Source organism: Halomonas sp. S3-1-1, from assembly GCF_023757625.1.
Classification (GTDB): domain Bacteria; phylum Pseudomonadota; class Gammaproteobacteria; order Pseudomonadales; family Halomonadaceae; genus Vreelandella.
On the sequence record NZ_JALGBZ010000008.1, the window covers coordinates 1 to 55,199 of the forward strand.

Genomic DNA, 55,199 nt, shown 5'->3' on the forward strand with positions numbered 1-55,199 from the left:
CTGACGACCATGGCTTGCGTGAACCACCCGATCCCTTGCCGAACTCGGAAGTGAAACCGCAACGCGCCGATGGTAGTGTGGGGTCTCCCCATGCGAGAGTAGGTTATCGTCAGGCACCTATTCGAAAAAGCCCCGAGCACTCTGTGTTCGGGGCTTTTTTATGCGTGGAAAAAAAAGGGGAAAGGCCCGGCAGGCAGGGTGCCTGCCGCCCCACCCAAGCGACGCGGTGCGCCGCATCGCTGGCTGACGCTTGCTCCTACAGGACAATCGCGCTCCGATCGACTGCAGGAGCCCGATTCATCGGGCGATGGCGGCGACAGCCGCCCGGGGTTGGGTTTGCCATCTTGCCTGCCGTCCATTCAGGCGGCGCGGTGCGCCGCGTCGCTGGCTAAAGCCTGCTCCTACAAGAGCGGGTTGAAATGGCTATCACCAGTTAACGACAAATGCTTTCCAGCGCTTCCATCAGGCTATCCATTTCATCATCGGTGCCGATGGTGATGCGCAGGAAATTGCCCAGAATATCCGTGTTGAAGTGGCGTACCAGAATGCCGCGCTCGCGAAGGCCAGCGAAGAGCTGGGCGCCTTGAAAGTCGGGGTGCTGAGTCAGCACGAAGTTGGCTTTTGACGGCAGTACGTCGAAGCCAAGCGCTTCCAGGCGTTCGCGAGTACGCTCGCGAGTGGCAATCACATGGTTACGGCAGGCGTCGAAGTGCGCCTGATCCTTGAGCGCCTCGATGCCTAAAAGACTGGCCAGGCTATCCACCGGGAAGGAGTTGAAGGAGTCCTTGACGCGCTGCAACCCCTCGATCAGCTCCGGCGAGCCGATAGCGTAGCCCAGCCGCAGGCCGGCAAGGCTTCTTGATTTGGAAAACGTACCGGTGACCAGCAGGTTCGGATAGCGCCTGGTAAGCGCGACGGCGCTGTCGGCGCCGAAATCGACGTAAGCTTCATCGATCAGCACTACGCGATCCGGTACCCGCTCTAGAAGTGCTTCGATGCTTTCGAGCGAGTGGGCGTGGCCGGTGGGGGCATTAGGGTTGGCTAGAATCACGCCGCTACGCTCGGCGCTCGCGGTCAGGGCGTCGAGGTCGACTTCCCACTGAGCGTTGAGCGGGTGCTGGCGAAGTTCGATCCCGTACAGCTTCGCGTAGACCGGGTAAAAGCTATAGGTAATGGCCGGCGCATCGAGCGGCGCGCCGTGACAGAAAAAGGCCTGGAAGGCGAAGGCCAGCACCTCATCGGAGCCGTTGCCGACAAAGGTCTGCTCCAGATCGACGTCGAACGTATCGGCCAGAGTTTGTCTGAGCGCGCGCGAGGTCGGGTCCGGGTAGAGGCGCAAGTGGTCGGTGGCGTAATCGCGCAGCGCCTGACCCACGCCCGGGGCCGGCGGGTAAGGGTTTTCGTTGGTGTTGAGCTTGATCAGACGCTCGACGGGCTGTTCGCCGGGCACGTACGGGGTCAGCGACCGAACGGCGGGGCTCCAGAATTGGCTCATGAGGGACACCTGGTGGCTCTTGCAAGGAGCATTATGGTGGCCCGAGCCACGATCAAGCGCAAGATGCCTGCATGACTATTGCAGGCGGCTGTTTTATCTGGCGATTATTTGACACGATTGCAACGCATCGAGGGGTGGGCGTCGCACCTTGTAGCGGTTATGCTGTCATAAGCGCACGAAAGAAATGTATGTCCAACACGAGAAGGAGACACCCAATGCAATTTCGGAGTTTGCTAGCCGGTTCGGCTATGTTGGCACTACTGGCGGGCTGCGCATCGGGCCAGACCGACCAGCAAGGCCAGGATGCCCCCGCCATGAGCGCGTCTCAGGCCACCTACCAGGGAACGCTGCCGTGCCGTAACTGTGACGGCATCGACCTGAACGTGACCATGGAAGGCGAGGAGACTAGCGCCCCGCAGGAGCGGACGTTCGATCTGACGGCAAGCTATCGTAACCACCCCCAGACCCCGCCGGACGAAAATTACTCCGGTAACTGGGAAGTGCTGACCGGTACGCCGTCGGATGCCAACGCGACCGTCTATGAGCTGACGCCCAACGGCGATGGCCAGATCTACTACTTCCAGAAGATCAGCGAGCAAACCCTCGAGCTGATCGACCCGGAACGTCGTCGCTTCGAAAACGGCGAGATGTTGCAGCTGCAGCGCCGGTAAGCGCTTAGGCGATCAACATCACGGCGTACGCGCCGTGAGTGTGAAAGGCGGCCCTGAGCCGCCTTTCGTGTATTTGCCCGGCGCCGGCAAGCGGCTGCCGGGCGGCAAGCAAGACAGGAGCAGCGCGGCGTGGCCAAAGTCAAAAGCGCCTATGTGTGCACCGAGTGCGGAGCCGAATACCGCAAGTGGCAGGGGCAGTGCTCGAGCTGCCAAGAATGGAATACCCTGAGCGAAGTGCGCCTGGCGAGCGCCCGGCCCGGCGCCGGCGCGCCCGCTCAGGGGCGAAGCGGCTACGCCGGGGATCTTTCCCGCGACGTGGTCGATCTGAGCAAGGTCGATTTGAGCGAGGTGCCGCGGCTAAGCTCCACCTTTGCCGAGTTCGACCGCGTACTGGGCGGCGGGCTCGTGCCAGGCTCGGCGGTGCTGCTGGGCGGAAACCCGGGGGCGGGCAAGTCGACACTGCTTTTACAAACCGCCTGCAAGCTCGCCCAAACGCGGCGCATCATGTACGTCACCGGTGAGGAGTCGCTCTCCCAAGTCGCCATGCGCGCCCACCGCCTGCAGCTTCCCACCAGCGGGCTCAAGATGCTGGCCGAAACCAGCGTAGAGACGATTCTCGCCGTTGCCGAGCGTGAAAAGCCCGAAATACTGGTGATCGACTCGATTCAGACCATGCACCTCGAGGATATTAGCTCCGCTCCCGGCGGCGTCGCACAGGTGCGCGAATCCTCGGCGGCGCTGACCCGTTTTGCCAAGCAGAGTAATACGGTGCTGCTGCTGGTCGGCCACGTGACAAAAGATGGCACCCTGGCCGGCCCCAAGGTGCTCGAGCACATGATCGACGCCTCGCTGCTGCTCGAAGGCGGCGCCGACTCGCGCTTTAGAACCCTGCGCGGGCAAAAAAACCGCTTCGGCGCGGTTAACGAGCTCGGTGTATTTGCGATGCTCGAGCAGGGCATGAAAGAGGTCAAAAACCCCAGCGCGATCTTTCTCTCCCGCCAGGAGGAGCAGGCGCCGGGGAGCCTCGTGATGGTGGTGTGGGAGGGCACGCGGCCGATCCTGGTCGAGGTGCAGGCGCTGGTGGACGAGTCAGCGCTAGGTAATCCGCGCCGCGTGGCGGTGGGGGTCGATCAGAACCGGTTGGCGATGCTGCTCGCCGTGCTCAACCGCCACGGCGGGCTCTTCACCGGCGACCAGGACGTATTTTTGAACGTGGTTGGCGGGGTCAAGGTGCTGGAAACCAGCGCGGATCTCGCGGTACTGCTGGCGGTGGTGTCGAGCCTGCAAAATCGGGCGCTGCCGAAGGAGCTGGTGGTGTTCGGCGAGGTGGGGCTTTCCGGCGAGATTCGTCCGGTACCCAGCGGCCAGGAGCGCATCAGCGAGGCGGCCAAACACGGCTTTTTGCGCGCCATCGTGCCCCGCGCCAACGCGCCGAAGCAGCCGCCCAAGGGCATGGAGGTCATCGCCGTGGACAAGCTCAGCGACGCGCTCGAAGCGCTTTGACGTCAAAGCCTTTGGATCAGGCTGTGCTATTTTTTCAGTATCCGCCTTTTATCAGCGGCTTATAAAAACGAATGATGACGGAGCCTTTGGCGGGCGCCGATCAGTTTCAAGGAGAGATACGATGAGCACCATTCGACTCACTCAGTACAGCCACGGCGCCGGCTGCGGCTGCAAGATCGCCCCGGACGTGCTCGACAGCATTCTGGCCAAGGCGGGCCCGAGCGCCGGCCACAAGCAGCTCATCGTGGGCAACCAGGGCCGTGAAGACGCCGCCGTGTTCGATTTGGGCGACGGCCGCGGCATGATCTCGACCACCGACTTTTTCATGCCGATCGTCGATGACCCCTTCGATTTTGGCCGTATCGCCGCGACCAACGCGATCAGCGATATCTACGCCATGGGCGGCACGCCGGTCATGGCGCTGAGCATTCTTGGCTGGCCGGTCGACAAGCTCGCCCCGGAGATCGCCGGCGACGTGGTGGCCGGTGCCCAGGGCGTGTGCCGCGAACACGGCGTGGCGCTGGCCGGCGGGCACTCCATCGACTCCACCGAGCCCATTTTCGGCCTCGCTGTCAACGGGCTGATCGAGCTCGACCACCTCAAGCTCAATAGCGGCGCCAAACCCGGCGACCTGCTCTTTTTGACCAAGCCGCTGGGCGTGGGTCTTTTGACCACCGCCGAAAAGCGCGGCCTGCTGGAAGCGGGCCACCACGGCCTGGCCCGCGAAACCATGCTCAAATCCAACCGTATCGGCGTGGAGCTTGCCAAAGTGAAGGGGCTTAACGCCATGACCGACGTCACCGGGTTTGGCCTGGCCGGCCATCTCAGCGAGATCTGCAGTGCCAGCAACGTCATGGCGCAGATCGATTTTCGCCGCCTGCCGCGGCTTTCCGAGGCCGAAGCCTATCGCCGTCAGGGTGCGGTGCCCGGCGGAACGTTCAGAAATCACGAAGCACTGGGTGGGCAGCTCAAGCCGATGGACGAAGCCCACTGGCAGTGGCTGTGCGACCCGCAAACCTCCGGCGGGCTTCTGCTCAGCGTCGACCCGGCCTGGGAGGACGACGTGGAGCGCATTGGCCGCGAGCACGGGCTCGAGCTTCAGCCCTTCGGCACCATGAAGGCGCGGGAAGGCGACGCGCTGATCGATGTGGTCGGCTAAATGAGCAGCGATGTACCCGCCACGACCCATCTGATTCACACGGGCACGCCGCTAATCGACGTGCGTGCCCCGGTCGAGTTCGCCCAGGGGAGCCTTCCCGGGGCGGTCAACCTGCCGCTGATGGTTGACGAGGAGCGCCATCAGGTCGGTATCGCCTACAAGGAGCAGGGGCAACAAGCGGCGATCGCCCTTGGCGAGCGTTTAGTGAGCGGCGAGGTCAAGCGCACACGTATTGCGGCCTGGCGCGAGTATCTGTCACGCCACCCGAACGCGGCGATCTACTGCTTTCGCGGCGGCCTGCGCTCGCAGATCGCCAAGTCGTGGCTTGCCGAGGAGGGCGTCGATGTGCCCCGTATTACGGGGGGCTGGAAAGAGATGCGCCGCACACTTTGCGAGCATATCGACCAGGCCGCCGAGCAGCCCATGCTGGTGGTGGCGGGCTTGACCGGCTCCGCCAAGACGGTCTTGATCAACCGGCTCGCAAACGGTATCGACCTGGAAGCGTGTGCCAACCACAAGGGGTCGGCGTTTGGCCGTCAGGTTGAGGCGCCCACGACGCAGATCGATTTCGAACACGCCCTGGCGTCCCAACTGCTGGGCCGGCCCGGCAAACTGGTGATGGAAGACGAGTCGCGCCAGATCGGCAACGCCAACATCCCGCTCACCTTCTGGCACGCCATGGAAAAAGCGCCGCGCATCTGCGTCGAGATGCCGCTGGACTGGCGGCTGGATCAGCTTCGCCATGATTATATCGAAGCGCTGGAAGCGGCCTTCGTGGCCCGGTTCGGCTTCGAGCAAGGCCGCGCACGAATGAAGGAGCAGCTTTCCAACAGCCTGAAACGGCTGGCCAAGCGGCTGGGTAACGCCCGATTGCAGCGCCTTCAGCGCCTACAGGCGCTGGCGTTCGACGCCCACGACCGGGGCAACACCCAGGCCCACGAAGCCTGGCTCGGCCCGCTTCTGACCGAATACTACGACCCGCTCTACCGCTATCACCTGGAGCGGCGCCAGGACGCCCCAACAGAGCTTCACGTGGGCGACTGGGAGAGCTGTCTGGACGCCGCCCGGCAGTGGAGCGCCTAGGCGCGGGCCAGCCACTGCAGCATGACGCGATCGAGCAGCGGCGCCAGGTCGTGAAAGCGCTTGGGTGTCTCCAGCATGGCCGCTTCGCTTTGCAGGTAACGCTGGCCGGCGGCCGTGGCTGGTGCGGCGGGCGGGTACTCGAAAAGCTCGGTGGCGCTTTTGGCGGTGACCTCGAAGTGACACAAGAGCCCCACCACTCGCCCGGCGTCCCAGGCAAAGCCTTGAAGCGGCGCGGCGTCACTGCCGCCCAGCGGCAGTGCGGCATCCGGCAGGCTAAACACGTAGCGGTGCCACATGAACGCCTCGAAGCGCTCGGGAAGATCGAACGGGCTTTCCGGGGCGAGCGTTACGCCGTGCCAGCCGGTTTCCGGGTAGGTGCCCGGGGCGATCACCGCCTCCAGCGCTTCGGCGATCCACAGCGCCCCTAGGCCGATGCCGAGCACCGGGCGCTGGCCGTCCAGGTAGCGGTTCAGAAGTTTTTTCTCCGCTCTGGCCCAGGCGGGTGGCGTTTGAATCAGCTCCTCCGGGCCGTCCAGCACGATGAGCGCATCGCACTCGCCGGGGCGCGGGGTCAGCTCGCCGTCGAACAGGTGAAAAACCGTATAGCTGTGGCCCATACTGTCGAGCCAGTCGGTCAGGCGAGCGGGGCCGTGGTGCGGGCCGTGCTGTAGCAGATGAATATGCATGGTAATCTCCTCGCCGGCCGGTCGTCGCGTCATAGTCGCGTTTGCGAATGTGCGACGATAACGTATCGCCTTATCTTCACCAACACCGTTTTCACCGATATCGTTTTCATCCCTACCATTTTCACCGATATAAAGGCTCAGGAAATCAACATGGTGGCCAAACCCTCCGGATTTTATCAGCTTCTTCAAACGCTTCCGCTGACTGCCCAGCAGGCCTTCATGGCCGCGCTTTGCGAGCGCTTGATTCCCAACTATGCGCTGTACGAGCAAACCACCGGCCAGGGCGACAGCCACACGCTTAAAACCGTGCTTAGCCTGGTGTGGGAGCGCCTGCAGGTGCCGGGTGCCAGCATCGACTTCGCCCGTCAGGCCGAGAAGCTTGCCGAGTGCGAGCCGCCGGAAGACGACGACAGCTTCGGCGCGCGACGAGCGCTGGATGCGGTGGTCGCGGTGAACGCGCTGCTCGATACGCTACAGGGCGACGCGGGCGAGGCAGTGCTGGATGTCAGCCGCACCTCGCGGGCCGGCGTGCGCGCCTTCATCGAGCTGACCGAAGGCGAAGTGGATGCCCAGAAGCTTGCGCTGATCATCCGCGACCACCCGCTCATGGAGGACGAAAACGACTTTCAGGACGCGGTGCTCGAGGCAGTCAGCGCGCCGCTCGACAGGGCCGCGCTCAAGGAGCTGCGCGTGCTCGGGCGCAACGGCGGAGTAAGCAATTTGGGGCTGAGTCTGGAAGACGACGCCTGACACTTAAGCCAAACGCGCTTGAGTAAGGCAAAAAGCCCAGAGCGTTGCGGTGGCAAGGGCTCTGGGCAGGGGTGTGAGAAAAATGTGAGAGAGGCGTGAGGCGGATAGCGAAACCTGCGCTAAAGGCGCATTTCGATGCCGCGCTCGGCCATGTAGCGCTTGGCTTCGGGAATGGTGTATTCGCTGAAGTGGAAGATGCTCGCCGCCAGCACCGCGTCGGCGCCGCCTTCGAGCACGCCATCCACCAGGTGCTGCAGGTTGCCCACCCCGCCGGAGGCGATCACCGGCACGCTCACCGCCTCGGAAATGGCGTGGGTCACGCCCAAATCGAAGCCGCTTTTGGTGCCGTCGCGGTCCATGCTGGTTAAAAGCAGCTCGCCGGCGCCGAGTGCGACCATCTTCTTCGCCCACTCGACGGCGTCGAGCCCGGTGGGCTTGCGCCCGCCGTGGGTGAAGATTTCCCAGCGCGGCGTTTCGCCCTCGTTTGATACCTTCTTGGCGTCGATGGCGACCACGATGCACTGGCTGCCGAAGCGCTCGGCGGCCTCGAAAACGAACTCCGGGTTGGTCACCGCGGCGGTGTTGATCGACACCTTGTCGGCGCCGGCGTTGAGCATGGTGCGAATGTCGTCGCAGGTACGGATACCGCCGCCCACGGTGAGCGGGATGAACACCTCGCCAGCGATGCGCGAGACCATGTCGACGGTGGTGGCGCGCTCGTCAGAGCTTGCGGTGATGTCCAGAAAGGTGATCTCGTCGGCGCCCTGCTGGTTATAGCGCTTGGCGATCTCCACCGGGTCGCCGGCATCGCGGATGCCGACGAAATTCACGCCCTTGACGACGCGGCCGGCGTCGACGTCCAGACACGGAATGATACGCTTGGCCAGGCTCATGTTCGACCTCCGGTCAGTTCATCGCTCAGACGCTGGGCGTCGCGCACGTCAAGGCTCCCCTCGTAGATGGCGCGCCCGGTAATCGCCCCGAGAATGCCGCTATCGGCGACGTCGCACAGCGCCTTGATATCGTCGAGGTTGGTCACCCCGCCGGAGGCGATCACCGGAAGGCCGCCTTCGCGGGCAAGCTCGGCGGTCGCTTCGATGTTCACCCCCTGCATCATGCCATCTCTTGCGATGTCGGTGTAAACGATGCTGGAGACGCCGTCACCGGCGAAGCGCTTGGCAAGCTCGGTAGCCTTGATGGTGGAGACTTCCGCCCAGCCGTCGGTGGCCACGAACCCGTCCTTGGCGTCGAGTCCGACGATGATGTTGCCGGGAAAGGCGCGGCACATCTCGCCGACGAACTCGGGCTCCTTCACCGCTTTGGTGCCGATGATCACGTAGGAGACGCCGGCGCTCAAATAGTGCTCGATGGTGTCAGCGCTTCGAATGCCGCCGCCGATCTGAATCGGCAGGTTCGGGTAGGCGCGGGCGATGGCGGTGACCGCTTCACCGTTGACCGGCTTGCCCTCGAAGGCGCCGTTGAGATCCACCAGGTGTAGGCGGCGCGCGCCGGCCTCCACCCAGCGACCGGCCATGGCGACCGGGTCGTCGCCGTAGGAGGTCGAATCCTCCATGCGGCCCTGCTTCAAGCGTACGCACTGGCCGTCTTTGAGATCAATGGCGGGAATGACTAGCATGATGAATCCTCTCAGGGCGTCCAGGTAACGAAGTTTTCGAGCAGGCGAAGACCGGCCCGCGCGCTTTTTTCCGGGTGAAACTGCACGGCGAAGGTGGCGTCGCGCCCGATGGCCACGTGCGCCTTCACGCCGCCGTACTGGGTCGTACCGAGCACGTGGTCGTCTACCGTTGCGTTAACGTAGTAGCCGTGCACGAAGTAGAAACGCTCGCCGTCCTCGATGCCTTCCCACAGCGGGTGGTCGTGGTGCTGGGTGAGCCGGTTCCAGCCCATGTGGGGCACCTTCAAGCGCTGTTCCTGCTCATCGCGCATATCCAGCGGGAAACGATCGACGCTGCCCTGGAAAAAGCCCAAGCAGTCGACGCCGCCGTTCTCCTCGCTTTTCTCCATCAGCATCTGCTGACCCACGCAGATGCCGAGCAAGGGCTTTGCCTGGCGGGTCAGGATGTCATCGACCAAACCGCGTAGCTCGGTGCGCTCGAGCTCGCCGATGCAGTCGCGAATCGCGCCCTGGCCTGGCAGCACCACGCGGGTGGCGCCCAGAATACGGCGCGCATCGCGGGTGATGATGACGTTTTCGTGGGTTACGTGTTCAAGCGCCTTGGCCACGGAATGCAGATTGCCCATTCCATAATCGATAACGGCAATGGTCATGTTGCGCTCCTTACAGGGGTGGGCGGATAACGGTGGGCGAGGGCGTGTAGCGAGAAGCGCTCAGCATCAAAGCGTTCCCTTGGTCGAGGGCATTTTACCCGCCATGCGCGAATCCTCGGAAAGCGCCATGCGTAGCGCCCGGCCAAAGGCCTTGAAGATGGTTTCCGCCTGGTGGTGGGCGTTTTCGCCCTTGAGATTGTCGATGTGCAGCGTCACGCGGGCGTGATTGACGAAGCCGTGGAAGAACTCGCTGAATAGCTGCGTGTCCATCGACCCGATAGTGGCCTGCGTAAAGGTGGCGTTCATGAATAGCCCGGCGCGGCCGGAAAAGTCGATCACTACGCGCGAAAGCGCTTCATCGAGCGGAACGTAAGCGTGTCCGTAGCGCACGATGCCGCGCTTGTCGCCCACTGCCTTGTCGAACGCCTGGCCCAGCGTAATGCCCAAATCCTCGACCGTGTGGTGGTCATCGATGTGCAGGTCGCCTTTGACGTCCATGGTGATGTCGATCATGCCATGGCGCGCGACCTGATCCAGCATGTGATCAAGAAACGCCACCCCAGACTCGCCCTTCAAATGGCCTTCGCCGTCGAGGTCGATGGTAACGGTGATCTGCGTTTCGTTGGTGTCACGGCTGACCGTGGCAGTTCGCGCTGACATGTTGCATCTCCTGCGCTTGCGCGCATAGTGGGGCGGCGAGGCGTGAACGTCCACGCCCGACCTTGGACATAATAGCGAGCCAAACGACCATTATAGAGAATCGATGACCCCATCCGCTACAATGCGCGAAAGGTCGCCGGTTTCAGCGGGCAAGGGCGGCGCAAACGCAGCCAGGAGGATTGATCATGCCGGTGACGCTTTTGTATGTCGATCAGACCTGCTGGGAGGCGGACGCCGCCGTACGCCAGGACCTGGCGCGTATCTATGCCGATGCTCCCCTGGAGCGGATACGCACTCAGACGGTCGCGCCGTTCATCGAGCAGCACCTGGCCCAGCCGCCGCGTCAGTTCTTCGCCTGCGCCCGGTTCAACGGCCATCTGCTGGGCGCGGTGGCCATCTATGAGGCCGATGATCGCGCCTGGTGGCTTTCGGAGCTTTGCGTGAAAAGCTCGGCCAGGCGGCGTGGCGTCGGCTCCCGCCTTATGGCACTGTTGGGCGAGCAGGCTAAAGAGGATGGTCGCACGCTTCGCATCGATGCCGGCTCGCTGCCGCTGGCCGATCGTATCCTGTTGTCCAAAATCGGCTATCGGCCTTTTTCCACGCCACCGGCGGCCGGCAGCGGTGCCTCGAGTGGCAGCGGTATTCATGAGTATGTCGAGCTAGACCCACAAGGGAACGGGTGATGAAACAGTTATTGCGTATTTTGCTGGCCGCGGTCGGCATTCTGGCCATGGTGGCCGTCGCCGCCGTGGTGTATGTCACCACCTTTTTGGATCCCGAGGATTTCAAACCGCGCCTGGTCGAGGTGGTCAAGGAGCAAACCGGGCTCAATTTGGCGCTGGAAGGGCCGATCACCTGGTCGTTCTACCCGCGCATCGGCGTCAGCGTCTCCCAAGCGCGCGCTTGGCTTCCCGAGCAGCCCGTCGAGGAGACCTCCTTCGCCGCCGTGGATAGCGCCGAGGTCAGCGTCGCCTTTGCCCCGCTGTTGCGCGGTGAAATCGCCATCGATGGCCTGACACTGGACAGCGTACGCCTGAACCTCGAGCGAGATGCCAACGGGGAAGGCAACTGGCAGCCGCTCGTGGAGCGCTTGGCCGAGCAGAACAGTGAATCCGCCGAAACCGTGCTGGCGCCGGCCAGCGCCGGGCCCCACGTCGACGCGGGCAATCTCTCGGTGGTGCTCAACATCGCAAGCGTCGAGGTGCGAAACGCCGACATTCGCTATCGCGATGCGTCCAATCAGGCGCTTTGGCGGCTGCAGTCGCTCGATATCAACGGCAGCAACGTCAACCCGTCGCGCGCGTTTCCGCTCAAGGCGATGTTCACTCTGACCCGGCACAACCGGCTGGACGCCGAAGCGCTTGAGCGCGCCCCGGCCTTTACCAGCGAAATGAGCCTCGAGACCCGCGTGCTGCTGGGCCTCGACGACGAACGCGTTACCTTCGAGAATTTTCAGCTCTCTACCCGCTCGACCACCGCAAACGAAGAAGAGCCGCAGCAGCTCAGTCTGAAAGCCGCCGAAATGATCGCCTGGCTTGGCGAGCAGCGCTTTAGCGTTAGCGACGGGGTGATCGAAACCGGCCTGCGCCACCCGGAGAACTGGCAAGGGGGCCTGGCGATGGCGCTGGCGTTCGCCTTGGAAGGCGACTGGGGCGCGCAAACCGCGCAGCTTCGCGACGCCGAGCTCACCGGCCCGGATGGTTTGCGCCTGAGCGGCCATCTCAACGTCGAGCAGTTTTTGGACGCCCCGCAGTATCAGGGCCAGCTCAACGCCGCGCCCTTCACGCTGCGCCCCTGGCTTTCGCGCATGGGCGTGTCGCTTAACACTGCCAGCGAAGCCGCGCTGAGCGATGTCGCCATGACCAGCCCTATCGAGGGCAACCTCGAGCAGATCGCGCTGCCCCAGCTCTCTCTGGTGCTCGATAACAACACCTTTACCGGTGAATTGGCCGCAGCGCTGGACGGCAGCGCCCTGCGTTTCGATCTTGCCGGCGATCACCTCGATCTTGATTACTACCTGCCGGGGCCGGTCACCGCTCAGCAGGCGAGTCGCGGCCTCATTCGCCGCGCCTTCGCTCAGGAAGAGAACCCGCTGCTGCCTCAGGCGTGGCTCGCCGCGCTGGATTTGGAAGGCGACCTGGAGGTGGACCGGCTCGAGCTTGCCGGGCTTACCTTTGACGACACCCGGCTAGCGCTTCGCGGCGAGCAGGGCCTTCACCGGCTGACCGGGTTCGAGTCGCGCTTTTACGACGGCACGCTCGAAGCGACGGGCTCGATCGACGCCCGCGAGCCGGTACTCGCGTGGCAGTTCGCGCCCACGATCAGCGGCGTACAGGTCGCGCCCATGATCGAGGCGTTCAGCGAAGAGGAGTCACCGCTACGCGGGCGCTTCAATCTGCAGGGCGAGCTCACCACGCGCGGCAACACGCGCGACGTGCTGACCAGTAACCTCAACGGCGAGCTCGACGCGCGCCTCAACGACGGCGCCATCCTGCAAACCAACATTTCGCAGCAGGTGTGCGAGCTCGTCGCCAAACTCGAAGGCGAGGGCACGCTGCGCGACTGGCAGCCGGATACCCGCTTTGATCGCTTCGACGCCACCTTCAACGTGCGCAACGGCGTTGTGACCAGCGACGACCTGATGGTAACGCTGCCGGGCATCGACATGCAGGGCAGCGGCGAGCTGAACCTCACCAGCATGAACTTTTTGACTCATGCCAACGCTCGTCTGGTAGATACCGCCGACGCCGCCTGCAACGTCAACCCGCGCCTTCAGGCGCTGGCGCTGCCGGTACTGTGCGAAGGCCACCTTGATGACGACAAGTCCCAGTGGTGCCGGCTCGACCGAGACGCCTTCCAGGCTTCAGTCGTATCGCTCTTGCAAGACGAGGCCGGCGCGCAGATCGAAGAGCGCCTCGGTGAGACCCTCGACGGGCTCAACGACCGCCTCGGCGAAGAGAACGTGCGCGAGCTGCGCAACGGCATTCGTAACCTCTTCGACTAATTCCACTGTCCTTTTGGAGCGCCGGCCTCTGCGCCGGCGCTTTTTTTCCTGCACTACTCGCGGAGTGTTTTCACCCCATGGCCGAGACGCCGACGCCGTGTTTGACGGCTTTTGAGTTCCAACGCCGGCTGCTGGCCTGGTTCGACCAGTACGGCCGCCACGACCTGCCCTGGCAGTCGCCGCGCAGCGCCTACCGCGTGTGGGTTTCCGAGATCATGCTGCAGCAGACCCAGGTCACGACCGTCATTCCCTACTTCGAGCGCTTCATGGAGCGCTTTCCCACGCTAATCGCACTGGCAAACGCCGACCAGGACGAGGTGCTGCACCTCTGGACCGGACTTGGCTACTACGCCCGCGCCCGCAACCTGCACAAGGCCGCCCAAACCGCGCGTGACGAACACGAAGGCGAGCTGCCCGTCGAGAGCGTCGAGGCGCTTATGGCGCTGCCCGGTATCGGACGCTCGACCGCGGGCGCCATCATCGCCCAAAGCCAGGGCGCTCGCGCGCCCATTCTGGATGGCAACGTCAAACGCTCGCTCACAAGGCTTCACGCCGTGCCCGGCTGGCCCGGTAAGCCCGCCGTCGAGCGCGCGCTGTGGTCACTGGCCGACTACTTTACCCCCTTTGATCGCCTTGCCGACTACACCCAGGCGATCATGGACTTCGGCGCCACGCTCTGCACCCGCGCCCGGCCGGACTGCGTGATCTGCCCGTTCAACGACGTGTGCGCTGCCTATAAAGAGGGGGCGCCGCAGCGCTATCCCGAGTCCAAGCCGAAAAAGACCTTGCCCACCCGCGACACGCTGATGCTGGTGCTGCGCGACGAAGAGGGCCGCGTATGGCTCGAGCAGCGCCCGTCGACCGGGCTTTGGGGCGGGCTTTGGAGCTTGCCCCAGTTCGACGACCGCGCCGCGCTCAGCGATTGGCTCGAGGCCTTTACCGACAGCGCGATTATCGAGCCTGCGCTTCCCGGCTTTACCCACACCTTCAGCCACTTTCGTTTGGCGATCATCCCGCAGCCGGCGCGCTGCGCAGGAATCAGCGGCGTGCGCGAGAAGGGCGTCTGGTTCGACCCGATGGACCCGCCGGCGCTGGGCCTGGCCGCGCCGGTCAAATCGCTTTTGAAACAGCTCGCGCCGTTTTCGCTTGATCCCACCCCGGGGCCCTGACCCATACTCAGGGGCAACTCACCCATCAAGGAGCACCTTCATGAGCAACACCGTTTTCTGCCGCAAGTACCAGCAGGAACTCCCGGCACTCGCCTTTCCGCCGCTGCCCGGCAAGAAAGGCCAAGAGATTCAGGCCACGGTTTCCCAAAAGGCTTGGGAAGAGTGGCAGGCGCTTCAGACCCGCCTGATCAATGAAAAGCATCTCAACATGCTCGAGCCGGAATCGCGCCAATACCTGATGACGCAGATGGAGCGCTTTCTGGACAACGAAGACACCGACCAGGCCGAAGGCTACGTGCCGCCCAGCCAGCCCTAAAGGCCACTCCAGCGCCCGCCGGGCGGGCGTTTGCCGGCCTAGGCCGGGCAGGGCGAAAAGAGCGGGGTGTGCCCTAACCTCGTGAACGGAAAGAAAGTTTCACAAAGGTGTTGACGAAAAGCGGCGTTTTTAGTTTAATACGCACCGTTGGCAGCGGCCAGATAGCTCAGTTGGTAGAGCAGGGGATTGAAAATCCCCGTGTCGGCGGTTCGATTCCGTCTCTGGCCACCACACTGCTGGGGTATCGCCAAGTGGTAAGGCACCGGTTTTTGGTATCGGCATTCCCAGGTTCGAATCCTGGTACCCCAGCCATTGCCAACAAGATTTCTTGTTGACTGACTCGCTTCACGCAAGCCAGTCAAATGTTCAAGAAAACGTGAAGCGCCGACATAGCTCAGTTGGTAGAGCAACTGACTTGTAATCAGTAGGTCCCGGGTTCGACTCCTGGTGTCGGCACCATTAAAAATGGTTATAAAGCAAAGCGTTACAGAACATGACTAAGCCGTCCTTCGGGGCGGCTTTTTCGTATGTGTCCACAAAATGTCCAACGGTTGGACACTTTGTAAGCGCGCACTTCATTTGGCACACTCTAGCGCATTATTTGGCATATTCCGGCAATTGCGAAATGGGCTGATTTTGCGGAACGTTTGGCATAAAAATCTAGCTGCTTTCAATATGCCCTGTATTGCCTAGCTATTCTCAGGTCTTCTACCTCTCTCCCCACACCTTCATAGCCCGGGAATAAGGTCGACCCCTTAACACCAAATGCAGCACATAGTTCAAGCAAATGGGCAGCTTCACTAATCGGGAGGCTGTACCGGCCAAGACGCGATCTCCCTGTGTGCGAGACTCTATACATTTCCTCTATGTTCTCAAGGGATGCCCCCTCGATTCCATTTTGCTTGATTGCTTCTAACGAAGTGGCTGTGAAAACGCCGTCTTGCGCTGCTCGATTGACGCTCACAAACCCTTGAGCTTCTACATATTTGACAAGCTTCCATTTTTGATTGTTTATAGTACTCAATGACCAAATCACTAGCTCTTTAGGCCTTTTCATAGCACAGTCGCTTAGGTTAGCGCTATCGAGCTCACGTAGTGCTTGGGAGGCCGCAAAATAAGCGGCGACGTAAGAGCGCTTAGTCCAATCAAGAAGACAAGTAAGCACTCCATGGTGCTGAGCAGTTGCTAGTAAAGGGAAAGTATCGTGATGTGGCCAACCCTCAAATTGGTTGAAGAGCGTAACGTCCATGTGTCGTTCGCTTAACTTCGATCTTAGGGCTGGCGTATCTGCTGGCACAGATATTCCAGAAGCATCACATCCGTCTAAAAAAGTATCCAATATGGCTAGTTCGAAGTACACGTGTCTAGCTATCTGATCCTCTGATAGCTCATTACTTGGAAGGCTAGGGCTTTTTCTAAACACGGATGGGCTTAACTTGAATTTTTCACTACCGTGTCCGCGAAAAATTCTATACCGGCCCCAGCGACCCTCGTGCAAAGGAGACAAATACTCCATCAACTCCCTTGCACAGGTAAAATCTTCGGTTTCATACGACATTGTTGTTCCTTGGTGCAGCATCAAAAAGCCCGCCGGTTCCGTATTCACATCCCAACTAAAGATCAGCACCTCTTTGGCGTCTGAGCTTTTGCCACCTCCGACGGTTTAGCGTATCTCGGTGGTTTCGATGTGGTAGTCCGCGAATATCCGGGTGGTCGTTGAGGCTGATGATGGCCTTGCCCTTGAGCTTGGCCAGAATGCTCGCCATTTATTCGTACTGCTCTATGCCAAAGGGTACCCCATATTCTTTCGTCTGCCAGTAGGGTGAGTCCATATAGAAGAAGGTTCAGGCGATCGTAGAATTCTATGCAGGCCTATCGGCTAAGGTACCAATCTTGCACGCGTCGCGGTGTCCTCACCGGAGCTCTCTACTATGCGGCTAGAGGCGTGGAGGAGCTTAATAAACAGGACGTCGACTCCAGTAGATCGCAAGGAATTAAATGCCACATGGTGCAAAATAAAACGCCTAAAAACTTATAAAGCGTAGTGTCGGGCTTACGCTGAACAGCTTCGAAGAAGCAGAAAACCCTTCATCTGAATCATTGTGGATCAATAGTCCGGTGATGAAGAAAATAGTAAATTATCTTCGGCTTAGTTAATGTTATATGTGTGCAAAATAGGCATAAACCAAGGGAGCATACGATGAACAATGAGTTACTAATGGGTGGTGCATTACTGCTAGCGCTTTTGGGGTGGTCTTTATATGGGCTTTCCTCCTTGAAAAATCGGAAGAAGAATAAGCTCGCTGCCAGCTTGCAAAAGACGTTAGCTACCAAGGACGAAGAGGTATCAAGCCTAAGAGGCAGGGTCGAGCGTTTATCAAAGTATGAGGCGATTGAAGATGCTGAGGCAGCCGCCACCAGTTTGATACTTGATGCTAAAAAAGAAGCAGGCCGCTTATGGCAGGAATCTGAAAAAGAGAGTAAACGGCTTCTGGCAGAATCAAGAAGTGTTCGTGAGAAGGCTGATTTGGATGCGTTCAGCGCACGTAAGAAAGCAGATGAGGAATCAGATAAGCGTATTGCTGAAGCACGCGAAGAAGCCAAAGCAATACGGGAACGGGCTAAAAGTATTGAAGGGAGAGCTCAGGAAACGCTCGATAGCGCGCATGATCGTGCTGGGGAAATTATTGTAAACGCCCGCAAGCAGGCAGAAGAAACAGCAGGTAACGCACTTAAAGCAGTAGAAAATGCCAAGCTCTATGAGCGCACTGCGCAGGCTATGAAGAACGTTATCGAAGGTTATCACGACGACTACATTGTGCCCAATGCTAGCCTGCTTGATGATTTGGCCGAAGACTTTTCTCATAAGGAGGCAGGCCAGCGACTGAAGCAGATGCGTAAACAAAGCTCAGATATGGCTAAAAATGGCCGTGCTGGTGATTGCGATTATGTTGAACGTGTTCGTCGTGAGCATGCTATCCACTTTGCTGTCGATGCATTCAATGGAAAAGTAGACTCGATTCTTTCTAAAGTGAAACACGACAATTATGGAAAGCTACGTCAAGGCATAATGGATGCTTTCGCGCTCGTTAATCATAATGGTAAGCCTTTCAAAGACGCGCGTATTACCGACCTTTACTTGCAAGCCAGGCTGGAAGAGTTGAAATGGTCAGTAGCAGTGATGGAGCTACGACGCATTGAACTCGAGGAGCAGCGCGCTATTCGTGAGCAGATGCGCGAAGAAGAAAAAGCGCGAAGGGATTTCGAAAAGGCTATCAAGGAAGCTGAAAAAGAAGAACGGATGTTGGCTAAGGCAATGGCTGAGGCGCGTAAACAGCTTGATAATGCAAGCGAAGCTGAACGCGCTCGGTATGAAGCTCGTCTTGCTCAACTTGAAGAGCAACTAGAGGCTGCAGAGTCTAAAGAGCAGCGAGCTATCTCAATGGCTCAACAGACCAAGCGCGGCCATGTATATATTATTTCTAACGTTGGCTCATTTGGGGAAAACGTTTTCAAGATTGGTATGACGCGTCGATTAGAGCCGCTTGACCGTGTGCGTGAGTTAGGTGACGCAAGCGTGCCCTTTTCATTTGATGTGCATGCCATGATCTTCTCCGAGAATGCACCAACGCTGGAGCGAGAGCTTCATAGAAAGTTTGCCTCCTACCAGGTCAATCGTCTTAATGCCCGAAAGGAGTTTTTCAATGTGCCTCTTGCGCAGGTGCGCGAAGTAGTGGATGAGCAGCAAGCGGAGGTCCATTGGACCATGAAAGCCGAGGCTTGGGAGTATCGAGAGTCCTTGGCGGTTATTGAGAGTGAAAGTAAAGACAAGGAGGCGGCTGCCCAGTTGAGTGTGTCCACGGCATAGGTTTTCGTCTTTTATCAGTTGAGTAGTGGGGATAGTCTTTGATCATTTTCCCGCCTCAGCGGGTTTTAATATTCACGTGTGCGTTAACTTCACGATTGGAGCAGCCTTTCTCCAAACTTGTGTCGACTGAAGCTGGAAGCCACACCATAAAACCCTGCCGGTCACTCGGCAGGGCTTTTACGCTTTTGCTGGCTATGCGTCCGAGCTTGGCTAGATTTTAATATCGTAGTCGACGTACTTGTGCATCAACTCGTCGTAAGTGCCGTCTTCCTTGATTTCCCGAAGCGCCTGATTGAACTGCTCGGCCAAGGCTTCGTTGCGGCGGTTGAAAGCGGCGGCCACGCCGTGACCAAAGTAGCTCTTGGGTTCGCGGACCAGATCAGAGCTGGTCACGAACTCGCTACCGTCGCCGTTCACGTTGAGCGAGGAAAGCGCGAGAGGGTAGTACATGAACGCGGCATCCAGGCGGCCCGCCCTCATATCCACCGCGATGTCCTCTCCCGTGGTGTAGCGGGTCACGTCGACCAGGTCACCGTACGTATCGGTAATGTACTCATCGCGGATGGTTCCCCGTTGTACGCCCACCTTGAGCCCGTTCAGCGCGTCGCGGTCGTTGACGTCGATCTCGTGTCCTTCGGCGGTCACCCATACGCTGGGATTGCTGTAATACGGCTCGGAAAACAGAATGCGCTCCTGGCGCTCTTCCGTAATCGCCATGGACGACATCACTACGTCGTACTTACGCGCCATCAGGCCCGGGATGATGCCATCCCAGTTCTGCTCCACCCACTCGCACTCACGCTCGATACGTCGGCATACTTCGTTACCCAGATCGACTTCGAAGCCGGTGATGGTGCCGTCAGGCAGGCGGTATTGAAAAGGTTCGAACGGCACATCCACCGCTATCCGTAAAGGATCATCGGCGTACGTTGGCGCGCCAACGGTGAGCGATGCCAACAGGGCAACCATACAAACGGGTCTGCGTAACATGGGCCTATCCTCGTTATATTCGTTATGAGAGCTGGCTGAATAAGTTAACACGCTAATTTTTGAGTCGCCATGCTCGAAAAGGCAAGCCTCTTTTCAGGTGCCGCTAATCGCTCATCGATGAAGCCACACCCCGATACCGACAGTGCAGCTTATACACCGCCCGAGCCAGCGCCTCATCCGGCCCGCTGACCGAAACCTTTGGAGCTACCTGATCGATGGTCAGCGGCGCCACCGGCGGACTTTCGAGCCCCCATTCTTTGTGCCAGGCAGCAAGCTGTTTGGAAGAGCTGGCGTAGACAATAGGGCCAAGGCCGGCCCAGGCGTGGGCGGCAGCGCACATGGGGCAGTGCTCACCGGAGGTGAACACCGTGGCCGTGCGCCGCGTTTCAGCGTCCAGATGCTGCGCTGCCCAGCGGGCGAGCTCGAATTCCGGGTGCTGGGTGGCGTCAACGCTGTTGATTCGGTTTCGGGCTTCGCGCAGCACAACGCCCTGCGCATCGGCGAGCACCGAGCCGAAGGGCTCGTCGCCGGCCTCAAAGGCCTGCTCGGCGAGGGCGACGGCGCGCTGGAGTAACTGATGGCGCTGGGTGGTATTCATGAAAAGCTCCTGTTTGAACGGGCCATTAGGCCAAGCGTAGCACCTGCACGCCGCCTAGAGGCGAAGGTGTCGATTTCGACCCGCACGCCGAGATATTTCGACTATCTTTCATGTTCCACCGCGAGCCTGGTGTTGACCCTAAAGCCTTGCGGTGAAGGCTCCCAAAGCGCTTGGCCACACGTGGGCAAGGCCGGTGAGGAGCGGTTGGCGAACAGGACGTTTACCTCGATAGATCAAAAGGAATCGAAGACCTCATGACTCAGACACACACGCCCGAAATGCTTATCCAGCGTAGCGTCGAGCTGGCGCTGAACAACGTCGACGTAGGCGGAAAACCCTTTGCCTGCATCGTCGTGGATCGACAGTCCGGCGAGATCGTGCATGAAGCGACCAATCAGGTGTCGCAAAGCGGTGATCTCACCGCGCATGCCGAGATAACCGCCATCCGTGAGTTGGCCGCCAAGGGTCGAACCGATCTTAACGGGTGCGATGTCTATATTACCGCTTACCCGTGTCCCATGTGCCTTGGGGCGCTGTATTACGCGGCCCCGGAGCAGGTGTATTTTGCCGCCACGCGGGAGCAGGAAGGCGAGCATTACGAAGACGGCGGGCGCTACATGACGCTCGAAACGTTCTATGACGAGTTCGCCAAGCCCATTGCCCAACAGAATCTGTCTTTCACGCAGGTGAGCGTCAAGGACCCCACGGCGCCGTTTCGACTTTGGACTCATCGCCACAAGGGCTGAAAGCGTCAGTGGTCAGTCGCTTCTGGCCACTGTTGGTTGAAAGTGTTGCCCGGGTAACGAGGCGCTGTCCGGACGCTGTAACTAAGGAGAGGGCGGCTTGCGCCCTTTGCGTCGCCAAGTGGCGATGAGCGCTACAAGCAGGCAGGTCAGCGCCGGCGCCAGTACATCCAGTATCGAATCCAGGTGCCACCCTTTGTACACACCTTCGAACAGGCCCACCGGCTGGGTCTGGCCCCACTCCCAGCCGCGCGCAACGGCCAGCCGGTACTCGTGCTGAGCAATTTCGCGGCCCAGAAACACTGCCACGACTAGCGCCCCGGACACCCACAAGGTGACGCGAGGCAACAGCGCGAGCAGAAGCTGTATGCCGAGGCCGATCAGCACGTGTTCCAGGTGGCTCATGTTCATAAGACGACCGTTAACGGTTAGGCAGCCTTCAGGCATCAATGCGATCACGCAGTGAAAAGCATCGGGATGACATGAAGCGCCGGGATAAAGATGTTGAAAGCATCGCGTGCAATCGGTTCGCCTGATCCATGTGCCGGGCGGGCGCCGCGCGATACAAAAAAACCGGCTCCTGAAAGAGCCGGTTACTTGATGGAAGCGAACCTCAGGAGTTAAAGCGCTTCGATCTTGGCTTTCTGCTCTTGCAGCAGCGTTTTGGCCGACTGGAACTCGGCAAGCTTGGCGCGCTCTTTGTCGATGACCGCGGCCGGCGCCTTGGCGGTGAAGCCTTCGTTACCCAGCTTCTTCTCGACGCCGCCAATCAGCTTGTCCTGCTTCTCGATCTCTTTATTCAGGCGCGCAAGCTCCGCATCCTTGTCGATGAGATCCGCCATCGGCACCAGCACTTCCATATCGCCGACCAGTTGGGTGGCGGACAGCGGCGCCTCACTTGGATTTGCAAGCCAAGTCACGCTTTCGAGCTTGGCCAGTTTCGACAGGAACAGGCGGTTGTTGTCTAGGCGCTCGGCGTCTACTGGCTGGCCCTTGGTGAGCAGCACGTCCAGCGGCTTGCCCGGGGCGATGTTCATCTCGGCGCGGATGTTGCGCACGGCGATGATCACGCCTTTGAGCCACTCGATGTCGCGCCCGGCCTGCTCGTCGATGCGGCTCTCGTCCGCCTGCGGCCAGGCTTGGGTCATGATCGAGGCGTCACCGCCCGGATGACGGCCGGCCAAGGGCGCCACGCGCTGCCAGATCTCCTCGGAAATGTAGGGCATCATTGGATGCGCCAGGCGCAGGATGGTTTCGAGCACGCGCACCAGCGTACGGCGGGTGCCGCGTTTGGCCTCGAGCGTGGCACTTTCATCCCAGAGTACCGGTTTGGAAAGCTCCAGATACCAGTCGCAGTACTCGTTCCAGACGAACTCGTAAAGCGCTTGGGAGGCGTGGTCGAAACGATACTCGTCCATCGCTTTGGTGACCTGGGCCTCGGTCTTTTGCAGCTCGGAGATGATCCAGCGGTCCGCCAGCGAGAGCGTCACGGCTTCGTCACCGACGCCGCAGTCTTTGCCTTCGGCGTTCATCAGCACGTAGCGTGAGGCGTTCCACAGCTTGTTGCAGAAGTTGCGGTAGCCGTCCAGACGGTTCATGTCGAACTTGATGTCGCGCCCAGTAGTCGCCTGGGACAAAAACGTGAAGCGCAGCGCGTCGGTACCGTGGGGCTCGATGCCGTCCTTGAACTCGTCTTTCGTCGCCTTGGCGATCGCCTTGGCTTTTTGCGGTTGCATCATGTTGCCGGTGCGCTTTTCCAGCAGCGCGTTCAGGCTGATGCCGTCGATCAAATCGATCGGGTCGAGCACGTTGCCCTTGGATTTCGACATCTTCTGGCCCTGAGCGTCGCGCACCAGACCATGCACGTAGACGGTCTTGAAGGGCACTTCACCGGTGAACTTGAGCGTCATCATGATCATCCGGGCGACCCAGAAGAAGATGATATCGAAACCGGTCACCAGCACGCTGGTGGGGTGGAAGGTCTCGAGTTCCGGGGTCTTCTCCGGCCAGCCCAGCGTGCCGAAGGTCCAGAGGCCCGAGCTGAACCAGGTGTCCAGCACGTCCTCGTCCTGGGTCAGCGTGATATCGCCGCCCAGGCCGTGTTTCTCGCGAGCTTCCTCTTCGGTGCGCGCCACATAAACGTTGCCCTGCTCGTCGTACCAGGCGGGAATGCGGTGGCCCCACCAGAGCTGACGCGAGATGCACCAGTCCTGCAGGTCGCGCATCCAGGCGAAGTACATATTCTCGTAGTTCTTGGGCACGAACTGGATGTCGCCGTTCTCGACCGCCTCGATCGCGGGTTTGGCGAGCTGGTCGACGGCCACGAACCACTGGTCGGTCAGAAGCGGCTCGATGACATCGCCCGAGCGGTCGCCATAGGGCAGGGTGTTGTTGACGGCTTCGACCTCGACCAGCAGGCCGAGGGCGTCCATATCGGCGACGATCTGCTTGCGCGCCTCGAAACGATCCAGGCCTGCGTATTTGGCGGGCAGGGTGGCGTCTTCGTCCGGCTGGGGCTGGCCCTTGAGATCGAAGATCTCGGCGCGCTCCAGAATGGTCGCATCCTTGGAGAAGACGTTGATCAACAGATGGTTCTGGCGCTTGCCGACTTCGTAGTCGTTGAAGTCGTGGGCCGGCGTGATCTTGACGCAGCCCGAGCCTTTCTCCATGTCCGCGTGCTCGTCCGCGACGATCGGAATGCGCCGGCCCACTAGCGGAAGCTCGATGAACTGACCGATCAGCGACGCGTAGCGGGCGTCGTCCGGGTTCACCGCCACGCCGGTATCGCCTAAAAGCGTTTCCGGGCGGGTGGTAGCGACTACGATATAATCGTGGCCGTCGGCGGTTTGCACGCCGTCGGCCAGCGGGTAGCGGAAGTGCCAGAAGCTGCCCTGCTGCTCCTTATTCTCGACTTCCAGATCGGAGATCGCAGTGTGCAGCGTCGGGTCCCAGTTGACCAGGCGCTTGCCGCGATAGATGAGCTTCTCTTCATGCAGGCGCACGAAGACTTCCTGCACCGCCTTGTAGAAGCCGTCGTCCATAGTGAAGCGCTCGCGGGACCAATCGACGCTGGCGCCCATGCGGCGCAGCTGGCGGGTAATGTGACCGCCGGACTCCGCCTTCCACTCCCAGATCTTGTCGGTGAACGCCTCACGCCCAAGATCATGGCGCGTCTTACCCTCTTCCGCAGCGACCTTGCGCTCGACCAGCATCTGGGTCGCGATGCCCGCGTGGTCGGTGCCCACCTGCCAGAGCGTGTTGTTGCCCTGCATCCGCTTCCAGCGCGTCAGGGTGTCCATGATGGTGTCCTGGAACGCGTGGCCCATGTGCAGGCTGCCGGTCACGTTGGGTGGCGGAATCATGATGGAGAAAGGTGCGCCCTTACCCGATGGGGCAAAGCGGTTATCGGCTTCCCAGCGCTGGTACCAGCGGGTTTCGATCTGTTCGGGTTGGTAGGTCTTTTCCATGGAGCGACTCACAAACGATGCCTTCTCGAGCCACGCCCGAGGCAAGCATGAAATTCATAAAGGGAGCGAAAAATGGCGGCCAGTATAGCGCGATATGGGAGAGGGCGTCAGGCGTGGAGCTACCCGATCTTGTGTGGCACCACCTCATGGCCAAGCTCCTTGTAGCGCTGCCAGCAGGCGCGCTTGGCGATGAGCACCTGCTGGTGCTGGTTGATGATCTCCGCCACGCGGGTAAAGCGCTCGATACCCTCGGGAATATCCGAGTGAAGGTTCAAAAGCGCGGTCTCCTCGCGGGGGATGGGCAGCTCGCCAAAGCCGAGCGTGATGGGGACGCTCGCGGCCAGGTCGCTGCCTTCGATCGCGTGGGGCAGGTAGGCATCATCACGGAAGGTCCAGAGCGCCTCGTCGGCCTGTTCGGCGAGTGTCTGATCTTCGCAGTGCAGGTGCAGCCGGTAGCCCTTGCGGTGGATGGTGTCTGCCAGTTTGCAGGCAAAGGCGAGCCGCGCCTCCAGGGTGGTGTCCTGAAGAATGTAGAAGTCGATTCGCGCCATGGGGCTTCTGCCTTGCAAGGGTCGGTAGGAGTGAAGCGCCGCCGCGAGAGGCGGCGGCGGGAGAGGTTACACCAGTTGGGTCAGCCAGCCGTGCTTGTCGTCGCTGCGGCCATACTGAATGTCCAAAAGCGCCTTGCGGATGCGCATGGCCATCTCGGAGCCGCCGTCGCCCTGAACGCGGATGCGCTCGTGCTCGGTTACCAGCTCGCCCACCGGGGTGATGACCGCAGCGGTGCCGCAGGCGAACACCTCGGTGATCTCGCCGGACTCGGCGCCTTCGCGCCACTCGTCGATGCTGATGGGGCGCTCTTCCGGCGTCAGGCCCATGTCTTTAGCAAGCGTGAGTACCGAGTCGCGGGTCACGCCTTCTAGGATGGTGTCGGTCAGGCGCGGGGTGACCAGGCGGCCATCCTTGTAGACGAAGAACAGGTTCATGCCGCCAAGCTCTTCGAGCCACTTGCTCTCGGCGGCGTCCAGAAACGCGACCTGGCCGCAGCCGTGACTTTCAGCTTCCTTTTGCGCGGCAAGCGAGGCCGCGTAGTTGCCGCCGCACTTGGCAAAGCCGGTGCCGCCGGGAGCGGCGCGCTTGTAGGTAGACGACAGCCAGATCGACACCGGATTCACGCCGCCCTTGAAGTAGGAGGCCGCAGGCGATGCGATAACGTAGTAGTCGACCTCGTGGCTCGGGCGCACGCCAAGAAACGCCTCCGAGGCGATCATGAACGGGCGCAGGTACAGGCTGCACTCATCGGCGTCGCTTTGCGGCGTGGGCACCCAGGCGCTGTCCTGGGCGAGCAGCGCCTGAATCGAGCCGATGAAATCGTCGTTTGATAGCTCGGGCAGGGCCAGGCGGCGGGCACTACGGCGCATGCGCTCGGCGTTTTTCTCCGGGCGGAAGGTCCAGACCGAGCCATCTGCGTGGCGGTAGGCCTTGATGCCCTCGAAGATTTCCTGGCCGTAGTGCAGCACCGCGGCGGCCGGGTCCAGCGTTAGCGGACCGTAGGGGCGCACCTGGTGGCCGTGCCAGTCGGCGTCGACGGTCCAGCGGACGTGGGCCATATGGTCGGTAAAGTGGCGGCCGAACCCCGGGTTTTGAAGAATGCTTTCGCGAATATTCTCCGCCGTGGGCAGGTTGGACGGCAGGATTTCGAAACGATTGGCTGAACTGGCAGTGGGCACGGCGTGTAGTCTCCGCAAAATACCCCCGCAGGGGCTGACATTAAAAAGAGGGAAGGCGCCCGGGCTTGCGGGCGCCTTATGGCATTCAGGTTTAACGGTTGTGATCGCGAAAGGCAACCGTTAGGCGATCGAGCCGGGTTATTTCAGCCCGGTTTCGATCTGGGCATCGGTTTCGCGATCCAGCAGGTACTGGGTCAAAAGCCCGACCGGCCGACCGGTGGCGCCTTTCTGCTTGCCCGAGTGCCAGGCGGTGCCGGCGATATCCAGGTGCGCCCAGGGAAAGTGATCGGCAAAGCGCGAGAGAAAACACGCCGCGGTGATCGTCCCCGCCGGGCGCCCGCCGATGTTGGCCAGATCCGCGAAGTTGGAGTCGAGCTGCTCCTGGTACTCGTCCCAAAGCGGCAGATGCCAGGCGCGATCCCAAGCGCCTTCGCCGGCCTCCAATACGTCGAGGGCCAGGTCGTCGTCGTTGGATAAAAGCCCGGTGGCGTGGTGGCCCAAGGCAACGATGGCAGCCCCGGTGAGCGTGGCGATATCGATGACGCTGGCAGGCTGGAAGCGCTCGGCGTAGGTGAGCGCGTCGCACAGCACAAGGCGTCCTTCGGCGTCGGTGTTGAGCACTTCCACCGTCAGGCCCTTGAGCGTTTTGACGATGTCGCCGGGCTTGGTCGCCGCGCCGTCGGGCATGTTCTCGGCGGCGGCGATGATGAATACCGCGTTGATCTTCGGCTTGATCTCAAGCACCGCCTTGACGGTGCCGAACACGCCGGCCGCGCCGCCCATGTCGAACTTCATCTCGTCCATGCCCTCGCCGGGCTTGAGCGAAATGCCGCCGGTATCGAAGGTGATGCCCTTGCCAACCAGCACGTGCGGCGCCTCGTCGGCATCTTCGGCGCCCTGGTAGCGCATCACGATCAGCCGCGAGGGCTCAACGCTTCCCCGGCCGACGGAAAGCAGCGCGCCGGCGCCGAGCGCCTCTAGCGCCTCTTCGTCCAGAATCTCGACCGATAATGCGCCTTTGGAATCCCGCCCCAGGGTTTCGGCCTGCTCGGCCAGGTAGCGCGGTGTACAGACGTTGCCCGGCAGATTGCCCAGCGTGCGCGTGAAGTTGATGCCTTGGCCGATGGCCGTGCCGACCCGCGCGCCGTATTTGGCGCTTTCCACCTCGGCGCTGTCGGTGACGATCAGGTGAAGCGCGGTCAGCGTCGCTTTTGGTGCCGGCTGGGATTTGAACTGGTCGAAGCGATAAAGTGCGCGCTCGGCGGCTTCCAGCGTCTTGCGTGCCTTCCAGGCGGTGTCACGCTCGAGCACCACGTCGGTAAAGGCCACGCTTGCGTCATCGATGGGCAGCTTTACCAGCGCGGTCATGGCGGCGTCGAGCGCCTTGAGAAAGGCCGCTTCCTGGCATTTTTCGCGCGCGCCAAGGCCCACTAGCAAGAGCCGCTCGGCGCCCAGGCCCGGAGCGAAGGGAATTAGTTGAACGTTACCCAGAGCCGCATCGAAGTCGCCGCGTTCGAGGAGTTGACCGATCAGCCGCTCGCTCGCGTCGTCGAGTTTCGCCACACACGGCAGTAACTCGCTATCTTTATAGACGGGCAGCACCAGGCAGGCCGTCTCGGCTTTGGCGGGATTGGCCGTTTGAACGGAAAATTCCATGACGTCTCCAACAAGACAAGCATCGAGGGATTCGCGATAATACCGCGATCGTACGTCGCTATCGTACGCTGGATTAGTGTACCCAAGCCATGGGCTCATTGCATGGCAACCTTGCAGGACTGGCCGGAGAGCGCGTTGATTTTATTTCGGTACTTGACTCGTGAAGTGTTACTCACCATGTCGGCGGTCGCCGGCATTTTGCTGCTGGTCATCATGGGTAGCCGCTTTATTCGCTACTTCGCCGATGCCGCCGAAGGCGACTTCCCGGTCACCATTCTGGGCAGTTTGATGTTCTATCATCTGCCAGGCTTCATGGAGCTGATCCTGCCGCTGGCGTTCTTTCTCGGCATCCTGCTCGCCTACGGCCAGCTCTACATGAACAGCGAAATCACCGTGATGGTCGCCTGCGGCATGAGCCCCACGCGGCTTTTACGCGTGACGCTGTTGCCAGCGTCGATCGTGGCCATTCTGGTGGGGCTTTGCAGCCTATGGCTGACCCCGGCGGGTTCGCTTCTGACCGAGGCGACCATCGAAGAGCAGCAGAGCCGCCTCGACGTGTCTGTGCTGGCGCCGGGGCGCTTTCAATCCTTTGGTAGCGGGCGCACCGCCTATATCAGCGGCTTCAGCGATAACGGCAACCGTATGCAGGAAGTGCTGGTCCACGAGCAGGCCCAAGCCGAGGAGGGCACGCACAGCTACGTAACCCGGGCGCGCTCGGGGTATCAGGAAACCAGCGTCGACACCGGCAGCCGCTTTCTGGTGCTGGAAGAGGGCGAGCGCTACGGCGTCACTCCCGGCTTGCAGGCGGCGGAGCGGCTGGTGTTCGATCGCTACACGCTGCGCTTGGGCCTGAGTCGCGACCGCCAGGAGCTCGACTCGCTGGAGTTCGCCACGACGCCGGAGCTTTGGCGCGACCCCGCCCCCCGCGCCCAGGCGCAGTTTCAGTGGCGGGCCGGGCTTCCGCTAATGGTGTTCGTGCTGGCGCTTCTGGCCCAGCCGCTTTCTCAGGTCAATCCGCGCCAGGGGCGCTTTGCCAAGCTTTTACCCGCGGTCTTTTTGTACGTCGCCTATTTGAGCCTGCTGCTGGCCGCGGTGGACGCCATCGGCAGCCAAACGCTTGCCGCTGCGATCGGCGTGTGGCCCGTTCACGGGCTGTTCTTGCTTCTGGGGGGCCTTTTGATCTGGCGCTCGCAACGTAAAGGAATGCGCTAATGTTGAGTGCCTTGAACCCTTTCGATCGACTGGATCGCTACATTGCCCGCAACGTGTTGGGCGCCATCATCATCGTTCAGTTCGTGCTGCTCGGCCTCGATATCACGATCGCCTACATCGGGGATCTCGGCGACACCCAAGGCAACTACTCGGCGCTGGACGTATTGGTCTATCTGGGCATGCGCCTGCCCTGGCGGTTTTATCAGTACGCGCCGGTGGCAGTGCTCATCGGCGCGCTGATAGGGCTTGGCACCATGGCATCGAGCAACGAGCTAACCGTGATGCGCGCCGCTGGGCGCTCGCTGGGGCGCATTTTGTGGGGTGTGATGAAGCCGGTGCTGGTCGTGGTCGCGGTGGTGCTTTTGGTGGCCGAGTTCGTCAGCCCCCGCACCGAGCAGTTCGCCGACGCCTGGCGGCTGGAGCAGCGCCAGGGCGAGGGAACGCTGCTGCAAAGCCGCAGCGGCTGGCAGTTCGAAGGCGACAGCGTCTACCGCTTCGGCGCCATTCGTGCCGACGACGTGGTGCTCGATTTGACCCGCTACCGCTTTGAGGATCGCCGCCTGGTCGAGGCCACCCGTGCCGATCGCGCCAGCTGGGAGCAGGGCGCCTGGCAGCTCGAAGGCGTCAGTACCACGCGCATTTTCGAGGACCGTACCGAATCCGAGTATTTTGAACAAATGCCGTGGGAGACCGATCTGACCCCGACCCAGCTCGAACGCCTGTTGCGCGACATCGAAAGTCAGGCGCCCAGCGAGCTGTGGGCCTACGCCAATTTCCTGCAAAGCCAGGGCCAGAGCGCCGAGCAGCCGCTGCTTTACTTCTGGCAGAAGGTGCTGATGCCGCTCACCATGGGCTCGCTGGTGCTGATCGCCGCCTCCTTCGTGTTCGGCCCGCTGCGCACCGTTGCCGCCGGCACGCGGGTGTTCTATGGCGTCGTGACGGGGCTGGTGTTCAAGTATGTGCAGGACCTGCTGGCGCCGGCTTCGAGCATTTTCGGCTTCTCGCCGGTGTGGGCGGTGCTGGTGCCGACGCTCGTGTGCGCCGTGGTCGGACTCTTCTTCCTGCGCCGTAACGGCTAGGACCCAACAATCCGCAATGGTCGGGCCGCTTTGAAGCGGCCCGGCTTTTTTTGCAATTTTTTTGGCCCTGCCAGAGTTTCTAACTTCCTGTATTAACGCCACTAAAACCGGGCCCGTTAAAAACTGCTGCTAAAGAGCATTGGGTGGCACTTGATAACTCCTATGCGAATCATTTACATTCACTTCATGCTTTTGTTGAGGTGATGTCATGTACGTATGTATGTGCAAGGGAGTGACCGACCACCAGATTCGCCGGGAAGTCAGCGACGGTGCGCGCAGCTGGCGCGACGTGCGTGAAGCCACCGGCTGCGCCACCCAGTGCGGCAAGTGCGCCTGCCTTGGAAAATCGATTACCCGTGAAGCGCTTCAAATAGAGCGTGAACAGGCCGATATGGGTCTCGCTTACGCCGTATGACGCGAATCACTATTGTTTGATTTGCCTTTAGCAAATGTTTGATTTGCTTGAATTTTTATTTGCCTCGTCTATACTCTCATTCAACTGGGAGTACGCCCTTTATGCCGCTGCTCCTTTACTGACGTAACTGCTTGATTGATCGAAAAACCTTTGACGACAAAAAAGCGGTTCAGCTAAATAAAGGTGATACATGAAAGGCGATCCCAAGGTCATCCAGCATCTCAACATCGCGCTCGGCAACGAGCTCGTTGCGATCAATCAGTACTTCCTGCACGCCAAAATGTACAAGGACTGGGGCCTCAAGGCGCTGGCCAAATGGGAGTACGATGAGTCCATCGAAGAGATGCAGCACGCCGACAAGATCATCGAGCGCATCCTGTTCCTGGAAGGCCTGCCCAACCTGCAAGACCTTGGCAAGCTGCACATCGGTGAAAACGTCAAGGAAATGCTCGAGTGCGATCTCAAGATCGAGCACGACGGCCGCAACGACTACATCGAAGCGATCACCTACTGTGAAAGCGTGAAGGACTACGTGACCCGCGACATGCTGCGTGATCTGCTGGCCGATGAAGAAGAGCACATCGACCACATCGAAACCGAGCTTAGCCTGATCGATAAAGTCGGTATCCAGAACTACATGCAGCGCCAGATGCAAATGGCCGGCGAAAACGAATAATCCTTCGCCCGCCCAATAAAAAACCCCGAACCTGGTTCGGGGTTTTTTTATGCCTAGCGAATGGGTGAGATTCGTGCCCCGGTGGCGATGTCACCGGGGCGGGGGGTTAACGCTCGCCAGAGACGAACCCGGCAAAGCCGTGGCTCGATTCGGGCACCGGCTCGTCCACCGTGAAGGTGGCGCGGCTCAGACGGCGTACGCGTTTCATGAACAGCGCGATGCATACCAGCGTGCCGAGCGCTGCCACGACGTAGCTAATCTGCAGCGGCAGGCCAAAACCGATCGGCGCGAAGGCGAGATAGGTAAAGGTCGCCATGGTCATGAACACGGCAGGAATCGCCGTGATCAGGTAGGGCTTGCGCGACAGCACCAGGTACATGGTGCCCACCCACAGCGCGATGACCGCGGTGGTCTGGTTCGCCCAGGAGAAGTAGCGCCACAAGAGCGTGAAGTCCATGTGGGTCAGCGCGTAGGAGATTGCGAACAGTGGCAGGGCGATCATCAAGCGCTTGGCGATCGGTTTTTGTCCGATTTTCAGGTAGTCGGCGATGATCATGCGCGCGCTGCGAAACGCGGTGTCGCCAGAGGTGATCGGCAGTACGATGACGCCCAGAATGGCCAGCGTGCCGCCCACGGCGCCCAACATGACGGTAGAGACTTCGCTCACGACCGCGGCCGGACCGCCGGCTGCCAGCACATCGGACAGCGACTGGTCACCGTAGAACAGGCTCATGGCGGCGGCGGCCCAGATCATCGCAATCACGCCTTCGGTAATCATCATGCCGTAGAAGATGCGACGGCCGCTGATTTCGTTCTCCGTGGTGCGCGAGATGATCGGCGTTTGGGTGGCGTGAAAGCCAGAGAGCGCGCCGCAGGAGATGGTCAAAAACAGCAGCGGGAAGATCGGTGCGCCGTCAGGGTGCATGTTCTGGAAGGAAAGCTCCGGAATCGGCGCGCCGGTGACGACCAGTCCGATGCCGATACCGGCGGCGCTGAAAAGCAGCAGCGCGCCGAAGTAGGGGTAGATGCGCCCGATCACCTTGTCGATCGGTAACAGCGTGGCGATCAGGTAGTAGGCGAAGATCGCCATCGTAATGCCGACCAGCGACATCGATGTCATGTTCGCCAAAAGCGTCGCCGGCGAGGTCACGAATACCGTACCGACCAGCAGCAGCAGTAGTAGGGCAAAACCGTTGACCACGTGCTTCATCGCCTTGCCGAGGAACTTGCCCGCCAGCTGCGGCAGGTGCGCGCCGTGGTTACGAATCGAGATCATGCCGGTCAGGTAGTCGTGTACCGCACCGGCAAAGATGCAGCCGACCACGATCCAGACGAACGCCACGGGGCCGTATAGAGCGCCCAAAATCGGGCCGAAGATCGGGCCTACCCCGGCAATATTGAGTAGCTGAATGAGCGAGTTGCGCGTGGGGTTCATCGGCACGTAGTCGATGTTGTCGCGCATGCTAAAGGCCGGTGTCGGACGCTTTCGGTCGGCGACGAACACCCGATCGACGAACTTACCGTAGGTGAAATACCCGACTATTAGCAGCAGTATCGATGCGATGAAAGTGATCATTGGGGTTACCCGGTGGTGGTCGGTGGCGAGGGGCAGATCGCGCGGGCGCTCGACCCGCGTGTCCAAACCCGCTGAATGTATCTGGTCGTGCGTGGATACGCTCTACGACTTTAGTTTCCCTTCGGGCAAATTGACCCTTTGAGTGCCCACAAAAAAACGGGCAGCCGTTGGGCTGCCCGTTTCATGCGCGCTTAGTGAGTCGTTTGGGGTCAGGAAGCGGCCGATGTGGTGCCGCACAGCATACGCGCGCCGCCGCCGCCCAGGTGCGGCTCGTCTTCATAGGTGTCGCCGCCTTCATGGATGATCAGAGCGCGGTCGGTCATGTCGTCCATGCTCAGGCGCGGTGCGAGTACCGGCAGGTTGGCTTCGCCGTCTTCGTTCACCGTCAGTACCGGCAGATCGCCCAAGTGGCCGTCACCGTAAGGGCCCTGGTGGGTGTCGGTGCCTTCCGGGTCGTAGTGGCCGCCGGCGCTCTGGGCGGCGGTCATTTCACCATCATCGTTTTCGGCAGGTTCACAGCTTGAATTCTGGTGCAGGTGGAAGCCATAAACGCCAGGCTCGAGCCCGGTGATGGACGGGGTGAGCATGACGCCGCCGAACTCGGAGCTTTCGATGGTCACGGTACCCATGGCGTCCTGAACGCCTTCAGCGGTGACTTCGTGCATGTTCACTTCGAGCGCGGCGTCCGCGTCGTTGGTCTGTGCCTGGGCGGTCGTTGCCAGCAAAAGCGCGGCGGCGATACCGGTCAAAGGGGTCGCTAAACGCATGTCGTTTCTCTCCTTTCCTGTTCCGTGGAAGCCCCCGAAGGGGGTTCATAAAAGGTAGCTTCTTAAGCGTGCGAACGCCAACGACGAGCGCTAGTGACAACCGCTGGCGAAGCCGCGACAATGGCGCCACTTTTTTCGCGGGGAAGGCCATGGCGGCGCTACGCATTCTTTATCAGGACGAGCATCTGGTGGCCGTGCACAAGCCCGCCGGGCTTTTAGTGCACCGCTCCAAGCTCGCCCGGGGCGAAACCACCTTCCTGCTACAGACGCTGCGCGACCAGCTGGGCCAGCGGGTTTACCCGGTTCACCGGCTGGACCGGCCGACCTCCGGCGTGATGGTCATGGCGCTCTCTTCCGAGGCCGCCAGCAAGCTAAGCCTGGCGTTCAACGAGCGCGAGGTCGAAAAGCGCTATCTGGCAGTCGTGCGCGGCAAGGCGCCTTTTGAGGAGATGCTCGACTACCCGCTGCGCGAAGAGGACGGCAGCCGCCCGAAAGCCGAAATGCCCGCTCTCAAGGCGCGCACCGATATTCAGCGCCTCGATAGCGTGGAGCTTCCGGTGCAGGTGGACCGCTATCCGGTGGCGCGCTACTCGCTGGTACAGGCCAAGCCGCTCACCGGGCGGCGCCACCAGATTCGCCGGCACCTGTCGCGCCGGGGCTATCCCATCATTGGCGATGCCAAGCATGGCAAGAGTGTGCACAACCGGTTTTTCGCCGATGAACTCGGAACGCCCGGGCTGTTACTCGCTGCCAGCCAGCTCTGTTTCGAGCACCCTTGTCAGCCGCTGCGCCTGCGCATCGACTGCGCGCTGGAGCCGGCGATGGCGGCGCTGTTCGAGCGCCTTGGCTGGGCGGGGCACCTGCCGCGAGACCGCGTGCGCACCGACCCCGTCACGCCCAACGCTGATACCGCGACCTGACCCGTTCATTACAGAGAGCCCTGCATGTCCATTGACGCCTCCATTGCCCCTTCGTCGGACGACGCTTCTGACTATGTTTCTGACTACGATTTCCGTTTTGGCGGCATTCGCCGCCTTTACGGTCAGCGCGCGGCCGATGCCTTTCGCCGCGCCCACGTGGTTGTGGTGGGCGTTGGTGGGGTAGGTAGCTGGGCGGCGGAGGCGCTGGCGCGCTCCGGTATCGGCAAGCTCACGCTGATCGATCTCGACGACGTGTGCGTTTCCAACGTCAATCGCCAGCTGCACGCCCTCGATGGCACCATCGGCCGGCCCAAGGTCGAGGTGCTGGCCGAGCGCTGTCGCTTGATCAACCCCGCTATCGAGCTCATCGCCGATACTGCCTTTGTGACGCCGACGAACCTGGCTGAACGCATCCCCGAGAGTGCCGATTACGTGGTGGATGCCATCGACAGCGTGATCGCCAAGGCCGCGCTGATTGGTTGGTGCAAGCGGCGAAAACTTCCGATCATCGTCACCGGCGCGGCGGGCGGGCAGACCGATCCCACCCGTATTCAGGTGGCGGATCTCACCCGCACCGAGCACGATCCGCTGCTCGCCAAGGTGCGCGCGCGCCTGCGCCGGGATTTCGGTTTCTCGCGTAACCCCAAGCGGCGCTTCTCGGTGGCCTGCGTCTACTCCGATGAGCAGCTCGTCTACCCGGGAAGCGACGGCGAAGTCTGCCTGCAAAAGCCCGCAAGCGGCGAAGCCACTCGGCTGGACTGTGCCTCAGGCTTCGGCGCGGCCACCTTCGTCACCGGCACCTTCGGTTTCGTAGCGGCCTCGAAGGTGCTCGAGCGGCTGGCGAAAAACGCCCGCCTCGACGTCAACGCGACACCTGAGGAGAACACCCCATGACCCCACCCGTTCCCGGCATCTACCGCCACTATAAAGGCGCACTTTACGAGGTGCTTGGCACCGCGCAACACAGCGAAACCGAGGAGCCGCTGGTGGTCTACCGGGCGCTTTACGGCGAGTATGGCCTGTGGGTAAGGCCGCTTGCCATGTTCATGGAAACCGTTGAGGTACAAGGCCAGCAGCAGCCGCGCTTCGCGCTCGAAAAGGCGTTTTAATCTCTCGGCGCCCGGCCACCCTTCGCTGCCCATCAGGAGCCCGCATGAAAACATTCCAGCACTCGCCCGCCGCTCACCCAGGCCAGCCGAAGGTGGCGGGCTTTTACGACCCGTGCACCGGTAGCGTTCAATACATCGTCAGCGACCCGGCCACCAAGGCCTGCGCGATCATCGACCCGGTGCTGGATTTCGACGAGAAATCCGGCGCTACCGCCACCTACCACGCCGACGAGCTGCTCGACTACGTGGCGAAATACGAGCTACGCGTCGAGTGGATTCTGGATACCCATCCTCACGCGGATCACTTCTCCGCGGCGCAGTATCTAAAGGAAAAGACCGGTGCGCCGGCCGCGATCGGCGAGCACGTAACGAAAGTGCAGGCGCTGTGGAAGGAGATCTACCACTGGCCGGAGATGCCCGCGGACGGGCGCCAGTGGGACCGGCTGTTCGCCGAAGGCGATACGTTCCAGATTGGGGAGCTAAAGGCGCGGGTCATGTACTCGCCGGGCCATACGCTGGCCTCGATCACCTACGTGGTGGGTGACGCGGCGTTCGTTCATGACACGCTTTTTCAGCCGGATTTCGGCACCGCCCGGGCGGACTTCCCCGGCGGCGACGCCCGCGCGCTGTGGCGCTCCATTCAGCAGATTCTAAGCCTGCCCGACGAGACCCGGCTGTTCACCGGCCACGACTATTGCCCGGGCGGTCGCGCCCCGGCCTGGCAAAGCAGCGTCGCCGAGCAGCGCGAGCAAAACCCGCACCTGGCGGGGCAAAGCGAGGCGCAGTACGTGGCGTTTCGCCAAGAGCGCGATAGCGAACTGCCCATGCCCAAGCTGATTCTCCACGCACTGCAGGTCAATACTCTGGGCGGGCGCCTGCCTGAGCCGGAAGCCAACGGCAAGCGCTACCTGAAAATTCCGCTCGACGCGCTGGGTAAGGGGAGCTGGACGTAGCGCTTACTCGACCGGCTCAGCGCGCGTGCAGCGTAATGCGCGTAAGCTCTGACGGCTTGCCCAAACGCAGGGCGAAACCGGGCCAGAGCGCGGTGCCGCTGTTGAGGTAGAGCGTCATGCCGTCGAGCGCGTAGAGGCCCGAAACGAAGCCTTCGTTGGCGCGCGCCACCAGCCGGTCGAACCCCACCATCATGCCGCCGTGGGTGTGGCCGGAAAGCTGAAGATCGACGCCCTGGCCGGCCGCGCGGCGCGCGTTTCGCGGCTGGTGGTCGAGCAGTATGACCGGGGCGCCGGGAGGCGCGCCTTCGAGCGCTTCGGTAACGTCCGGCCCCGGATAGCCGTGCTCGGCGGCGGAGGCATCGTTGACCCCGGCCAGCACCAGCGCGGCGTCGCCGCGCTCGATCACCACATGCTCGTTGGAAAGCGTGCGCATACCGAGCGTTTGGTAGTGCGCCATCCACTCACTGGCGTCAAAGTAGTACTCGTGGTTGCCGGAACTTGCGAACACGCCGTCGGGGGCGGTGAGCGAGGCAAGCGGGGCGACGTCGTCACGGCGTGCTTCCAGGGTGCCGTCGATCAGGTCGCCGGTGATCAGGATGACGTCCGCGCCGAGCGCGTTGGTCTTCTCGACTACGTCCTCTACCCAGCTCGCCTGGAACAGCCGGCTGATGTGCAGGTCAGTCAGATGCACGATCTGATAGCCCTCGAACGCCTCTGGCAGCCCGTCGATGGTGATATCGACCTCCTTGAGCAGCGGCACCCGCGCGGCCTGGCTCACGGCGAAGGTGGCCACGGCTAACGCCACCAGGCTTAGCGCGTAGCGAAGCGCGGCGGGGATAATGAGCCTGCGGCGTTTGATCAGCGCCAGCACCAAGGTGAGCGCATCGACCGCGAGCTGCATCAGCGCCAGAAAGAGCATCGCCCCAAACAGCGTATTGACGAGCAGCACCACCGCTGGAGGCACCTCCGGCGAGAACATGCTGCCAAAGGCGAGCTGGGTCAAAAGGTGGTGCTGCGAGACGAGCAGCAACATCGCCGAGAGTACGACCTTACTCCAAAGCGGCCAAGCCAAGGGCGCCAGTACCCGGAGAATCACGATCAGGCAGGGCAGTGAAATCAGCAGATGAAACATGAGTGATGCTCGTGGTGGCGCATTGGGGCGTGCCAGCAAACCACGAAAGCAACGCCTTGGCAAAAGCCTCGATGCCGCCGCATCAACGCCGGGATATCAGGCCTCTTTGTCGGTGGCCTGTAAAAGCGCCGCCGCGCTTTGCCCGGCGACGGCGCCCAGCACGACGGCACTCAATAGACCGTTGCCCGAGAGATAGCCGCTATCGCCGGCGCCGGAAACGCCCCGCGCTGCGCCGCCGCCGGCGAACAGGTTGGGCAGCCTCTGGCCGTTGGTATCCAGCACTCGTGCCTGGGGATTCACTTCGAGCCCGCCTTGGGTGTGAAACAGCGCTCCGGTAACGCGGACGGCGTAGTAAGGCGGTGACAGCAGGTTGGCGGGTTCGAAAACGCGGCCGAACGTGTCCGGTGTCTGCGTTCGGGAGTGGCGATGCATATCGTCGACGGCCGACTCCAGTGCGGCGAGCGGCAGGTCGAGGCTTTCGGCCAAGGCCTCTAGCGTGTCGAAGGCGCGTATCGCGCCGGCGTCAAAGGCGTTACGGTAATCCTCGAACTCAAGCGCGTTTTCATGAATACGTTCGTCGAAAATATTCCAGGCGATGCCCTCGGGCTGGGCGAGTACGTTGGCGGCCTGCTCGGAGTAGCCGCCGTGCTCGTTGGAGAAGCGCTCCCCCAGCACGTTGACCTGCAAGCCGCCCTGCATCATCAGTGCCCAGCTGATCAAAATCTGGTGCGGGGTGGCAAGCGAGCCGTGGCCCTGGCAGGCGGCCAAGTCCTTCGTGCTCGCACCCATCGCCTCGCCCCAGAGCAGCGCATCGCCCTGGTTGCCCTCGTGGCCGTAGTAGAGTGCCTCCTTGAGCGACGGGATATGGCGCTTTACCAACTCGGCATTTCCGCCGTAGCCGTTGCAGGCCAAAATCAGGGCGTCGCAGCCGATACGCTCGCGACTGCCGTCGGGGCGTGTGATCGTCACGCCGCGCACCCGTTGGGCCTCGTCCACGTGCAGGTCCTCGACCCGCGCCTGGGTGAGAACATCCACGCCGGCACGCTCGGCGGCGTTCAAAAGTGCGCCCATCAGCTCTTCGCCGGTGCGCCGAGGCGTGGCGTGCATGCGCAGTCGCCGGTGGCCGGGGTAGAGAAAGCCTTCGACCAGCTCAAAAGGCACGCCGTGATCGTCGGCCAGCCACTCCACGGTCGGCCCCGATTGCTCGGCCAGCAGCTCGACGATCAGTTGGTCGGCCTCGAAGCCGTTCTTGCGCTGAATGTCCTCGGCCATGAGGCCGGGGGTGTCATCGACTTCCAGTGCCTTTTGAAAGCGAGTGCCAGCGGCGGGAATGAAGCCTTGTGACATCGCGGTGCTTCCCCGGGGCAGCGCATCGCGTTCGAGCACGGCGAGATCAATACCCGCCTCACGCGCCTTGAGCGCCGCCACCAGCCCACAGGCGCCGGCACCGATGATGAGAAGCGGTAGGTGAAAATCGAAAGCCTCTGACGCGTGACAGGAGCGAACGGCCATTAGACAGCTCCCTTTTCGTCGTTGGGTTGAGCTTTCTTGAACGCGTCGAGAATTTCGCCCGCCGGCGCCTGCCAGACCTCCTCATGGCGGGCGATATGGGCGAGCACCTCTTCGAGACAAGCAATCCGGTGCGGCTGGCCGACGAGCCAGGGGTGAAGGTTGAGTGTGAACAGGCGAGCGCCGGCGTGCCGCGACTCTTCGAGTAGAAAATCGAACGCGTCCTTCACCTGCGCAACCCAGGAATCCTCCGAGTGAAGGTTTTGGCTCATGACGAACTGATCCTCGATCTCGGTGGTAAGCGGTATCATGGTGAGCTCGCCCGCGGCGGTTTTCCAGGCGTAGGGCAGCTCGTCGTTGACCCAGTCGGCGCAGTACTCGATGCCATTCTCGGTCAAAAGATCCGGCGTGTTGAAGCTCTGGTGCTTGGCGGGGCTGAGCCAGCCGCGAATGCGTTGGCCGGTCACGCGGCCAAGGGTCTCCACCGAGCGCTTGACCAGTTCGGCCTCTTCCTCGACGGGCTGGCCGCCGTAGTGCAAGTGGTCCATGTTCCAGCCGTGGGCGATGAATTCGCCGCCGTGCTCTTGAAGGCGCTTGACCAGATAGGGCGTCTGCTCGGCGAGCTGGGCATTGATCGCGTAGGTCGGCGTGATGGCGTGCTGCTTTAGGGCCTTGAGCACCCGATAGACGCCCACCCGGTTGCCGTAATCGCGTAGCGAGAAGTGGCGCAGGTCCGGATAGGGCATGGTCATGCCGTTGGGCACCTTGAACGGCTCGCCGCGCTGGTTGAGCGGGTAGAACTGCAGCGACACGTTGATCCAAACCGCCAGTGTCTTGCCACCTGGCCAGGTGATGGGCGCGCGCTCGCCGAGCATCGACCAGTCATAGCGGTCGTGGTCGTAGCCATAGCGGCGCAGCGGGTAGTCCAGGTAGTCGTCGTTGAGTGCCATGGTATCAAGTCTCCCTGAGTGCGGTGGCGCTCTGCGCCTGAATGCTTTCAAGCGCGGCATCGAAATAGTGAGCCCGGTAGTACTCGGCGATTTCCCGGCCGGTCGCCACCCACACGTCCGAATGGCCGGTAATGTACTCCAGCGCCTCCTCGAAAGCCTTGATGCGGTGAGGGCAGCTCACTTGGTAGTTGTGGGTGGGAATGCACATGACCGTGCCGGACTCGGCGCCCTCCTGGTACAGGCGGTCGAAGTGGCGCTTGAGCATGGTGGCGTACTGGCGCGGTTCGACCTTGTTCACCGCATACACGATGGTGTCGTTCATTTCCATGGAGTAGGGCACTGAGATGAAGCGCTTGCCGGAACGTACGTTGACCGGTGTGGGTTGGTCGTCGTGGAATAGATCGCAGGTGTAGAGCCCGCCGCGCTCACCGAAGAGTTCCTCGCCCACCTCGGCGAAAAGGTCCAGCGTGCGCTCGGAGTGCGACAGCGCCGGCGCCAGATACCCAGCGCAGGCCTGCCCGGTATGGCGATGGATGGTTTCCATGCTGTCACGGATCATTGCGCGCTCTTGGGCCTCGCTCAGGCCGTAGGTGTAGCGCGTGTTGTAGATGCCGTGGCTGAAGAACTCCCAATCGCGCTCCTGGCACATACGGATGATATCCGGATGGTGCTCGCAAAGCGCCGTCGAAAGCGAGACCGAACCGCGCACGCCGTACTTGTCCAGAAGCGCCATCTGGCGCTGATGGCCCACCCGGTTGCCATAGTCGCGGATGCTGTAGCCGGGCACCGACGGGTGCGGGTGCGGCCAGGGTTTGCGGCTGGGGTTTTGCGGTGGGTCGAGCTCATAATATTCGATGTTGGGCGCGACCCAGAAAGCGACTTTTGCGCCACCCGGCCACTCGATTTTGGGACGCTGGTCATAGGCCCAGTAGTCGTACACGCCAAGGGATTCTTTCATGGTTTGCTCCTCAGCCCTCGAGCCATGCCAGCACGTCGGCCACCGGCATGACGTCCGCGTATTTCAGGTGCAGGTCGGTCAGGTTGGCGTAGTGGTAGCTCTCGTGTTTATCCGCTACGCACTCCATCGGCACGATGGTGCGATAGCCCCGCGACAGGCTCTCGACGGCGGTGGCGCGAATGCAGCCCGAGGTCGAGCCGCCGGTAATGATCACGGTATCCACCTGATGCCACACCAAAAGCGACTGCAGCGGCGTTTCGAAAAAGGCCGAGGGCATGCGCTTGGTGTAGATCACATCACGCCCGTGGTCGATCTCGACGCGTTCGTCGAACTCGGCGCGCTCGGAGCCGTACTTGATGTTCTGCAGCGAATCCGGGGTATCGGTGCGCGTGCCCCACACACCGGCATCCTCGGCGGAGTCGAGAAAGGCCACGTGGGTCCAGACCACCGGCCAGCCTTTCGCGCGAAAGCCGCGGGCCAGTTGATTGGTGTACTCGAGCTGTTTCGGGTCGGTCTCGTAGGCGGTCTTGAACAGATCCGTGCGAGTGTAGGCCTTTTGCGGGTCGACGTTGACGAGTACCGCTTTCTTGCCAAAGCCGAAAGGCACCCGCTGCGGGTTTGCCATGACGTCATGAAAGATCTCTTTGGCCGTCTTGTCCGTCGTCTGCATGGTTGTCTCCTGACATGGTTATTTTAAAGCGTCGTTCTTGAAAGCATTGTTCTTAAAACAACGTTCTTGAACATAAGGTTCTTGAACACAAGGTTCTTGAAAACAACGTTCTTGCAAGCGTCGTTTTTCGAACGGGGTGTTGTCTAACCCCCTCTTTATTGGAGCGAGTTGCCGGGCGCCTGCTATCAGCGCTCTTCGTAACGCTCGCCCAGCTCGAGCATTTTCTGGGTGCCCAGGTAATCGTTGAGCTCTTTGAAATCGAGCATCTGGTCGCGAAAGGCGTCGGTGGTGCCGTCCTGCTTCAGCGTGGCGAAGAAGCGGCTCGCCATGTGGGTGATCGCGCGTACCAGCGCCCCGGGGAAGATCACCAGCGAGAAGCCGAGGGCTTCCAGCGCTTGGGCGTTTTGCAACGGCGTGTCGCCGCCTTCGACCATGTTGGCCATGATGGGCACCTTGCCCTTGAACCGGGACATGATCTTGTCGATATCCTCGTCAGTGCGGATGCCTTCGATGAACAGCATGTCCACGCCCGCCTCGAAATAAGCCTGGGCGCGCTCGATGGCGCTATCGGTGCCTTCGACGCCCAGCGCATCGGTACGCCCGATGATCAGCGTGTCTTCGCTTTGCCGGGCGTCCAGTGCCGCATGCAATTTACCGACCATTTCGCCTTTGGATACCAGGGTCTTGCCCTTGAGGTGGCCGCAGCGCTTGGGATACGTCTGGTCCTCGAGCTGAATGGCGTTGGCGCCGGCGCGCTCCAGAAGGCGCACACTTCGCATCACGTTCATGGCGTTACCAAAACCGGTATCGCAATCCACGACCACGGAAAGGTTCGTGCGCTCGCGAATATGCGACATGGCGGTGCAAATTTCGGTGATGCTCAAAAGGCCGATATCCGGCCGCCCCAACTGGGTATAAGCGAGGCTGGCGCCGGAGAGATAGACCGTATCGAAGCCGGCCTGCTCCGCAAGCGAAGCGCCAAGGGCATCGAACACGCCCGGGGCGACCACGATGGAAGGATCCTGCAACAGGCGTGTAAGACTCGGTGGGGAGATGGTTTTTTGTGTCATAAGGCTCTCTTCAGAAGGGGGAAGTGCCCGCAGGGGCAAGGTGGGGGCGCGCAAGTGCCAGATCGTTCCAGACCTGCTGGCGGATGATCAGGCCATCTTTTAGCTCGAAGCGGTCGATAAAGCGCACGCCCGTGGACGTCGTGTCATCCAGCCAGGTCACGTCGAGTACGCCGTGGCAGATGACGATGGACTCGAGCGGCGTGACGCAGTGATCCACCCCGTGAAGGGTCTTGCTCACGTGTTGGTAACGACTGCCTGCCCAAGCGACGACGTCCTCAAGGCTTGCCATCGGCGCTGCCCCGGGGAACTCCAGCACGACGCGCTCGGCGAGAAACCGCTTGGCTTTCGCCAGGTCTCGCGCTTGCATGGCGGCGAGAAACGCGCGCACCTGCGTTTTATCGCTGCCGCGCCGCTCGCTTGAGTTACTCTCCATGGCTGGCCTCCTGGCCGGGTTGCCGCTTCGAAATGCCCGCGATATGTGTTACTCAGGGCGTGGCAGAGCCGTGTTCTGAGCTCATGGTTCTGGCCACGTGCTGTTGGTCACGGGTATGGGAATCGATGAGTCGTTTAAATGTATTAAATTTGATACATTTTTATGTCTACAAAGTGGGGCACGTCAAGTGCGCTGGAAAATTTTTTGACGATGTGGGGGGAACAAGGATGAGCGAGGCAAATACCTCGGCCGTGGGAGGGACGAAGTCGCATCGCATTTATTTGCTGCTCAAGGATGCCATTCTCAGCGGCCGCCTTTCTCCGGCCGAAAAGCTTCCGGGTGAGAACCGGCTGGCCGAGCAGCACGGCGTATCGCGAGTGACGGTGCGCCGCGCCATCAAGGCGCTGCAGGCGAGCGGCCTCGTCGAGCGCAAGGCCGGGGTAGGTACGGTGGTGCTCAAGCAGCCGCTGGAGGCCACGGTGATGACGGCGAACGTCTCGAATCTAATGCCCAACATGGTGAAGATGAGCCAGGCCTCCCAGGTGCGGCTGCTGGAGTTCGGCTATGCACCACCGCCGGAAATGATCGCCGAGCGTCTGGGCATGGCCCCGAACACCAGGGCACAGCGCTCGGTACGCGTGCGCATGGTAGACGGCAATCCGTTCTCCTACCTGATCACCCACGTGCCCGAAAAGATCGCCCTGCACTACAGCGAGGCGGATCTCGCCAATACGCCGCTGTTCGTTCTGCTCGAGCGCAGCGGTGTCAACGTGGATCACGCCTCGCAATCCATTTCTGCAACGCTTGCAAGCCACGATCTCGCCCAAGCGCTGGAGGTGTCGGTTGGCTCGCCGCTGATTTCGCTGACGCGCGTGGTGTTCGATGAAAAGGGGCGTGGCGTCGAGCATTTGGAGGCTTTCTATCGCCCCGACCGCTACCGTTTCCAGATCGATCTCGAGCGCAATGGCGACGACAGCTCACGCTATTGGGAGCCCAGAGTGGGAGGCATGCCTACCGATTCGACGGCATGAAACGCTTTACGAACGTGTTTTGGATGTATTATTTTTAATACCGATTATAAATTTTAAAAAATACATTTGACCGGTGCTTCAGATTTGCGCTAGTTGTAGATGAAGCTGTGTAGCAAAAGCTGTAGAGAAAAAGCTGTAGAGAAAAAGTGGTAGCCATTCCCCCGTCGACCCAAGACAGGCTGGAAGCTGCCCTGGGCGTGACGACCGCCCCCACTAATAAAACGGTGCCGCATCAGTGGCACAGGCCGGGACAGCGAACATCATGAGCACTCCCCAAACGCTATTCGACAAGGTGTGGTCCGCCCATGAGGTGCACCGCAGCGACAGTGGGCAAAGTCTTTTGTGGATCGACCGCCACTTCGTCCATGAAGGCTCCTTTCATGCCTTCAACAAGCTCGAAGAACGCCACCTGCCGGTGGCCAGGCCCGCCCTGACCTTCGGCATTGCCGATCACTACGCGCCGACGCTATCGCGCACCCTCGATGAGGTGAATGATCCCAAGGTTCGGTCCATGATCGAACAGCTCACCGACAATACCGCCAAACACGATGTCACGCTGTTCGGGCTCGATGACCCGCGCCAAGGCATCGTTCACGTCATGGGCCCGGAGCAGGGGCTGACTCAGCCCGGGCTCGTCATGGTCTGTGGCGACAGTCACACAGCGACCCATGGGGCGTTTGGCAGCATCGCCTTTGGCATTGGCGCCTCCGAGGTCGCCCATGTGCTGACCACCCAAACGCTTTGGCAGACCAAACCCAAGGTAATGCGCATCACTTTGAAAGGGCAGCTCTCGCCCGGGGTGACGGCCAAGGATATCGCGCTGACCTGGATTTCACGGCTGGGCGCCGACGGCGCGCGCGGCTTTGCCATCGAGTATGCCGGCGAGGCGATCCGTTCGCTTTCGATGGAGGCGCGTTTGACGCTTTGCAATCTGTCCATCGAGGGCGGCGGCCGGTGCGGCATGATCGCGCCGGATCAAACCACCTTCGACTATTTGAAGGGCCGGCCCTACAGCCCGAAAGGCGAGCTTTTTGATCAGGCCTGCGCGTACTGGTCCACGCTTTATAGCGATGCCGACGCCGTTTTCGATCAGGACGTGATCATCGATGCCTCGGAGATTGCGCCCACCGTCACCTGGGGGGTCTCACCGGAGGAAGCGCTGCCTATTGATCGCTTCCTGCCGACGCTCACGGGCGATATCGAGGAAGCCAGGGCGCGCCAGATTCGCGATAGTCTCGACTACATGGGGCTTTCGCCGGGCCAGAAACTCACCGATATCGCCATCGATCGAGTGTTTATCGGCTCCTGCACCAATGCCCGTATCGAAGACCTGCGCGCCGCCGCGGCCATTTTGAACGGGCGTAAAAGCCGCGTGCCCGGTGTCGTGTCACCCGGGTCTACCCAGGTCAAGGCGCAGGCCGAAGAGGAGGGGCTCGATCGTATCTTCATCGACGCCGGGCTCGAGTGGCGCCATTCGGGCTGTTCGATGTGCGTGGGCATGAACGGCGACATGGTCCCGAGTGGCGAGCGCTGCGCCTCGACCACCAATCGTAACTTCAAGGGGCGCCAAGGCCCGGGGGCGCGTACTCACCTGATGTCGCCCGCCATGGTCGCCGCCGCCGCCATTGAAGGGCGGCTGACCGATATTCGTACGCTGGCGTCAGGCGCCCACACCGACGGGGGGCACTCATGAAACCCATCGAGATTTTAGCCACCACGGGCATCGGCTTGCCGCACGCCAACGTGGACACCGACCAGCTGATTCCCGCGCGTTTCATGAAGGAGCCGCGCAGCGTCGGCTACGGGCAGTTTCTTCTGTTCGACGTGCGTCGCGACGCCCACGGCGCGCCCTCACCTGACTATCCCCTCAACCAGCCCGGCGCCGATGAGGCCGAAGTGCTGGTGAGCCGGCGCAACTTCGGGGCGGGGTCTTCGCGGGAAGCGGCGGTCTATGCGCTGGTCGACGGCGGTTTTCGCTGTGTGATCGCGCCGAGTTTCGGCGATATCTTCGCCTCCAACGCGGTCAATAACGGCCTGCTGCCCGCAGTGGTCAACGAGGAAGATGCCGAGCGTTTGCTAAAGGCGCTTGACGAGGTGGCGCCGGTCGAGGTGAATCTACGCGAGCAGCGCATTCGCGTTGGCGAGCTCGAGGTGGCCTTTACGATCAACTCGGTCTGGCGCACCAAGCTGCTCAACGGCTGGGACGATATCGACATGACCCGTCAACATGAAGGCGATATCGAAACATTCGCCGCCACCTACGCCGAGCGATTTCCCTGGGCGCAGCCCTACCCGGGGGGCGCGCCTTTGATCGGCAAAGGGTAGCGGTGATTGAAAGAGGCCTCGGCGATTCAACCTCCTTCGGAAAGCGCCAGGCCTCAACGGTTATCCAGTATCGTCACGTACGCTAATAGCCATTCCAATGAACAGGCGTACCGGCAATCGACAGTCGTACCAATGATAATATTTACAGGAGACTCCCCATGAAAAAAGCCCCCTTGACGCTCGGCATAGTGGCCGCGCTAGCCTCCGTTCCGGCGCTCGCCGTCGATCAAATCAACGCCGTTCACGCCTTTCCGCCATCGCTGATCTATACCCAGAGCTTTCTGGAGTTCGTGGATAAAGTGAACGAGCGTGGCGAAGGTGTCGTGCAGATCAACGTACGAGGCGGCCCCGAGGTCATCGGTCTTTCCGAGCAGCCGGAGGCGGTGCGCAACGGCGTCGTGGATATGGCCTACACCGCGGCAAGTTTCTACGCCGGCACCGTGCCCGAACGCGATGCCATGGTCGCCTCGAACACCAATGCCATCTACGCCCGCGAAAACGGCGGGATCGACCTGCTCAACGAGATCCATCAGGAGAAGATGGGCACTTACTATCTGGGCTGGTTCGACAGCGGCGTGAGCTACAACCTCTACACCATCGACGAGCCGGGCCTCGATGAAAACGGTGACCTGGATATTTCGGGCCTTCGGCTGCGCAGTAACCCCGTGTATGACGCCTTCTTCCAGGATTATCTCGGCGCGCAGCCGATCAGTCTGCCCACTACCGATGTCTATTCAGCGCTCGAGCGCAGCGTCGTGAACGCCACGGGCTGGACGCAGATCGGACTGAAAGATCTCAACTGGGACAGCTTTCTGAACTACCGGATCGACCCGGCATTTTTCTCTACCGACATGGGTGTGATCGTCAATCTGAACAAGTGGAACCAGTTGAGCCCCGAGTCTCAACAGATCCTTCAGGAAGTGGCGATCGAACACGAGCGCGACAGTGCCGAGCAGATGGCCGAGCGTGCCATCGAGCAGCAGGCCGAGCTCGAAGAAGACGGGATGAACGTCGTTACTTTGGAAGGTGAGGCGGCACAGCGCTATGCCGATGCCGCCCGCGAAGCGACTTGGGCGCGTATGCGAGGCCAGATGGAGCGTCACCCGATGGGCCTCGAGCATTACGATGAGCTGATCGAAAAGTTCAACGACCTATAGCCTGGCCGGCTCTTAACGCACTCAAGACGCCGGTCATTGCCCGGCGTCTTTCTGCAGGACTCCAACTGCCTCGGGGTTTCTATGCGCTATGCACAACGCGGCTATTTGCTGCTGCTCAACGGCATGGCACTGCTTGCCGCCATCATGCTGGTATGGCTGATGGTGGCGGTGGTGCTCTCGGTCGTAATTCGTAACCTGGGGCTACAGCCCTCGGCGTGGTTCTTTCTCTCCACCGAGTACGCCATGTTCTACCTGACGCTTTTGGGTGCGCCCTGGCTTGTGCGTCAGAAAGGGCACGTGCACATCGAGCTGCTCACCTCGATACTGCCGCCGGCCATGCTCAATATTCTCAGCCGTGCGGTTGCGCTGGTCTGCGTGCTGGTCAGTGTGGTGCTCGCCTGGAAGGGGCTGGATCTGTTTTTGCTCAATATCGAACGCAGCGATTATGACGTGCGCGCGTTTTTCGTACCCAAGTGGATACTCACCATCGTCTTTCCGGTCAGCTTTACCCTGATGGCGGTCGAGTTTGGCCGCTTCGTCATCGGCCCGGAGATTCTTCACAGCGGCGAAGCGGGGATCAAGGAATGATGGAATGGTATTTTGCGCTGGCGTTTCTACTCTCGCTGATTCTTTTCTTCATGGCGGTGGGCACGCCTATCGCGCTGGCATTTTTAGCGGCCAACGTCATCGGGGCTTGGCACTTCATGGGCGGGCAGGCGGGCATCGTACAGATGCTCAACAACGGTTTCGGCGCGCTTTCGAGCTTCAACCTGGTGCCGATTCCGCTGTTTCTCTTGATGGGCGAGCTTTTCTTTCGTACCGGGCTCGGCATGAAGATGTTCAACGCCGTGGATCGGCTGATGGGCAAGGTACCCGGCCGGCTCTCCTACGTCACCGTGGTGGGCGGTACTGCCTTTTCCACGCTCAGCGGCTCCTCTATGGGATCGACAGCGCTGATGGGCTCGCTTCTAGTACCCGAGATGGAGCGCCGGGGTTACAAGAAGAAAATGGCGATCGGCCCCATTCTCGGGACCGGGGGGCTGGCGATCATTATTCCCCCATCGGCGCTGGCGGTGCTTCTCGCCACGCTTGCCAAGATCGACATTGGCGCGCTGCTCATCGCCGGCATCCTGCCGGGGCTAACCCTGGCCGGTTTTTACATGGCCACCATTTTCATCCAGACCCGGCGCGATCCTGACGCCGCCCCGGTTTACGAGCTCGAGCCGGTGCCGCTGGCGGCCAAACTCAAGCTGATCGTCACCGATATTCTGCCTATGCTCAGCGTCATGGTGATCATCGTGGCGCTCATGCTGATCGGTTTCGCCACGCCGTCGGAGGCGGCGGCCTTCGGTGCGCTCGGGGTCATCATTCTGGGCTTTATCTTTCGCTGTATGACCTGGGCGGCGTTCACTCAGTCGGTGATTGGGGCACTCAAGGTTACGCTGATGGCGTATCTGATCGTGTTCGGCTCGGCGACCTTTAGCCAACTGCTCGGCTTCTCCGGCGCCTCCGGCGGGCTCATTCAGTGGGCCACCAGCTTCGATCTATCGCCCATCCTGATGCTGATGGCGATGTTCGCCGTGCTCTTGGTGCTGGGCACCTTCATGGAGCAGATCTCGATCATGATGCTGACCGTGCCGATCTTCTTCCCGCTGGCCCAGGCGCTTGGGTTCGATTTGATCTGGTTCGGCGTGGTCGTGCTGTTGGCGCTGGAGATCAGCTTCTCCACGCCGCCGCTGGGGCTTTTGCTCTTCGTCATGAAGGGCGTGGCACCGCCGGGTACCACCATGCGAGAAATCTACTCCGCCGCCATCCCCTATATCCTCTGCTCGATGCTACTGGTGGCGCTGCTGGTCATCTTTCCGAGCCTGGCCACCTGGCTGCCTCGGATGCTGTGAGCGAAGCGAAACGTTAAAGAGAGGCGCCAGCCTCTCTTTTTTTATGGTGGCGTCTTTATCGTTGATCGTATGGCGGTGTTTCGTCAGCTATGCGCTCCTGCCAGCGATCCCAGGGCGGTACGTCGCCCAGCTCTTCGAACAGGTGCTCCAGAAAGGCGCTAACCTTGGGCGCGGTCAGGCGTCGCTGGCCGTACAGGACGTGGATGTCGCGCCGGGTAGGGGCCACTTCGCCACGCCACGCTTGCAGCACGGGAATCAGCGCTCGACGGGCGAGCTCGTCGGCGATCAGCCAGGTGGGGAACATCACCAGCCCCTGGCCCATCAGCGCCGCTTGCAGCAGGCTCTCGGCGCTATTGCTGTAAAGCGAGCCTTCGACCTTGCAGATTAGAGGGCTGCTGGCCTCCGGTTGCTCGAAGTACCAGCGCTGGCGCCCCATTTCACCCTGGTAGAGCAGGCAGTCGTGCTGGCAAAGCGCTTCGGGCGTCTGCGGCGCGCCGTGGCGTTCAAGGTAGGCAGGGGCGGCGGCCACCACGTAGTTCATGGGCGCCAAGCGCCTTGCCACCAGCGTGGTGTCCGAAAGCTCGCCGACCCGAAAGGTAATGTCGATACTCTCCTTGACCGGGTCGGTCAGCTGATCGGTCAGCATCAGCTGTGCCTTGATGGCGGGGTAGCGGCGCTGAAAACGGTGTAGGATCGGCACGATCTGGCGCTGGCCGAAGGCGACCGGCGCATTGATGCGCAAAAGCCCGGAAGGCTCGCTGCCCGGCGCCTGCAGCGCCTCCGTTGCCAAGTCGAGCTGACCAAGGATTTCGCGGATATCGCGGTAATAACGCTCACCGGCTTCGGTCAGGGTTACCGCCCGAGTGTGGCGGTAAAGAAGCTGCTGGCCAAGCGACTCTTCCAGCGCCGTAATTTGACGTGAGATGGACGATACCGCGCGGTGAAAGTGGTGGGCGGTCGCCGTGAAGCTGCCGGTGGCGGCAACGCGTTCGAACACGCGTAGAGCGTTGAGATCCATCGGGTTGCACCTGATGCAATAAATATTTGCGATTTTTCCAATTGTAGCAATTAACGTCTCTTACCAGAATGAATGTCATCGCTCGCCGTGAAAAGGTCACAAGGCCTCGAGAAAAGCGGGCAGTACACGTTCATCGAAGGAGGCATCATGCGTAAAGGTAATGCGCTCGTAGTAGGCGCCACCGGCATCACCGGCGGCAATCTGGCAAGCTATCTCAACGCCAGCGGCTGGACCGTTTACGGGCTGTCGCGTCGTGCGACCGAGCAAAGCGGTGTCATTCCCGTCACCGCCGATCTGCTCGACCGCGAGGCGACTGACAAGGCGCTGGCCGACCTGCCCATCACCCACGTGTTCTACTGCACCTGGATCAAGTGGGACAGCGAAAAGGAGAACGTCAAGGCTAACGGCGCCATGATGCAGAACCTGCTCGACGCCTTGCAGGACAGAAAGATCCAGCACGTCTCGCTGGTTACCGGCACCAAGCAGTACCTGGGCTCTTTCGAGAGCTATGGCAGCGGTAAGGTGGAGACGCCGTTTCGCGAGTCCGCACCGCGCGTGCCTGGTGACAACTTCTACTATGCCTTGGAAGATACGATGTTCGCCGCCGCCGAGCGCGACGGATTTAGCTGGAACGTGCACCGCCCGCACACGGTGATCGGCTATGCGGTGGGTAATGCCATGAACATGGGCACGACGCTGGCCGTTTACGCCTCAATCTGCAAGGAAACCGGCCAGCCGTTCACCTTCCCGGGTTCGCAAACCCAGTGGAACGCGCTGACCGATTTGACCGACTCGCTGGTACTGGCGCGCCAGATGGAGTGGGCGGCCACGACGCCGGGCGCGCACAACGAGGCGTTCAACACCGTCAACGGCGATATCTTCCGCTGGCGCCGGATGTGGCAGGAAATCGGCGAGTTCTTCGAGCTGGAGGTCGCCGAATGCCCCGCCACGCCGCAGCCGCTGGAAGAGCAGATGAAGGATAGCGCCGGTGTCTGGCAGCAGATCGCCGAGAAGCACGATCTGGCCGAGCCGGATGTCGCCAAGCTGGCTTCCTGGTGGCACTCCGATGCCGACCTTGGCCGCGAGCAGGAGTGCGTCAACGACGTGACCAAGATGCGCGATTTCGGCTTCGACCACTTCCGCGAAACCCGCGCCGCGTTTTTCGATCTGTTCACTCGCCTGCGGGCTGAGCGTCTCATTCCTTGAGACGTGTTTAGTGAATAAGCAAGGGGGCCTAATGGCCCCCTTTTTAGTGCGTTCATTTCCGCTTTAAGCAACGACTAATCTTGTCGGCGCTGTGCAACGAGCATCACGTATCGATCACCATATTGTCTGATCGAAAGGTTACTGCCACAGGGTGTCGTATTGCTGCCAATAGCGATCCAAGTCGCGCTCCTGGGTGATGGTGTAAAGGTCGTACCGGCGGCTCAAACGTGCGCCGCCGTCGCGGGTGAGCGGCTGCCACCTAAGCGTCGTGCTATTGCGGCTAGAGAAGGTAAAAAACGCATCCAGCGGAATGGTGAGATAGAGGCCCTTGTCGAAGCTGCCCTCGCCAAAATCATCGCCGGCATCGGTCAGGGTGCCAAAGGCGCCCAGGCGAACGCCGGAGTCGAACTCGCGGGAAAGATCCAGCGTGGCGCCAATGTCACCGGCCAGGTAACGACCCACGCTCAGTTTGGCCAGCACGTCTTCCACGCCGGTTTCCACATAGGCGTTGATGTGGCCTGTCCAAACGCTGTAATCACGTAGGTCGAATCGCTGGTCGAAGTCGCGTTGGCGCACCCAGTTGATGTCCGCGCCGAGCGCCCAGGGGGCGTCGAACTCGCGGTACAGCCACTCGGCACCGACGCCGGCGTACATCATTTCCAGTATCCCCCCATAGCCCATGGCGTATACGTTATCGCTCACCTTGGCCGTGCGCGTGTACTGCAGGTTCTCGATACCGAAGGGCGACTCCGACAGGTAATCCCCTACAAATGTACGCACCCTGGGGAGCCGAGAGTTGGCAATATATTCGTAGTTGCCCAGGTTATCCGCCACTGTCCAGGCCATGCTGCCGGAGAACCAGCCGTTGGGGTCGGTTTGATACTCGGCGCTGAGCTGGGCTTTTAGACGGTAAAGGTAGCCATCCGGGCCGCCGAAGTTTTGATCGAGCCGGGGTCCCAACTGCCAGTTGAAGCGCTGAGCCGGCGCTTGATGCAGCGTCTCGCCGGCACTATTTTCTAATCTGGCATGGGTATAAATGCCGTATCGATAGGCGTACTCATGATCGGCCGAGGTTGTTGCCTGTACGAACTGCTCACGGTCATGAACGCTTTCGCGCAGCGGCAAGCCTCGCTCCTCCCAGTCAAAGCGGAACGTTTCGATCTCGTCATCGGCCTGGGCGTTCAGGATGCGGTTCGCGCGGCCCTCGCTTTGGGCCAGAGAGCGAAAGCGCCCGGGCCTGGCGGTAACGGTTAGGCTATCGCCCTGGCGGGAGATGCGCTCCACCTGCATGCCGGCATTTTCGTTTAGTCGTTGGCTGGCCGCGGCCCAGCTTGCCTGCGGCGCGGCGTCCAGCGGCTGTGGAGGTGGGTCGTTTTTTAACTGGTCAAGCCCGTTGAGGTCGAGGTTGAAAGTGATGCCCGCCATGGCCGTATTGCCGCGCTGCCACCCGGTATGTAGCTCCACATTGTCGCTAATGGCCAAGCGCGCCCCCACGTTGAAGCGGCTATCCTGAACCTGATCATTGTCCTGAGGTTCATTGGAGTAATCGTTGCCTTCGTACTCGAGCTGCAGGATCAAGGGATCCCAGGGTGTCTGGTACTCTACACCGCCGAAAACCGCCGCGGGCCCCGCAAAGTACTGGCCGAAATTGAGCTCGCCGCCGCCTGAGCCGCTGTTGGCCGAACGATTATCGAAGCGATCCGCCAGCCAGCCAAAGGGAGAGTCGATATCGCTTGCGGCCCCCAGGTAGCCCCAGCCCAGTCCTGCGGTGAAATCGAAATTACCCCAGCGTTTACTGGCGGCCACATATTCGGCGCCAAACAGCGTGGTACCGCCTATATCGCGTGCGCCCACGGCCAGCTGTGGCCAGTAGCGGGTTTCTTCCAATAGTCTCAGTTTGGCATCGAAACCCTTATCCAGGTTGCGGTCATACAGCGGGCCTGGCCGGTTCTCAACGGAGACGTAGCGAAAACCGCCTTCGAACCAGCGGGTGGGTTGGACAAACACGTTATAGCGTCGATAGGGTTCGGTGCGGCTAGCGCTCACCGACATTTCACCTAGCGGGTTCATGCGCGCGGTGGGCGTTTGCATAATGCCCACACCGCCGAAATCGCTTTGACCATGGCCCAGCTGCCCGGCCAGGCCATCGGCGGCGGCCACGTTGGGCAAAAAGAAAGCGACCAGCGTGATGCGCGCCAATACAGGTGGTTTTGGCGCAGGTAAGTAACCGCGAAAGAAAGAGGGAGCCAAAAAGTGAACTAGGGAGCGTGCCATTGAGTACATTGATCGCCAGGGAGTTGAGCGGCCAACACGCCTGGCAGCCGCTGATTGATGATATCCGGTTCTTCCGTCGTGCCGGGAAAGGCAAACGCACCCATCAGCCCTTGCCGATTAGGCAGCTCGATGAGCAAGCGGCTGCCGGGGGCAAGAGGTGTTGCCTCGTGGTTCCAGGCCGCAATGCCTCGTCGTAATACATTGCCTTGGGGCGTTATCAGATACGCATGGTCAACGTTCTTGAACGCGTGTTCTGGCAGCGCTTTTTTAATATCGTCGATCGTCATGTTGGGTCGCCAAGCGGTTCGATTAACCCCTTGTAGACCCCAGACCTCGACCCAATCAGGAATATCGCAGACGCCCCAATAGGCCACGTTTTCCAGCAGCGGCGCCTCGCGCAGATGAGTGCCCAATGCCAGTAAGTCCAGCCGCTGAGGGCTTCGCACCGCCTCATTTTCCAAACTGCGTAGTGCTTCCTGCCACTTCAAAAGCGCCTGAGCGTAAATCGTATTACCTGTCACTTGGGCACTTATTACTAACGTGCCCAGCTCTTCGGTCAAGTAGCGCCGCTGTTGTGGTTGGCGCTGCTGGTCGGGGAGCAGGAGAGCATAGGCATGGCTCCAACTGATGGGCGTCGCCTGTTGAGAGAGTGTTTCCAGCCAAGCATCGGCCAACGTGCGCTCGCTCGGTTCGGTGGCGTGGCTCGCTTGCGTCATGCCTGACACAAGAGCGCCCGCCAGCAGCGCCTTGATCACCAGACGTTTAGCGTAAAAAAAGTGCGCTCGAGTAGTGGCGCGATCAATCGTGGTTCTCATGGTTCTCGCTTAAAGCAGCACGGGCAGTTGGACGGGGCGATGACTATCAGCGCCGTAGTGGCGAATTAGCTATCCCACCAGGGGCGAGCCACTTGCCATTTGATGTCAGGGCCACCGGGCCAGGCTAATTCATCCACTTCCCACAGCCTTTGTGTCGCGGGGTCTTTCCACCACTGAGCCCTGGTCGTTCGGCCGTTATCCCAGGTATA

General features: G+C 61.1%; 53 protein-coding genes, 3 tRNA genes and 1 rRNA gene (1 of these 57 running past the window's edge). 30 read left to right on the forward strand and 27 right to left on the reverse strand.

What is annotated here, in order from left to right; all coding sequences use genetic code 11:
• Positions 1-115 (forward strand): 5S ribosomal RNA (gene rrf, locus MQW23_RS17960).
• Between the two features lie 318 nt (positions 116-433).
• On the opposite strand, the gene hisC is transcribed toward rrf, so the two are convergent.
• Complete coding sequence (gene hisC, locus MQW23_RS17965) at positions 434-1,495, reverse strand: histidinol-phosphate transaminase (protein ID WP_252109596.1); 1,062 nt, start codon at positions 1,493-1,495, stop codon at positions 434-436.
• A gap of 215 nt (positions 1,496-1,710) precedes the next feature.
• Between hisC and MQW23_RS17970 the strand changes: the two genes are divergently transcribed.
• The 4 genes from MQW23_RS17970 to mnmH all read left to right on the forward strand — a co-directional run bounded on the left by MQW23_RS17970 (position 1,711) and on the right by mnmH (position 5,911).
• The gene (locus tag MQW23_RS17970; RefSeq protein ID WP_252109597.1) at positions 1,711-2,166 is read left to right on the forward strand and encodes a copper resistance protein NlpE N-terminal domain-containing protein; all 456 of its coding nucleotides are present in this window, start codon (positions 1,711-1,713) and stop codon (positions 2,164-2,166) included.
• Positions 2,167-2,295: 129 nt separating this feature from the next.
• Entirely contained in the window at positions 2,296-3,669 is a 1,374-nt protein-coding gene (radA, locus tag MQW23_RS17975) for a DNA repair protein RadA (RefSeq protein WP_252109598.1), read from the forward strand.
• Between the two features lie 121 nt (positions 3,670-3,790).
• Positions 3,791-4,828 (forward strand): selenide, water dikinase SelD, encoded by a 1,038-nt coding sequence (selD, locus tag MQW23_RS17980; RefSeq protein ID WP_252109599.1) that lies wholly within the window; start codon positions 3,791-3,793, stop codon positions 4,826-4,828.
• Complete coding sequence (gene mnmH / locus MQW23_RS17985) at positions 4,829-5,911, forward strand: tRNA 2-selenouridine(34) synthase MnmH (RefSeq protein ID WP_252109600.1); 1,083 nt, start codon at positions 4,829-4,831, stop codon at positions 5,909-5,911.
• Here mnmH and MQW23_RS17990 read toward each other — a convergent pair.
• The gene (locus tag MQW23_RS17990) at positions 5,908-6,597 is read right to left on the reverse strand and encodes a type 1 glutamine amidotransferase (RefSeq protein WP_252109601.1); all 690 of its coding nucleotides are present in this window, start codon (positions 6,595-6,597) and stop codon (positions 5,908-5,910) included. The genes mnmH and MQW23_RS17990 overlap by 4 nt on opposite strands.
• Positions 6,598-6,747: 150 nt before the next feature.
• Here MQW23_RS17990 and MQW23_RS17995 point away from each other — a divergent pair, with 150 nt between their 5' ends.
• Entirely contained in the window at positions 6,748-7,347 is a 600-nt protein-coding gene (locus MQW23_RS17995; protein WP_252109602.1) for a YjaG family protein, read from the forward strand.
• Between the two features lie 119 nt (positions 7,348-7,466).
• Here the strand turns inward: MQW23_RS17995 and hisF are convergent, their stop codons facing one another.
• From hisF to hisB, 4 genes are all read right to left on the reverse strand, one after another.
• Positions 7,467-8,240 carry an imidazole glycerol phosphate synthase subunit HisF gene (gene hisF / locus MQW23_RS18000; RefSeq protein ID WP_252109603.1) on the reverse strand — a complete coding sequence of 258 codons (774 nt, stop codon included), beginning with the start codon at positions 8,238-8,240 and terminating at the stop codon, positions 7,467-7,469.
• Positions 8,237-8,983, reverse strand: coding sequence for a 1-(5-phosphoribosyl)-5-[(5-phosphoribosylamino)methylideneamino]imidazole-4-carboxamide isomerase (gene hisA / locus MQW23_RS18005; RefSeq protein ID WP_252109604.1), 747 nt, complete (start codon positions 8,981-8,983; stop codon positions 8,237-8,239). Before hisA ends, hisF begins: the two co-directional genes overlap by 4 nt.
• 11 nt (positions 8,984-8,994) lie before the next feature.
• Positions 8,995-9,636, reverse strand: coding sequence for an imidazole glycerol phosphate synthase subunit HisH (hisH, locus tag MQW23_RS18010; protein ID WP_252109605.1), 642 nt, complete (start codon positions 9,634-9,636; stop codon positions 8,995-8,997).
• Positions 9,637-9,702: 66 nt separating this feature from the next.
• Entirely contained in the window at positions 9,703-10,296 is a 594-nt protein-coding gene (hisB, locus tag MQW23_RS18015; protein WP_252109606.1) for an imidazoleglycerol-phosphate dehydratase HisB, read from the reverse strand.
• Between the two features lie 185 nt (positions 10,297-10,481).
• On the opposite strand from hisB, the gene MQW23_RS18020 reads away from it, so the two are divergent.
• The 7 genes from MQW23_RS18020 (at position 10,482) to MQW23_RS18050 (ending at position 15,244) form a co-directional block, all read left to right on the forward strand.
• Positions 10,482-10,979 (forward strand): GNAT family N-acetyltransferase, encoded by a 498-nt coding sequence (locus MQW23_RS18020; protein WP_252109607.1) that lies wholly within the window; start codon positions 10,482-10,484, stop codon positions 10,977-10,979.
• Positions 10,979-13,300, forward strand: a complete 2,322-nt coding sequence (locus MQW23_RS18025) for an AsmA family protein (RefSeq protein WP_252109608.1) — start codon at positions 10,979-10,981, stop codon at positions 13,298-13,300. The genes MQW23_RS18020 and MQW23_RS18025 overlap by 1 nt, the downstream gene beginning before the upstream one ends.
• Before the next feature lie 77 nt (positions 13,301-13,377).
• Complete coding sequence (mutY, locus tag MQW23_RS18030; RefSeq protein WP_252109609.1) at positions 13,378-14,469, forward strand: A/G-specific adenine glycosylase; 1,092 nt, start codon at positions 13,378-13,380, stop codon at positions 14,467-14,469.
• A gap of 40 nt (positions 14,470-14,509) precedes the next feature.
• A complete protein-coding gene (locus MQW23_RS18035; protein ID WP_252109610.1) occupies positions 14,510-14,785 on the forward strand; it encodes an oxidative damage protection protein in 276 nt (91 codons plus the stop codon).
• Between the two features lie 155 nt (positions 14,786-14,940).
• Positions 14,941-15,016 (forward strand) — tRNA-Phe (locus tag MQW23_RS18040).
• A gap of 6 nt (positions 15,017-15,022) precedes the next feature.
• Positions 15,023-15,097: transfer RNA gene (locus tag MQW23_RS18045), tRNA-Gln, on the forward strand.
• A gap of 71 nt (positions 15,098-15,168) precedes the next feature.
• Positions 15,169-15,244, forward strand: a tRNA-Thr gene (locus MQW23_RS18050).
• Positions 15,245-15,455: 211 nt separating this feature from the next.
• On the opposite strand, the gene MQW23_RS18055 is transcribed toward MQW23_RS18050, so the two are convergent.
• A complete protein-coding gene (locus MQW23_RS18055) occupies positions 15,456-16,343 on the reverse strand; it encodes an FRG domain-containing protein (protein WP_252109611.1) in 888 nt (295 codons plus the stop codon).
• Positions 16,344-16,985: 642 nt separating this feature from the next.
• Between MQW23_RS18055 and MQW23_RS18060 the strand changes: the two genes are divergently transcribed.
• Complete coding sequence (locus MQW23_RS18060; RefSeq protein ID WP_252109612.1) at positions 16,986-18,653, forward strand: SNIPE associated domain-containing protein; 1,668 nt, start codon at positions 16,986-16,988, stop codon at positions 18,651-18,653.
• Positions 18,654-18,863: 210 nt separating this feature from the next.
• On the opposite strand, the gene MQW23_RS18065 is transcribed toward MQW23_RS18060, so the two are convergent.
• Both MQW23_RS18065 and MQW23_RS18070 read right to left on the reverse strand, forming a co-directional pair.
• Positions 18,864-19,643: a transporter substrate-binding domain-containing protein gene (locus MQW23_RS18065; RefSeq protein ID WP_252109613.1), complete on the reverse strand. Its 780-nt coding sequence runs from the start codon at positions 19,641-19,643 to the stop codon at positions 18,864-18,866.
• A 103-nt stretch (positions 19,644-19,746) separates the two neighbouring features.
• Entirely contained in the window at positions 19,747-20,241 is a 495-nt protein-coding gene (locus tag MQW23_RS18070; RefSeq protein WP_252109614.1) for a nucleoside deaminase, read from the reverse strand.
• A gap of 254 nt (positions 20,242-20,495) precedes the next feature.
• On the opposite strand from MQW23_RS18070, the gene MQW23_RS18075 reads away from it, so the two are divergent.
• Complete coding sequence (locus MQW23_RS18075; protein ID WP_252109615.1) at positions 20,496-20,987, forward strand: nucleoside deaminase; 492 nt, start codon at positions 20,496-20,498, stop codon at positions 20,985-20,987.
• An 81-nt stretch (positions 20,988-21,068) separates the two neighbouring features.
• Here MQW23_RS18075 and MQW23_RS18080 read toward each other — a convergent pair whose 3' ends face one another.
• From MQW23_RS18080 to MQW23_RS18100, 5 genes are all read right to left on the reverse strand, one after another.
• Positions 21,069-21,395, reverse strand: a complete 327-nt coding sequence (locus MQW23_RS18080; RefSeq protein WP_252109616.1) for a hypothetical protein — start codon at positions 21,393-21,395, stop codon at positions 21,069-21,071.
• 209 nt (positions 21,396-21,604) lie between these two features.
• A complete protein-coding gene (locus tag MQW23_RS18085) occupies positions 21,605-24,451 on the reverse strand; it encodes a valine--tRNA ligase (RefSeq protein ID WP_252109617.1) in 2,847 nt (948 codons plus the stop codon).
• A gap of 119 nt (positions 24,452-24,570) precedes the next feature.
• Positions 24,571-25,002 (reverse strand): DNA polymerase III subunit chi, encoded by a 432-nt coding sequence (locus MQW23_RS18090; protein ID WP_252109618.1) that lies wholly within the window; start codon positions 25,000-25,002, stop codon positions 24,571-24,573.
• Positions 25,003-25,068: 66 nt separating this feature from the next.
• Positions 25,069-26,181 (reverse strand): branched-chain amino acid aminotransferase, encoded by a 1,113-nt coding sequence (locus MQW23_RS18095; protein ID WP_252109619.1) that lies wholly within the window; start codon positions 26,179-26,181, stop codon positions 25,069-25,071.
• 138 nt (positions 26,182-26,319) lie between these two features.
• Complete coding sequence (locus MQW23_RS18100; protein ID WP_252109620.1) at positions 26,320-27,837, reverse strand: leucyl aminopeptidase; 1,518 nt, start codon at positions 27,835-27,837, stop codon at positions 26,320-26,322.
• 135 nt (positions 27,838-27,972) lie between these two features.
• Here MQW23_RS18100 and lptF point away from each other — a divergent pair, with 135 nt between their 5' ends.
• The 4 genes from lptF (at position 27,973) to bfr (ending at position 31,219) form a co-directional block, all read left to right on the forward strand.
• A complete protein-coding gene (gene lptF, locus MQW23_RS18105; protein ID WP_252109680.1) occupies positions 27,973-29,049 on the forward strand; it encodes an LPS export ABC transporter permease LptF in 1,077 nt (358 codons plus the stop codon).
• Positions 29,049-30,128, forward strand: a complete 1,080-nt coding sequence (gene lptG, locus MQW23_RS18110) for an LPS export ABC transporter permease LptG (RefSeq protein ID WP_252109621.1) — start codon at positions 29,049-29,051, stop codon at positions 30,126-30,128. Before lptF ends, lptG begins: the two co-directional genes overlap by 1 nt.
• A gap of 208 nt (positions 30,129-30,336) precedes the next feature.
• Entirely contained in the window at positions 30,337-30,543 is a 207-nt protein-coding gene (locus tag MQW23_RS18115) for a (2Fe-2S)-binding protein (protein ID WP_252109622.1), read from the forward strand.
• Between the two features lie 190 nt (positions 30,544-30,733).
• The gene (bfr, locus tag MQW23_RS18120) at positions 30,734-31,219 is read left to right on the forward strand and encodes a bacterioferritin (protein WP_252109623.1); all 486 of its coding nucleotides are present in this window, start codon (positions 30,734-30,736) and stop codon (positions 31,217-31,219) included.
• Positions 31,220-31,325: 106 nt separating this feature from the next.
• Here bfr and MQW23_RS18125 read toward each other — a convergent pair whose 3' ends face one another.
• On the reverse strand, positions 31,326-32,795 hold the full coding sequence (locus MQW23_RS18125) for a carbon starvation CstA family protein (protein ID WP_252109624.1): 1,470 nt from the start codon (positions 32,793-32,795) through the stop codon (positions 31,326-31,328).
• 209 nt (positions 32,796-33,004) lie between these two features.
• Positions 33,005-33,562: a superoxide dismutase [Cu-Zn] SodC gene (gene sodC, locus MQW23_RS18130; RefSeq protein ID WP_252109625.1), complete on the reverse strand. Its 558-nt coding sequence runs from the start codon at positions 33,560-33,562 to the stop codon at positions 33,005-33,007.
• A 149-nt stretch (positions 33,563-33,711) separates the two neighbouring features.
• Here sodC and MQW23_RS18135 point away from each other — a divergent pair, with 149 nt between their 5' ends.
• From MQW23_RS18135 to MQW23_RS18150, 4 genes are read left to right on the forward strand one after another with little or no spacing between them, the layout of a single operon-like run.
• On the forward strand, positions 33,712-34,482 hold the full coding sequence (locus MQW23_RS18135; protein ID WP_252109626.1) for a pseudouridine synthase: 771 nt from the start codon (positions 33,712-33,714) through the stop codon (positions 34,480-34,482).
• A 24-nt stretch (positions 34,483-34,506) separates the two neighbouring features.
• A complete protein-coding gene (tcdA, locus tag MQW23_RS18140) occupies positions 34,507-35,376 on the forward strand; it encodes a tRNA cyclic N6-threonylcarbamoyladenosine(37) synthase TcdA (protein ID WP_252109627.1) in 870 nt (289 codons plus the stop codon).
• Positions 35,373-35,591: a DUF1653 domain-containing protein gene (locus MQW23_RS18145; RefSeq protein WP_252109628.1), complete on the forward strand. Its 219-nt coding sequence runs from the start codon at positions 35,373-35,375 to the stop codon at positions 35,589-35,591. Before tcdA ends, MQW23_RS18145 begins: the two co-directional genes overlap by 4 nt.
• Before the next feature lie 44 nt (positions 35,592-35,635).
• On the forward strand, positions 35,636-36,544 hold the full coding sequence (locus MQW23_RS18150) for an MBL fold metallo-hydrolase (protein WP_252109629.1): 909 nt from the start codon (positions 35,636-35,638) through the stop codon (positions 36,542-36,544).
• A 16-nt stretch (positions 36,545-36,560) separates the two neighbouring features.
• Here MQW23_RS18150 and MQW23_RS18155 read toward each other — a convergent pair whose 3' ends face one another.
• The 7 genes from MQW23_RS18155 to MQW23_RS18185 form a co-directional block, all read right to left on the reverse strand.
• Positions 36,561-37,676 (reverse strand): metallophosphoesterase, encoded by a 1,116-nt coding sequence (locus MQW23_RS18155; RefSeq protein ID WP_252109630.1) that lies wholly within the window; start codon positions 37,674-37,676, stop codon positions 36,561-36,563.
• 96 nt (positions 37,677-37,772) lie between these two features.
• A complete protein-coding gene (locus MQW23_RS18160) occupies positions 37,773-39,188 on the reverse strand; it encodes an FAD-dependent oxidoreductase (RefSeq protein ID WP_252109631.1) in 1,416 nt (471 codons plus the stop codon).
• Complete coding sequence (locus tag MQW23_RS18165; protein WP_252109632.1) at positions 39,188-40,135, reverse strand: polysaccharide deacetylase family protein; 948 nt, start codon at positions 40,133-40,135, stop codon at positions 39,188-39,190. The genes MQW23_RS18160 and MQW23_RS18165 overlap by 1 nt, the downstream gene beginning before the upstream one ends.
• A gap of 4 nt (positions 40,136-40,139) precedes the next feature.
• A complete protein-coding gene (locus tag MQW23_RS18170) occupies positions 40,140-41,093 on the reverse strand; it encodes a polysaccharide deacetylase family protein (RefSeq protein ID WP_252109633.1) in 954 nt (317 codons plus the stop codon).
• A 10-nt stretch (positions 41,094-41,103) separates the two neighbouring features.
• Positions 41,104-41,763 (reverse strand): isochorismatase family protein, encoded by a 660-nt coding sequence (locus MQW23_RS18175; RefSeq protein WP_252109634.1) that lies wholly within the window; start codon positions 41,761-41,763, stop codon positions 41,104-41,106.
• Positions 41,764-41,948: 185 nt separating this feature from the next.
• Positions 41,949-42,833, reverse strand: coding sequence for an isocitrate lyase/PEP mutase family protein (locus tag MQW23_RS18180; RefSeq protein ID WP_252109635.1), 885 nt, complete (start codon positions 42,831-42,833; stop codon positions 41,949-41,951).
• A gap of 10 nt (positions 42,834-42,843) precedes the next feature.
• The gene (locus MQW23_RS18185; RefSeq protein ID WP_252109636.1) at positions 42,844-43,266 is read right to left on the reverse strand and encodes a nuclear transport factor 2 family protein; all 423 of its coding nucleotides are present in this window, start codon (positions 43,264-43,266) and stop codon (positions 42,844-42,846) included.
• Positions 43,267-43,493: 227 nt separating this feature from the next.
• On the opposite strand from MQW23_RS18185, the gene MQW23_RS18190 reads away from it, so the two are divergent.
• From MQW23_RS18190 to MQW23_RS18215, 6 genes are all read left to right on the forward strand, one after another.
• A complete protein-coding gene (locus MQW23_RS18190) occupies positions 43,494-44,297 on the forward strand; it encodes a GntR family transcriptional regulator (RefSeq protein WP_252109637.1) in 804 nt (267 codons plus the stop codon).
• 262 nt (positions 44,298-44,559) lie between these two features.
• Positions 44,560-45,990: a 3-isopropylmalate dehydratase large subunit gene (gene leuC, locus MQW23_RS18195; protein WP_252109638.1), complete on the forward strand. Its 1,431-nt coding sequence runs from the start codon at positions 44,560-44,562 to the stop codon at positions 45,988-45,990.
• Complete coding sequence (gene leuD / locus MQW23_RS18200) at positions 45,987-46,622, forward strand: 3-isopropylmalate dehydratase small subunit (protein ID WP_252109639.1); 636 nt, start codon at positions 45,987-45,989, stop codon at positions 46,620-46,622. Before leuC ends, leuD begins: the two co-directional genes overlap by 4 nt.
• A gap of 158 nt (positions 46,623-46,780) precedes the next feature.
• Positions 46,781-47,779, forward strand: coding sequence for a TRAP transporter substrate-binding protein DctP (gene dctP / locus MQW23_RS18205; RefSeq protein ID WP_252109640.1), 999 nt, complete (start codon positions 46,781-46,783; stop codon positions 47,777-47,779).
• An 81-nt stretch (positions 47,780-47,860) separates the two neighbouring features.
• Positions 47,861-48,367 (forward strand): TRAP transporter small permease, encoded by a 507-nt coding sequence (locus MQW23_RS18210; RefSeq protein ID WP_252109641.1) that lies wholly within the window; start codon positions 47,861-47,863, stop codon positions 48,365-48,367.
• Positions 48,364-49,677: a TRAP transporter large permease gene (locus MQW23_RS18215; protein ID WP_252109642.1), complete on the forward strand. Its 1,314-nt coding sequence runs from the start codon at positions 48,364-48,366 to the stop codon at positions 49,675-49,677. Before MQW23_RS18210 ends, MQW23_RS18215 begins: the two co-directional genes overlap by 4 nt.
• A gap of 55 nt (positions 49,678-49,732) precedes the next feature.
• On the opposite strand, the gene MQW23_RS18220 is transcribed toward MQW23_RS18215, so the two are convergent.
• Positions 49,733-50,695 (reverse strand): LysR family transcriptional regulator, encoded by a 963-nt coding sequence (locus tag MQW23_RS18220; RefSeq protein WP_252109643.1) that lies wholly within the window; start codon positions 50,693-50,695, stop codon positions 49,733-49,735.
• 147 nt (positions 50,696-50,842) lie between these two features.
• On the opposite strand from MQW23_RS18220, the gene MQW23_RS18225 reads away from it, so the two are divergent.
• Positions 50,843-51,901 carry an SDR family oxidoreductase gene (locus MQW23_RS18225; protein WP_252109644.1) on the forward strand — a complete coding sequence of 353 codons (1,059 nt, stop codon included), beginning with the start codon at positions 50,843-50,845 and terminating at the stop codon, positions 51,899-51,901.
• A 138-nt stretch (positions 51,902-52,039) separates the two neighbouring features.
• On the opposite strand, the gene MQW23_RS18230 is transcribed toward MQW23_RS18225, so the two are convergent.
• The 3 genes from MQW23_RS18230 to MQW23_RS18240 all read right to left on the reverse strand — a co-directional run.
• Complete coding sequence (locus MQW23_RS18230) at positions 52,040-54,100, reverse strand: YjbH domain-containing protein (protein ID WP_252109645.1); 2,061 nt, start codon at positions 54,098-54,100, stop codon at positions 52,040-52,042.
• A gap of 59 nt (positions 54,101-54,159) precedes the next feature.
• Positions 54,160-54,990, reverse strand: a complete 831-nt coding sequence (locus tag MQW23_RS18235) for a capsule biosynthesis GfcC family protein (RefSeq protein WP_252109646.1) — start codon at positions 54,988-54,990, stop codon at positions 54,160-54,162.
• A gap of 65 nt (positions 54,991-55,055) precedes the next feature.
• Positions 55,056-55,199: the 3' end of a hypothetical protein gene (locus tag MQW23_RS18240; RefSeq protein WP_252109647.1), read on the reverse strand. 660 nt of this gene lie beyond the right edge of the window; the window shows 144 of its 804 coding nt (coding positions 661-804); its start codon lies beyond the right edge, outside the window — the gene reads right to left on this strand; it ends in the stop codon at positions 55,056-55,058.

What these genes read in the sequence shown, in the direction of transcription:
- MQW23_RS18180 (WP_252109635.1), bottom strand. Translation starts at nt 42,833, where the DNA reads ATGACACAAAAAACCATCTCCCCACCGAGTCTTACACGCCTGTTGCAG.
- hisA (WP_252109604.1), bottom strand. Translation starts at nt 8,983, where the DNA reads ATGCTAGTCATTCCCGCCATTGATCTCAAAGACGGCCAGTGCGTACGC.
- MQW23_RS18135 (WP_252109626.1), top strand. Translation starts at nt 33,712, where the DNA reads ATGGCGGCGCTACGCATTCTTTATCAGGACGAGCATCTGGTGGCCGTG.
- MQW23_RS18235 (WP_252109646.1), bottom strand. Translation starts at nt 54,990, where the DNA reads ATGAGAACCACGATTGATCGCGCCACTACTCGAGCGCACTTTTTTTAC.
- leuC (WP_252109638.1), top strand. Translation starts at nt 44,560, where the DNA reads ATGAGCACTCCCCAAACGCTATTCGACAAGGTGTGGTCCGCCCATGAG.
- tcdA (WP_252109627.1), top strand. Translation starts at nt 34,507, where the DNA reads ATGTCCATTGACGCCTCCATTGCCCCTTCGTCGGACGACGCTTCTGAC.
- lptG (WP_252109621.1), top strand. Translation starts at nt 29,049, where the DNA reads ATGTTGAGTGCCTTGAACCCTTTCGATCGACTGGATCGCTACATTGCC.
- MQW23_RS18225 (WP_252109644.1), top strand. Translation starts at nt 50,843, where the DNA reads ATGCGTAAAGGTAATGCGCTCGTAGTAGGCGCCACCGGCATCACCGGC.
- mutY (WP_252109609.1), top strand. Translation starts at nt 13,378, where the DNA reads ATGGCCGAGACGCCGACGCCGTGTTTGACGGCTTTTGAGTTCCAACGC.
- MQW23_RS17970 (WP_252109597.1), top strand. Translation starts at nt 1,711, where the DNA reads ATGCAATTTCGGAGTTTGCTAGCCGGTTCGGCTATGTTGGCACTACTG.
- hisC (WP_252109596.1), bottom strand. Translation starts at nt 1,495, where the DNA reads ATGAGCCAATTCTGGAGCCCCGCCGTTCGGTCGCTGACCCCGTACGTG.
- MQW23_RS18220 (WP_252109643.1), bottom strand. Translation starts at nt 50,695, where the DNA reads ATGGATCTCAACGCTCTACGCGTGTTCGAACGCGTTGCCGCCACCGGC.
- MQW23_RS18020 (WP_252109607.1), top strand. Translation starts at nt 10,482, where the DNA reads ATGCCGGTGACGCTTTTGTATGTCGATCAGACCTGCTGGGAGGCGGAC.
- hisH (WP_252109605.1), bottom strand. Translation starts at nt 9,636, where the DNA reads ATGACCATTGCCGTTATCGATTATGGAATGGGCAATCTGCATTCCGTG.
- MQW23_RS18080 (WP_252109616.1), bottom strand. Translation starts at nt 21,395, where the DNA reads ATGAACATGAGCCACCTGGAACACGTGCTGATCGGCCTCGGCATACAG.
- dctP (WP_252109640.1), top strand. Translation starts at nt 46,781, where the DNA reads ATGAAAAAAGCCCCCTTGACGCTCGGCATAGTGGCCGCGCTAGCCTCC.
- hisB (WP_252109606.1), bottom strand. Translation starts at nt 10,296, where the DNA reads ATGTCAGCGCGAACTGCCACGGTCAGCCGTGACACCAACGAAACGCAG.
- MQW23_RS18175 (WP_252109634.1), bottom strand. Translation starts at nt 41,763, where the DNA reads ATGCAGACGACGGACAAGACGGCCAAAGAGATCTTTCATGACGTCATG.
- MQW23_RS18125 (WP_252109624.1), bottom strand. Translation starts at nt 32,795, where the DNA reads ATGATCACTTTCATCGCATCGATACTGCTGCTAATAGTCGGGTATTTC.
- mnmH (WP_252109600.1), top strand. Translation starts at nt 4,829, where the DNA reads ATGAGCAGCGATGTACCCGCCACGACCCATCTGATTCACACGGGCACG.
- MQW23_RS18065 (WP_252109613.1), bottom strand. Translation starts at nt 19,643, where the DNA reads ATGTTACGCAGACCCGTTTGTATGGTTGCCCTGTTGGCATCGCTCACC.
- MQW23_RS18165 (WP_252109632.1), bottom strand. Translation starts at nt 40,135, where the DNA reads ATGGCACTCAACGACGACTACCTGGACTACCCGCTGCGCCGCTATGGC.
- MQW23_RS18150 (WP_252109629.1), top strand. Translation starts at nt 35,636, where the DNA reads ATGAAAACATTCCAGCACTCGCCCGCCGCTCACCCAGGCCAGCCGAAG.
- MQW23_RS18170 (WP_252109633.1), bottom strand. Translation starts at nt 41,093, where the DNA reads ATGAAAGAATCCCTTGGCGTGTACGACTACTGGGCCTATGACCAGCGT.
- MQW23_RS18035 (WP_252109610.1), top strand. Translation starts at nt 14,510, where the DNA reads ATGAGCAACACCGTTTTCTGCCGCAAGTACCAGCAGGAACTCCCGGCA.
- MQW23_RS18185 (WP_252109636.1), bottom strand. Translation starts at nt 43,266, where the DNA reads ATGGAGAGTAACTCAAGCGAGCGGCGCGGCAGCGATAAAACGCAGGTG.
- leuD (WP_252109639.1), top strand. Translation starts at nt 45,987, where the DNA reads ATGAAACCCATCGAGATTTTAGCCACCACGGGCATCGGCTTGCCGCAC.
- MQW23_RS18075 (WP_252109615.1), top strand. Translation starts at nt 20,496, where the DNA reads ATGACTCAGACACACACGCCCGAAATGCTTATCCAGCGTAGCGTCGAG.
- MQW23_RS18210 (WP_252109641.1), top strand. Translation starts at nt 47,861, where the DNA reads ATGCGCTATGCACAACGCGGCTATTTGCTGCTGCTCAACGGCATGGCA.
- MQW23_RS18025 (WP_252109608.1), top strand. Translation starts at nt 10,979, where the DNA reads ATGAAACAGTTATTGCGTATTTTGCTGGCCGCGGTCGGCATTCTGGCC.
- sodC (WP_252109625.1), bottom strand. Translation starts at nt 33,562, where the DNA reads ATGCGTTTAGCGACCCCTTTGACCGGTATCGCCGCCGCGCTTTTGCTG.
- MQW23_RS17995 (WP_252109602.1), top strand. Translation starts at nt 6,748, where the DNA reads ATGGTGGCCAAACCCTCCGGATTTTATCAGCTTCTTCAAACGCTTCCG.
- MQW23_RS18060 (WP_252109612.1), top strand. Translation starts at nt 16,986, where the DNA reads ATGAACAATGAGTTACTAATGGGTGGTGCATTACTGCTAGCGCTTTTG.
- MQW23_RS18100 (WP_252109620.1), bottom strand. Translation starts at nt 27,837, where the DNA reads ATGGAATTTTCCGTTCAAACGGCCAATCCCGCCAAAGCCGAGACGGCC.
- MQW23_RS18155 (WP_252109630.1), bottom strand. Translation starts at nt 37,676, where the DNA reads ATGTTTCATCTGCTGATTTCACTGCCCTGCCTGATCGTGATTCTCCGG.
- MQW23_RS18115 (WP_252109622.1), top strand. Translation starts at nt 30,337, where the DNA reads ATGTACGTATGTATGTGCAAGGGAGTGACCGACCACCAGATTCGCCGG.
- MQW23_RS18215 (WP_252109642.1), top strand. Translation starts at nt 48,364, where the DNA reads ATGATGGAATGGTATTTTGCGCTGGCGTTTCTACTCTCGCTGATTCTT.
- MQW23_RS18090 (WP_252109618.1), bottom strand. Translation starts at nt 25,002, where the DNA reads ATGGCGCGAATCGACTTCTACATTCTTCAGGACACCACCCTGGAGGCG.
- selD (WP_252109599.1), top strand. Translation starts at nt 3,791, where the DNA reads ATGAGCACCATTCGACTCACTCAGTACAGCCACGGCGCCGGCTGCGGC.
- MQW23_RS18145 (WP_252109628.1), top strand. Translation starts at nt 35,373, where the DNA reads ATGACCCCACCCGTTCCCGGCATCTACCGCCACTATAAAGGCGCACTT.
- MQW23_RS18070 (WP_252109614.1), bottom strand. Translation starts at nt 20,241, where the DNA reads ATGAATACCACCCAGCGCCATCAGTTACTCCAGCGCGCCGTCGCCCTC.
- MQW23_RS18160 (WP_252109631.1), bottom strand. Translation starts at nt 39,188, where the DNA reads ATGGCCGTTCGCTCCTGTCACGCGTCAGAGGCTTTCGATTTTCACCTA.
- hisF (WP_252109603.1), bottom strand. Translation starts at nt 8,240, where the DNA reads ATGAGCCTGGCCAAGCGTATCATTCCGTGTCTGGACGTCGACGCCGGC.
- bfr (WP_252109623.1), top strand. Translation starts at nt 30,734, where the DNA reads ATGAAAGGCGATCCCAAGGTCATCCAGCATCTCAACATCGCGCTCGGC.
- MQW23_RS18190 (WP_252109637.1), top strand. Translation starts at nt 43,494, where the DNA reads ATGAGCGAGGCAAATACCTCGGCCGTGGGAGGGACGAAGTCGCATCGC.
- MQW23_RS18055 (WP_252109611.1), bottom strand. Translation starts at nt 16,343, where the DNA reads ATGTCGTATGAAACCGAAGATTTTACCTGTGCAAGGGAGTTGATGGAG.
- MQW23_RS18085 (WP_252109617.1), bottom strand. Translation starts at nt 24,451, where the DNA reads ATGGAAAAGACCTACCAACCCGAACAGATCGAAACCCGCTGGTACCAG.
- MQW23_RS17990 (WP_252109601.1), bottom strand. Translation starts at nt 6,597, where the DNA reads ATGCATATTCATCTGCTACAGCACGGCCCGCACCACGGCCCCGCTCGC.